This is a genomic window from Kitasatospora sp. NPDC001683 (genome assembly GCF_053596495.1).
This window is the reverse complement of record NZ_JBSFGK010000068.1, coordinates 1-43031: the sequence shown is the minus strand read 5'-3', so window position 1 is coordinate 43031 and position 43031 is coordinate 1. Positions and strand designations below refer to the sequence as shown.

The 43031-nt window shown below is 73.2% G+C and carries 31 protein-coding genes; 25 read left to right on the top strand and 6 right to left on the bottom strand.

Going from position 1 to position 43031, the window contains the following annotated elements; translation table 11 throughout:
- Window positions 1–94: 94 nt before the first annotated feature.
- On the bottom strand, window positions 95–1069 hold the full coding sequence (locus ACWCYO_RS29480; RefSeq protein WP_449785895.1) for a ferritin-like domain-containing protein: 975 nt from the start codon (window positions 1067–1069) through the stop codon (window positions 95–97).
- 302 nt (window positions 1070–1371) lie between these two features.
- On the opposite strand from ACWCYO_RS29480, the gene rimP reads away from it, so the two are divergent.
- From rimP to ACWCYO_RS29430, 10 genes are all read left to right on the top strand, one after another.
- Entirely contained in the window at window positions 1372–1911 is a 540-nt protein-coding gene (gene rimP / locus ACWCYO_RS29475; RefSeq protein ID WP_270146889.1) for a ribosome maturation factor RimP, read from the top strand.
- Between the two features lie 53 nt (window positions 1912–1964).
- Window positions 1965–2957: a transcription termination factor NusA gene (gene nusA, locus ACWCYO_RS29470; RefSeq protein WP_270146890.1), complete on the top strand. Its 993-nt coding sequence runs from the start codon at window positions 1965–1967 to the stop codon at window positions 2955–2957.
- 155 nt (window positions 2958–3112) lie between these two features.
- Window positions 3113–3373: a YlxR family protein gene (locus ACWCYO_RS29465; protein WP_270146893.1), complete on the top strand. Its 261-nt coding sequence runs from the start codon at window positions 3113–3115 to the stop codon at window positions 3371–3373.
- A 212-nt stretch (window positions 3374–3585) separates the two neighbouring features.
- Window positions 3586–6723: a translation initiation factor IF-2 gene (gene infB / locus ACWCYO_RS29460; RefSeq protein ID WP_270146894.1), complete on the top strand. Its 3138-nt coding sequence runs from the start codon at window positions 3586–3588 to the stop codon at window positions 6721–6723.
- A gap of 169 nt (window positions 6724–6892) precedes the next feature.
- On the top strand, window positions 6893–7189 hold the full coding sequence (locus ACWCYO_RS29455) for a DUF503 domain-containing protein (protein WP_030289887.1): 297 nt from the start codon (window positions 6893–6895) through the stop codon (window positions 7187–7189).
- 153 nt (window positions 7190–7342) lie between these two features.
- Window positions 7343–7786 carry a 30S ribosome-binding factor RbfA gene (gene rbfA / locus ACWCYO_RS29450; protein WP_270146897.1) on the top strand — a complete coding sequence of 148 codons (444 nt, stop codon included), beginning with the start codon at window positions 7343–7345 and terminating at the stop codon, window positions 7784–7786.
- A gap of 2 nt (window positions 7787–7788) precedes the next feature.
- Window positions 7789–8892, top strand: coding sequence for a DHH family phosphoesterase (locus tag ACWCYO_RS29445; protein ID WP_270146898.1), 1104 nt, complete (start codon window positions 7789–7791; stop codon window positions 8890–8892).
- A gap of 32 nt (window positions 8893–8924) precedes the next feature.
- A complete protein-coding gene (gene truB, locus ACWCYO_RS29440) occupies window positions 8925–9854 on the top strand; it encodes a tRNA pseudouridine(55) synthase TruB (protein WP_449785894.1) in 930 nt (309 codons plus the stop codon).
- Window positions 9855–10066: 212 nt separating this feature from the next.
- Window positions 10067–13639 (top strand): serine protease, encoded by a 3573-nt coding sequence (locus tag ACWCYO_RS29435; RefSeq protein ID WP_449785893.1) that lies wholly within the window; start codon window positions 10067–10069, stop codon window positions 13637–13639.
- Window positions 13640–13704: 65 nt separating this feature from the next.
- The gene (locus tag ACWCYO_RS29430) at window positions 13705–14649 is read left to right on the top strand and encodes a bifunctional riboflavin kinase/FAD synthetase (protein ID WP_270146903.1); all 945 of its coding nucleotides are present in this window, start codon (window positions 13705–13707) and stop codon (window positions 14647–14649) included.
- 74 nt (window positions 14650–14723) lie between these two features.
- Here the strand turns inward: ACWCYO_RS29430 and ACWCYO_RS29425 are convergent, their stop codons facing one another.
- The 3 genes from ACWCYO_RS29425 to eccE form a co-directional block, all read right to left on the bottom strand.
- On the bottom strand, window positions 14724–16910 hold the full coding sequence (locus ACWCYO_RS29425) for a nucleotide-binding protein (protein ID WP_449785892.1): 2187 nt from the start codon (window positions 16908–16910) through the stop codon (window positions 14724–14726).
- A gap of 130 nt (window positions 16911–17040) precedes the next feature.
- Entirely contained in the window at window positions 17041–17808 is a 768-nt protein-coding gene (locus tag ACWCYO_RS29420) for a hypothetical protein (protein WP_270146906.1), read from the bottom strand.
- The gene (gene eccE / locus ACWCYO_RS29415; protein WP_449785891.1) at window positions 17808–19214 is read right to left on the bottom strand and encodes a type VII secretion protein EccE; all 1407 of its coding nucleotides are present in this window, start codon (window positions 19212–19214) and stop codon (window positions 17808–17810) included. The genes ACWCYO_RS29420 and eccE overlap by 1 nt, the downstream gene beginning before the upstream one ends.
- 201 nt (window positions 19215–19415) lie before the next feature.
- On the opposite strand from eccE, the gene ACWCYO_RS29410 reads away from it, so the two are divergent.
- The 6 genes from ACWCYO_RS29410 to ACWCYO_RS29385 all read left to right on the top strand — a co-directional run bounded on the left by ACWCYO_RS29410 (window position 19416) and on the right by ACWCYO_RS29385 (window position 25367).
- The gene (locus ACWCYO_RS29410) at window positions 19416–21119 is read left to right on the top strand and encodes a type VII secretion protein EccB (RefSeq protein WP_270146908.1); all 1704 of its coding nucleotides are present in this window, start codon (window positions 19416–19418) and stop codon (window positions 21117–21119) included.
- Between the two features lie 182 nt (window positions 21120–21301).
- Window positions 21302–21604 (top strand): WXG100 family type VII secretion target, encoded by a 303-nt coding sequence (locus ACWCYO_RS29405; protein ID WP_270146909.1) that lies wholly within the window; start codon window positions 21302–21304, stop codon window positions 21602–21604.
- Between the two features lie 102 nt (window positions 21605–21706).
- Entirely contained in the window at window positions 21707–22000 is a 294-nt protein-coding gene (locus ACWCYO_RS29400; RefSeq protein WP_270146910.1) for a WXG100 family type VII secretion target, read from the top strand.
- A 106-nt stretch (window positions 22001–22106) separates the two neighbouring features.
- Window positions 22107–23384 carry a S8 family serine peptidase gene (locus ACWCYO_RS29395; protein WP_270146911.1) on the top strand — a complete coding sequence of 426 codons (1278 nt, stop codon included), beginning with the start codon at window positions 22107–22109 and terminating at the stop codon, window positions 23382–23384.
- Window positions 23385–23505: 121 nt separating this feature from the next.
- On the top strand, window positions 23506–24048 hold the full coding sequence (locus ACWCYO_RS29390) for a SigE family RNA polymerase sigma factor (protein ID WP_270146912.1): 543 nt from the start codon (window positions 23506–23508) through the stop codon (window positions 24046–24048).
- Window positions 24049–24113: 65 nt separating this feature from the next.
- Window positions 24114–25367 carry a hypothetical protein gene (locus ACWCYO_RS29385; protein WP_449785890.1) on the top strand — a complete coding sequence of 418 codons (1254 nt, stop codon included), beginning with the start codon at window positions 24114–24116 and terminating at the stop codon, window positions 25365–25367.
- A gap of 81 nt (window positions 25368–25448) precedes the next feature.
- On the opposite strand, the gene ACWCYO_RS29380 is transcribed toward ACWCYO_RS29385, so the two are convergent.
- Window positions 25449–26852: an APC family permease gene (locus tag ACWCYO_RS29380; protein ID WP_270146914.1), complete on the bottom strand. Its 1404-nt coding sequence runs from the start codon at window positions 26850–26852 to the stop codon at window positions 25449–25451.
- Window positions 26853–27347: 495 nt separating this feature from the next.
- On the bottom strand, window positions 27348–31292 hold the full coding sequence (gene eccCa, locus ACWCYO_RS29375) for a type VII secretion protein EccCa (protein ID WP_270146915.1): 3945 nt from the start codon (window positions 31290–31292) through the stop codon (window positions 27348–27350).
- Window positions 31293–31698: 406 nt separating this feature from the next.
- Between eccCa and eccD the strand changes: the two genes are divergently transcribed.
- From eccD to ACWCYO_RS29330, 9 genes are all read left to right on the top strand, one after another.
- Window positions 31699–33159, top strand: a complete 1461-nt coding sequence (gene eccD / locus ACWCYO_RS29370) for a type VII secretion integral membrane protein EccD (RefSeq protein WP_270146916.1) — start codon at window positions 31699–31701, stop codon at window positions 33157–33159.
- A 187-nt stretch (window positions 33160–33346) separates the two neighbouring features.
- Window positions 33347–33637 (top strand): 30S ribosomal protein S15, encoded by a 291-nt coding sequence (gene rpsO, locus ACWCYO_RS29365; RefSeq protein WP_030289909.1) that lies wholly within the window; start codon window positions 33347–33349, stop codon window positions 33635–33637.
- Window positions 33638–34087: 450 nt separating this feature from the next.
- Window positions 34088–36295 carry a polyribonucleotide nucleotidyltransferase gene (locus tag ACWCYO_RS29360; RefSeq protein WP_270146917.1) on the top strand — a complete coding sequence of 736 codons (2208 nt, stop codon included), beginning with the start codon at window positions 34088–34090 and terminating at the stop codon, window positions 36293–36295.
- A gap of 119 nt (window positions 36296–36414) precedes the next feature.
- Window positions 36415–37767 carry a M16 family metallopeptidase gene (locus ACWCYO_RS29355; RefSeq protein WP_270146918.1) on the top strand — a complete coding sequence of 451 codons (1353 nt, stop codon included), beginning with the start codon at window positions 36415–36417 and terminating at the stop codon, window positions 37765–37767.
- Between the two features lie 28 nt (window positions 37768–37795).
- Window positions 37796–38563: a 4-hydroxy-tetrahydrodipicolinate reductase gene (dapB, locus tag ACWCYO_RS29350; protein ID WP_270146919.1), complete on the top strand. Its 768-nt coding sequence runs from the start codon at window positions 37796–37798 to the stop codon at window positions 38561–38563.
- 7 nt (window positions 38564–38570) lie between these two features.
- On the top strand, window positions 38571–39029 hold the full coding sequence (locus ACWCYO_RS29345; RefSeq protein WP_270146921.1) for a tetratricopeptide repeat protein: 459 nt from the start codon (window positions 38571–38573) through the stop codon (window positions 39027–39029).
- Window positions 39026–39757, top strand: coding sequence for an FAD-dependent thymidylate synthase (gene thyX / locus ACWCYO_RS29340; RefSeq protein ID WP_270146922.1), 732 nt, complete (start codon window positions 39026–39028; stop codon window positions 39755–39757). The genes ACWCYO_RS29345 and thyX overlap by 4 nt, the downstream gene beginning before the upstream one ends.
- Before the next feature lie 215 nt (window positions 39758–39972).
- Complete coding sequence (gene dapA, locus ACWCYO_RS29335) at window positions 39973–40872, top strand: 4-hydroxy-tetrahydrodipicolinate synthase (protein ID WP_449785889.1); 900 nt, start codon at window positions 39973–39975, stop codon at window positions 40870–40872.
- Between the two features lie 171 nt (window positions 40873–41043).
- Window positions 41044–42729 (top strand): ribonuclease J, encoded by a 1686-nt coding sequence (locus tag ACWCYO_RS29330; protein WP_270146924.1) that lies wholly within the window; start codon window positions 41044–41046, stop codon window positions 42727–42729.
- Window positions 42730–43031: the final 302 nt, after the last annotated feature.

The window sequence follows — 43031 nt, the reverse complement described above, 5'->3', positions numbered from 1 at the left end:
CCCCTCGGGTGGGGGGGGGGGGGGGGGGGGGGGGGGGGGGGGCGGGGGGGCCCCCCCCCCCCCCCACGAGGGGGTGGGGGTGCGCCCACCTGGGTCAGTTCGGGGTGGCCGTCGGAGTGGGGAGGGGGTCGGGGATGCCCGGGAAGGCGGTGGTGGGGGCGCCCCAGTGGTGGGCGCGAAGGGTGCAGTCGCGCAGGGCGGTGGCGGCGGGCTGGCGTTGGGGGGCGGGGAGGTCGGCGACGAGGTCGGCGTAGACGGTGGTGAGGCGGGTTTCCAGGTGGGCCGCGAGCTTGGTGGCGGTGGTGGCGTCGGTGACGGCGAAGGGGAGCTGGTAGCCGCCGGCGGCGGGGGTGGGGGTGGCGCCGAGGGTGGTGAGGAGGCGCTGCCAGGCGTCGCGTTGGGCTTGGTGGGCGGCGTAGCAGGTGCGGGCGTCGGCACGCTGCTGGTCCTCGGGCAGGTGGGCGCCGACGACGCCGTAGCCGTAGACGGCGGCGTGTTCGGCGCTCAGGGCCTTCTGGAGGGCGGGCAGCGCTGCTCCGGGGGTGGCGGCGGGGGTCGGGGTGCCGGTGGGGCCGGGCTGGTCGGGTGGGGCGCCGAGGGCTGCGGCGTGCAGGGCGTCGGCGGCGGCGACGGAGGCGAGCAGCCGGGCGAGCGGCGGCCGGGCGGCGCCGAGGTCGGCGAGGTGGGACTGGGCGGTCTGGCGTTCCAGGGTGGCCAGGGCGGCGGGGGTGGCGCTCGGGGGCGTGGTGGGGGTGCCGGGGGTCGGGGGCACGGAGGCGGCCGGGATGCCGTAGGCGAGGGCCGCGCGGTGCTGGGCGGTCTCGGCGCGCAGCGACTGCAGCTGCGCCGTCCGGGTGGCGGGGGTGGCGAGGAGGGCGTCGTAGGCCGACAGCAGGGTGTCGGTGGCGGCGATGGCGCGCAGGCGGACCGGGGCGTCCGGGTCGGGGCCGGGGCCCTTGTCGCCGGGCATCACGGCACCGTTGGGGTCGGCCCCGGTGGAGCTGGTGCAGGCGGTGGTGAGGGTGATCAGTCCGAGGGCCAGGAAGGTCCGTCGGCTGGGCGGCTGCATCGGGGTCACTCCGGGCGGGTACGGGAGGGCGGCCTCCCCTGCCTGCCCTCGGTGGCCTGAATCTTCGCAGAACCCCCACGATCGTGGGTGGGTATCGGGGGTCCTGCGGGGTGGGTCGGGGGGTGTGAGCTTGCTCGCAGTGGGTGGCGTCCGGCTGGTCGCGGGAGGTCCGGAATCGGTGGTTCGCGGCTTCACCGGCTAGGCTTTGGGCCGAGCTGCCGTGACCCGGAGTGCGCCCGAGGGGCGCGGAGGGCGCGGGGCGACCTCTGACAACAGCAGACGCGGCCGAGGAGTCCACCCGGATGAGCACCACCCACACCGACCGGCTGCGCGCGTTGCTGGAGCCGCTGGCCGTCCAGGCCGGACTGGACCTGGAGGACGTCAAGGTCACCAAGGCGGGCAACCGCCGGCAGGTGCAGATCGACGTCGACACCGACGGCGGCGTGGACATGGACACCATCGCCGAGTTCAGCCGGGTGGTCGGCGAGGCCCTGGACGCCTCGGACGTGATGGGGGACGAGCCCTACCTGCTGGAGGTCGGCTCGCCGGGTGCGGAGCGTCCGCTGGTCCTGCCCCGGCACTGGCAGCGCGCGGAGGGCCGGCTGGCCAAGATCCACCTGGTCGACGGCGGGGAGATCGTCGCCCGGGTGCTCGAGGCGGACGAGGACGGCGCGCTGGTCGAGGTGCAGCCGGTGAAGGGGCGCGGCCGTCCGAAGGAGCGCCGTCTGGAGTACGCCGAGGTGACCCGGGCGCGGGTCCAGGTCGAGTTCAACCGCAAGGACGACGAGCAGCTCCTGGACGAGGCCGCCGACTTCGACGAGGGGGACGACGGCGCCGAGTGAGCCGGCCGCCGTACGACCATCATGAACGTGACGAAAGACGAGGAGGCGTAGCCGTGGACATCGACATGAGTGCCCTGCGCACGCTGGTCAACGAGAAGAACATCCCCTTCGACCTGCTGGTCGAGTCCATCGAGTCCGCCCTCCTCACCGCGTACCACCGCACCGAGGGCTCGCGCCGCCGCGCCCGGGTGCACCTGGACCGCAAGAGCGGCCACGTGACCGTGTGGGCGATGGAGGACCCGGCGGAGCTGGAGGAGGGCGTCGAGCCGAAGGAGTTCGACGACACCCCGAACGGCTTCGGCCGGATCGCGTCCAGCATCGGCATCCAGGTGATGATGCAGCGCCTGCGCGACGCCGCCGACGACCAGACCTTCGGCGAGTACGCGGGCAAGGAGGGCGACATCGTCACCGGTGTCGTCCAGCAGGGCAACGACCCGAAGAACGTGCTGGTCGACATCGGCAAGCTGGAGGCCATCCTGCCGCCGCAGGAGCAGGTCCCGGGCGAGGACTACCGGCACGGCACCCGGCTGAAGTGCTACGTCGTGGCGGTGCGCCGCGGTGTCCGCGGGCCGTCGGTGACGCTGTCGCGGACCCACCCGAGCCTGGTGAAGAAGCTGTTCGCGCTGGAGGTCCCGGAGATCGCGGACGGCAGCGTGGAGATCGCCGCGATCGCCCGTGAGGCCGGCCACCGCACCAAGATCGCGGTCTGGTCGCGCCGGGCCGGGCTGAACGCCAAGGGCGCCTGCATCGGTCCGATGGGCTCCCGGGTGCGCGCCGTGATGGGCGAGCTGCACGGCGAGAAGATCGACATCGTCGACTGGTCCGAGGACCCCCGCGAGATGGTCGCCGCGGCGCTGTCCCCCGCACGGGTGACCAGCGTGGAGATCGTGGACGCCGCCCAGCGCTCCGCGCGGGTGATCGTGCCGGACTACCAGCTGTCCCTGGCGATCGGCAAGGAGGGGCAGAACGCCCGTCTGGCCGCGCGCCTCACCGGCTGGCGGATCGACATCCGGCCGGACACCGAGGGCCAGGGCGAGCCCCAGTAGGAAAATGCAGGGGCCCAGGCCCAGTAGTCAGTGTCGTTCGTGGCGGTCCCCGTCGGTCCTCCGGGATCTACGGGGCGGCGCCATGTCGCTTCGGAGGGGTAGACTTGCCTTCGTCTGGCCGGACGCACGTCCGAGCACGCCCGGAACGCACCTGCGTGGGCTGCCGCAAGCGCGCGGCCAAGCACCAGCTGTTGCGTGTCACGGCGGTCGAGGGCGTCTGCGTTCCCGATCCCCGTGGCGCACTGCCGGGCCGGGGCGCTCACCTGCACCCCGACCTGGCCTGCCTCGACCTCGCGGTCCGCCGTCGGGCGTTCTCCCGGGCCTTCCGGCTCCAGGGGACGCTCGACACGGAGCGGCTCCGCGGGTTCATCGAGGAGCGGGTCGGCGGAGCCCCTGGGGCGGACCGCCTCCCGTGACGGCCGCCGCTCACCGCGGCGGAGAACCACCGCAACAAGCACAGCGCTCGGGCAGCCGCGCGCCGTGCCACCAGTCAGGTACCTCGCGATGTGGAAGTAGGTCGAGATTGCGATGAGCACTCGATGAGTACGCGATGAGTACGCGATGGGTACGCCCATGAAGTAGCGACAGTCCGGCGGACGAGACCCCCGGACTCATAGACAGGAGTGAAGTGGCTAAGGTCCGGGTTTACGAACTCGCCAAGGAGCTTGGCTTGGAGAGCAAGGCCGTCATGGCCAAGCTCACCGAGCTCGGTGAGTTCGTCCGTTCGGCGTCCTCGACGATCGAGGCGCCGGTCGTGCGCAAGCTGACTGACGCGCTTGGTGTGGCCCCCACCGGTGGTGGCGCTGCCAAGCCGGGCCCGCGGAAGACCGCGGCGCCCCAGCCCGCGGCAGGTGCCGCGGGTGCACCCAAGCCGGGTGCTCCGACCCCGGGTCCGCGCCCTGGCGCGACCCCTGGTCCCCGTCCGACCCCGGCCGCTGCGGCTCCCGCCGCGCCGGCCGCCCCCGCGGCTCCGGCCGCTCCCGCCGCGGCCCGTCCGGGTGCGCCGACCCCGGGCCCGCGCCCGGCCGCGCGTCCCGCCGCTCCGGCGGCCCCGGCCGCTCCCGCGGCCGAGTTCTCCTCGCCGGCTCCGGCCGGTGACGCCCCGCGTCCGGCTGCCCAGGCCCCGCGTCCGGCCGGTCAGGCCGGCGGCGGCGCCCGTCCGGGCCCGCGTCCGGCCGGCCCGCGTCCGGGCAACAACCCGTTCACCTCGGGCAGCGCGACCGGCATGGCCCGCCCCGGCGACCGCCGTCAGGGCGCGCCGGGTGCCCGTCCGGGTGCTCCGGGCGCGCAGGCCGGCGACCGTCCGCGTCCCGGTGGGGACCGTCCGCGTCCGGCCGGTGCGCCGGGTGCCGGTGCGCCGCGTCCCGGTGGGGACCGTCCGCGTCCGGCCGGTGCGCCGGGTGCCGGTGCCCCCCGTCCGGGCGGGGACCGTCCGCGTCCGGCCGGTGCGCCGGGTGCCGGTGCCCCCCGTCCCGGTGGTGCTCCCCGTCCTGACGGCATGCCGCGTCCGGCCGCGCCGCGTCCCGGCGGGCCGACCCCGTCCGGCATGCCGCGTCCGAACCCGGGCATGATGCCGCAGCGTCCGGCCGGCCCGCGTCCGGGTCCGGGTGGCCGTGGTCCCGGTGGCCCCGGCGGTCGTCCGGGTGGTCCGGGTGCCGGCGGTGCCCGTCCCGGTTTCCAGGGTCGTCCGGCCGGTCCGGGCTCGCGTCCGGCCGGTGGCGGCGGCTTCGGCGGCCCGCGTCCGGGTGGCGGTGCTCCCGGTGGCGGCGGCGGCTTCGGCGGCCCGCGTCCCGGTGGCTTCGGCGGTCGTCCCGGCGGCCCGGGTGCCCGTGGTGGCACGCAGGGCGCCTTCGGTCGTGGCCCGGGCGGTCGCCCGGCGCGCGGTCGCAAGTCGAAGCGGGCGAAGCGCCAGGAGTACGAGGCCATGCAGGCCCCGTCCGTCGGCGGTGTGATGCTGCCTCGCGGCAACGGCCAGACCGTTCGCCTGTCGAGCGGCGCCTCGCTGATGGACTTCGCGGAGAAGATCAACGCCAACCCGGCCGCGCTCGTCTCCGTCATGTTCAACCTCGGTGAGATGGTCACCGCGACCCAGTCGGTCTCCGACGCGACCCTCGAGCTGCTGGCCGGCGAGATGGGCTTCCAGCTGGAGATCGTCAGCCGGGACGACGAGGACCGCGAGCTGCTGGAGTCGTTCGACATCGACTTCGGCGCCGACGAGGGCGACGAGGACCAGCTGGCCCCGCGCCCGCCGGTCGTCACCGTCATGGGTCACGTCGACCACGGTAAGACCCGCCTGCTGGACGCGATCCGCAAGTCCAACGTGGTGGCCGGCGAGGCCGGTGGCATCACCCAGCACATCGGTGCCTACCAGGTGGCGACGATGGTGAACGGCGAAGAGCGCCCGATCACCTTCCTCGACACCCCGGGTCACGAGGCGTTCTCCGCCATGCGTGCCCGTGGTGCCAAGTCCACCGACATCGCGATCCTGGTGGTCGCGGCCAACGACGGTGTCATGCCGCAGACGGTCGAGGCGCTGAACCACGCCAAGGCCGCCGGTGTGCCGATCGTGGTCGCCGTCAACAAGATCGACGTCGAGGGCGCCGACCCGACCAAGGTCCGCGGCCAGCTGACCGAGTTCGGCCTGGTGGCCGAGGAGTACGGCGGCGACACCATGTTCGTCGACATCTCCGCGCGCCAGGGTCTGCACATCGACCAGCTGCTGGAGGCCGTGGTCCTGACCGCGGACGCCTCGCTCGACCTGCGGGCCAACCCCGACCAGGACGCGCAGGGCATCGCGATCGAGGCCCACCTGGACAAGGGCCGCGGCGCCATGGCGACCGTCCTGGTCCAGCGCGGTACCCTCCGCGTCGGTGACTCGATCGTCGTGGGCGACGCCTACGGCCGCGTCCGCGCGATGCTGGACGAGAACGGCAACAACCTCTCCGAGGCCGGTCCGTCCCGCCCGGTGCTGCTGCTCGGTCTGACCTCGGTGCCCCGCGCCGGCGACAGCTTCATCGTCGTCGACGAGGACCGCACCGCCCGCCAGATCGCCGAGAAGCGCTCGGCCCGCGACCGCAACGCCGCCTTCGCGCAGCGTCGGGTCCGGGTGTCCCTGGAGGACCTGGACAAGGCCATCGCCGCCGGCTCCATCGAGCAGCTCAACCTCATCATCAAGGGTGACGTCTCCGGTTCGGTCGAGGCCCTCGAGGACGCCCTCGTCAAGCTGGACGTGGGCGAGGAGGTCGAGCTCCGGGTCCTGCACCGCGGTGTGGGTGCCATCACCGAGTCCGACGTGGACCTGGCGATGGGCTCGGACGCCATCATCATCGGCTTCAACGTGCGCGCCGAAGGCCGTGCGCGTGCGGCGGCCGAGAAGGAAGGCGTGGACGTCCGGTACTACTCGGTCATCTACCAGGCGATCGAGGAGATCGAGAACGCCCTCAAGGGCATGCTCAAGCCGGAGTACGAGGAGGTGCGCCTCGGCGCCGCGGAGATCCGCGAGGTCTTCCGCTCCTCCAAGTTCGGCAACATCGCCGGTGTCCTGGTCCGCGACGGCATCATCCGCCGCAACGCCAAGGCCCGCCTGCTGCGCGACGGCAAGGTCGTGGCGGAGAACCTCTCCATCGAGGGTCTGCGCCGCTTCAAGGACGACGCGACCGAGGTCCGCGAGGGCTTCGAGGCCGGTGTCACCCTGGGGTCGTTCAACGACATCAAGGTCGACGACATCATCGAGACCTACGAGATGCGCGAGAAGCCGCGCGCCTAGTCGGTGTCAGCCGGGGCCGGTCGACGGATGGTATTTCCGTCGACCGGCCCCGGTCTCGCTGTGTAGGGTCCGGGGTGTTCGAAAGTCACCTTTCGACAGTCCCGGCGCGAGCCCGGTTCCGGGCCGCGCCTTTCCCCGAGGCCTTCCAGGTCGGCGAGACCTGTCACACATGTTCGTGGGAACACTCACCTTCGACCTGCTGCTGGGCGACGTCCACTCGCTCAAGGAGAAGCGTTCGATCGTGCGGCCCATCGTGGCCGAACTGCAGCGCAAGTACAGCGTGTGCGCTGCCGAGACCGGGAACCAGGACCTGCACCGCCGGGCCGAGATCGGCCTCGCGGTGGTCTCCGGCGAAGCCGGGTACGTCACCGAGGTCCTGGACAGCTGTGAGCGGTTGGTCGCCGGCCGCCCCGAGGTGCAGCTCCTCTCCGCGAGGAGGCGCTACCACAACGACGACGACGAATGAGGGCTGTGGAGCCGGTCGGCGGAAGTCGCCGTTCTCACACAGATCAGGACCGAGAGCGCCCGCAAGGCCGGGCGCGGGCCGGTACTTTGGGGCGTGGGCCCCGACGGGTGCGCAGCTCGCCCGGGTACCGGGCCCACTGCACGAGGAGGCAACGTGACCGACACCGCAAGGGCGCGCAAGCTCGCCGACCGCATCCAGGTGGTCGTCGCCCAGACCCTGGAGCGGCGGATCAAGGACCCGCGACTGGGGTTCGTGACCATCACCGACACCCGGGTGACCGGCGACCTGCGCGAGGCCACCGTCTTCTACACCGTCTTCGGCGACGAGACCGAGCGCCAGGCCACCGCGGCCGCGCTGGAGAGCGCCAAGGGCGTGCTCCGCTCCGAGGTCGGCAAGCAGACCGGGGTGCGCTTCACCCCGTCGCTGACCTTCGTCGCGGACGCGCTGCCGGAGAACGCCCGGAACATCGACGACCTGCTCGACCGGGCCCGGACCTCCGACGCCGCCGTGCGCACCCAGGCCGCCGGGGCGACCTACGCCGGCGACGCGGACCCGTACCGGGTGCCGGCGTCCGAGCGTGACGACGAGGACGAGTAGTCATGGCGGGTGAGCCGGCGCGGGCCGCCTCGCGAGCCGGATCGACCACGGGGGCGTCCTCCACCAGCACGGTGGAGGGTGCCCTCGCGGCGCTTCCGGGGCCGCGCGCCGAGGAGAGCGGCTTCGAGCTGATCTGGCAGCAGGTGGTGGGGGAGATCGGGCGGGCCCGGTCGATCGACCTGATCTGCCACATCTGCCCGGACGGCGACGCCCTGGGCTCCTCGCTGGCGGCCGCCCTGGCACTGCGCGCGCTCGGCAAGCAGGTGCGGGTCTCCTTCGGTGACGACCCGCAGATCGTGCCCGAGTCGCTGGCCTTCCTGCCCGGCCAGGAGCTGATCGTGCCGGCCGCCGAGGTGCCGGACGTGCCCGAGCTGGTGCTCTGCTTCGACGTCGCCGCGCAGAGCCGGCTGGGGCTGCTGCACGACAAGGCCTTCGCCGCGCCCGTCCTGGTGGTGTTCGACCACCACGCCTCCAACCCGGGCTTCGGCACCCACCAGCTGATCGACCCGTCCGCGCCGGCCACCGCCGTCCTGGTGGACGAACTGCTGCGCCGACTCGGCGTGGAGCTCGACCAGGACCTGGCCACCTGCCTGTACACCGGGGTCGCCACCGACACCGGCTCCTTCAAGTACCGGGCCACCACGCCCGCGACCCACGAACTCGCCGGGCGGCTGCTGGCCACCGGCATCCGGCACGACCTGATCTCCCGGCAGCTGTGGGACACCTCCTCCTTCGGCTACCTCAAGGTGCTCGCGGCCGCCCTGGACCGGGCCGTCTACGAGCCGGACGCGGCCGACGGGCTGGGCCTGGTGTGGACCTGGGTTCCCTACCAGGACCTGGCGCTGTTCAGCGTCACGGTCGAGGAGATCGAGGGGCTGATCGACATCCTGCGCCGGCCGGCCGAGGCCGAGGTGGCGCTGGTGCTCAAGCAGGACCCGGACGGCACGCTGCGCGGCTCCTCCCGCTCCAAGGGCGCGGTGGACGTGGCCGCCGCCTGCGCCGAACTGGGCGGCGGCGGGCACGTCTTCGCGGCCGGGTTCAGCGCCCGGGAGGACGTCACCGCGGTGGTCGAGCGGTTCCGGGGCGCGCTGCGGCCGGTACGTTGAGGGCTCCTGCACGTCTTTAGAGAAAGAACCCGATGAAGCGCAAAGGCACCGGCCCGGACGGCCTGGTGATCGTCGACAAGCCCGAGGGCATCACCTCCCACGGGGTCGTCGCCAAGATGCGGTGGCTGGCCGGGACCCGCAAGGTGGGGCACGCCGGCACGCTGGACCCGATGGCGACCGGCGTGCTGGTGATCGGCGTCGAGCGGGCCACCCGGCTGCTCGGCCACCTGATGCTGACCGCCAAGACCTACGAGGCGACCATCCGGCTCGGCCAGACCACCGTCACGGACGACCGCGAGGGCGAGGTCACCGCCTCGACCCCGGCGCAGGGCGTCACCCGGGAGGCGATCGACGCCGGGATCGCGGCGCTCACCGGCGAGATCATGCAGGTGCCCTCCAAGGTCAGCGCGATCAAGATCGACGGCAAGCGGTCGTACGCGCGGGTGCGCGAGGGCGAGGACTTCGAGCTCGCGGCCCGGCCGACCACGATCCACTCCTTCACCGTGCACGACCAGCGCGCGGTGGTCGCCGAGGACGGCACGCCGGTGATCGACCTGGACGTCACCGTCGAGTGCTCCTCCGGCACCTACATCCGGGCGCTGGCCCGCGACCTGGGCGCCGGGCTGGGCGTCGGCGGGCACCTGACCGCGCTGCGCCGCACCAAGGTCGGGCCGTACGGGGTGGAGTCGGCGCGCACCCTGGAGCAGCTGGAGGCCGCCGTCACCGGCGACTCCGGCGCGCCGCTGGAGGTGCTGCCGATCGCGCAGGCCGCGGCCGCCGCCTTCCCGCGCTGGGACCTGGACGAGGACTCGGCGCAGAAGCTGTCGCACGGCGCCCGGCTGAAGGCGCCCGGGCTGGGCGTGGACGGGCCGATCGCGGTGTTCGGGCCGGACGGGCGCTTCCTGGCGCTGGTCGAGGAGAAGGACGGGCAGGCGAAGCCGGTCGCGGTGTTCGTCGGCTGAGTGGTCCGTGCCGTGACCCCCGTCGGGAATCCCGGCGGGGGTTTTCACCTGTGCGGGCCGTTCACCCGAACCGGGGGCTTCACCCGGCCGGGGGAGCGCGCGAGGTGAACGACCGTGGTGAGCGGCGCGGGCGCGGTGGGGGCGCCGCCTCGGCGGGCAGGCTCCCGGCGGCGAGCGGGCGACGGGCCCGGGCGACGGTCGAGGGGGCATCCATGCCGGGGTTTGCGGAGGGCGATCCGGGGCGGCACCTGCTGCGGATCCGCGACCTCAACGGGCGGCTGCACGGCTTAGGGTTCGTCGCCGACCCGCAGGGCGGCGTGCTCACCGCGCACGAGGCCGTGGCGGGCCTGGACCGGGTCGTGCTGCACACCCCCGGCGGCCAGACCCGGGTGCTCGGCCCGGACGCGGTGCTGCCGCTGCCCGAGCACGGGCTCGCCCTGCTGCGCACCGACGCCGTCGGCGGGCTGCCGGTGCCGCCGCTGCCGGTGGCCGCGGTGGGCGCCGGGCACGAGGTGCTGCTGCCCGCGCTCACCGGCGAGGACGGCCGGGCGGTCGCGCTGCGCTGCGGGCTGCTGGGCGTCAGCGGTGCGACGTACGGCGGGCACGCGCTGGCCGGGGTGCTGGTGCTGGACGTGCCGGCGGTGGGCGGGGTCGTGGTGCCGGCCGGCTCGCCGGTGCTGGACACCCGCAGCGGCGCGGTGGTGGCGCTGGTCGCGCCCGCCCTGCGCGGCCCCCGGCACGGCGGGGCGCTGGCGGCCGTTCCGGCCGGGGGCGGCGCGGTGGTCGCCGAGGCGCTGGCGGGACTGCTGGCGCGCAACGCGGCGGCGGTGCCCGGGTACGGTCCGGCGCTGAACCTGGCCGGGGTGCTGCGGCTGACCGCCGGCCAGCTGGCCGCCGCCGGTGCCGGGCCGGACCGGGTGGCCGGGCTGGCCGCCGACCGGGTGGACCGGCCGGACGGGCCGGCCACCGACGAGCCGGAGGCGACCGTCACCGTCCTGGTCGGCGCCCCCGGCAGCGGACGCTCCACCGAACTGGCCGCGCTGGCCGTCCGCCGCTCCGGCGGCGCCCGGCCGCTGCCCACGCTCTGGCTGCGCGGCGCCGACCTGCGGGCCGAGGACCGCTCGCTCGCCGAACCGGTGGAGCGGGCGCTGGCCGCCGCCGCGGCCGGGCTCGGCGTCCCGGCGCCCGCGCCCGAGCCGGTGGCGGCCCTGTGCGCGGCGGCCGGGCGGCCGCTGCTGGTGGTCCTGGACGGCCCCGAGGAGGCCCCGGCCGAGCTGGACCCGCGCTGGCTGCGCGGCGCCGGGCAGTGGCTGACCGGCTGCGGGGCGCGGCTGCTGGCCGCCTGCGGCGAGGAGGTCTGGGAGCGGCTGGCGGCCGAGCCCTGGGGGAACGGCGCCCACGGCATCCCGCGTCTGGCGGAACCGGGACCGGACGGCGACCTGGCCAGCGCCCCCACCGTCCGGATGGACGGCGCCGGCCCCGGTGTGCCCACCCTGGCCGGGCAACGGCTCGGCCCGCTGCCCGCCGAGGCGGCCGAGCGGGTGCGCCGCCGCTACGGGCTGCCGCCGGGCCGGCCGACCGCCGCCGAGGACGCGCGGCACCCGCTGGCCGTCCGGCTGGCCGGGGAGCTGTGGGCGCAGGGCCTGCACGACGGGCCCGCGCGGCGCAGCGAACTGTTCGGCGCCCACCTGGACCTGCGCTGCCTGCGGGTGGCCCAGCGGCTGGCCGAGGACGGCCGGGCGCGCCGCCCGGGCGCGCACCGCCGGGGCGCCGCCCGGCCCGCCGGACCGCGCCAGCGGCAGGTGCGCCGGCTCGCGGCGGCGGTGGCCGGACGGGTGCACGAGGCGGCCCGGCGGATGCTCGGCGAGGAGCCGGGCGCACTGCGCCGGGAGACCTTCGAGGCGCTCTTCCCGGTCGACGGCGGCTGGGCGACGGCGGTGCTCGCCGAGGGGCTGTTCGTCCCCGCCGGGTCCGGATTCCGCTTCGCCCACGGGGAGTTCGCCGACTGGCTGCAGGGTCGGCACCTGGACCTGGACGCGGCGCTGCGACTGCTGCTCGGGGAGGCCGAGGACACCCCGCCAGGCCCGGAGGGATCCGGACCGGCCGTCCCCCGGCACCGGATCGGCCCGGTCGTCGCCGCGCTGCGCCGGGTCGCCGAGACCTGGGGCGCGCCCGCCCTGGACCCGTGGCTGCACCGGATCTGGCGCGCGCTGGACCTGCGCCCGCCGGGCAGCGAACCCGCCTGGTGGGCGGGCCGGTTGCTCACCGCCGGACTCGCCGCCAGCCCCGACCTGGTCGAACACCGGGCGCTGCTCGACCAGTTGGCCCGCCGGATCGCCGAACGGGCCGCCGCTGCGGGCGGTGCGGGCGGTGTGGAGGCGCTCGGCGGGCTGAGCCGCTTCGGCCCGGCGTTCTGGAGCGGCCTCGGCCTGCCCGTCGAGGCCGAACTCGCCCTGCTGCGCCGCCTGGTGGCCGCCGACGGCCCCGAGCAGCGCTTCCTCGGCGCGGTGGCCGAGCGGCTGCGCGCCGACCCGGTCACCGTGTTCCCACTGCTCTGCGCCTGGTTCGACGAAACGACCGATTCGCGCGTCGCCGACCTCGCCCAGGACCTGCTGTACGCCCACCGCCGGCTGGCCCTGGACGAGTTGGCCGACGCGCTGGCCGACGCCGCGCACCCGAGGGCGGACGCGCTGCTCACCGTGCTCGCCGCCGAGGAGCCGTCCGCGCTCTGCCGCGCGGTGGACCGCTGGAGCCACGACCGGCGGCCCGAACGGCACGTCGCGGCCGCCGTGCACGGGCTGCGGACGGCCCCGTACGCCGGCGGGGCCGGGGTCGAACTGCTGCGCTTCAGCGCGCTGACCCTGCTCGCCCGCGAGGACGAACCGGGCCTGCACGGCGCCGCCCTGGCCCTGCTGGTCGGCGACCCGGCGACCAGGGCCGAGCACCTGGACGCCGCGCTCGCCCTGCACCGGGCGGGCGGCGACGCCTTCCTCACCCCGGACGCGCTGGCCCCGGCCCTGGAGAGCGACCCGGAGCCCGTCCTGGCCGCGCTCGCCGACCGGCTGACCGGCTCGGGCGGCGCGGCCACCACCGCGACCCTGCGGGTGCTCGCCGACGCCCGCGACCCGGTGGCGGCCCGGCGGGGCGCCGAGCTGGTCGCCCGGCTGCTGCGCCAGCACCCGGCGCTGGCCGGGCCGGTGGCCGTCGACTACCTCGGCCGGCGCCTGCGCCGCGCCGCGATCGACGGGTCGGCCGACCGGCTGGAGCTGCGGGTGCTGCTCGGCGCCGCGCTGGCCGCCCGGGCGGCGGCGGTCCGCGCGCCGTTCGCCGAGGTGCTGTCCGTCCCGGTGGCCGATCCGGCGGCGGACGCGCTGCGCTGCGAGCTGCTGGACGCCCTGCTCGCCACCGAGACCGACCGGGCGGTGCTCACCGCCGCGGTGGAAGGCCTCGCCGAGCACTGCGCGGCCGAGAACCCCGCCCGGGCCCGCGCCGTGCTGGCCCGGGCGACCCCGGGTCTGGCCGACGCGGACGACCTGCTGGTGCGCTGCGCCGGGCGCTCGGCGGCCTTCGCCCAGCTGCTCGCCCAGTGGCCGTGCGACGCCGCCCCGACCGCTCCCGACGGCCCGCGGCTGGCCCGGATGCGGGCCCTGGTGGCCGCCGGACGGGACCCGCAGTACGCCGCCGCCGAGGCCGAGCGGACCGCCCCCGAGCGGGCCCTCCGCACACCGGTGCGCTCAACCCCCATTCCGGTGCCTGAGCCGGGGCAGGCGCATGGCACGCTATAGGGGTTCGGGTTTTGAGCGTTTGAGCGTACCGAGGGTACGCACCGTACGGAACGAGGAGCAGTCGGGTGCAGCGCTGGCGTGGCCTGGAGGAGATCCCCGCTGACTGGGGACGCAGCGTCGTCACCATCGGTTCGTTCGACGGGGTGCACCGCGGACACCAGTTGATCATCGGGCGGGCGGTCGAGCGGGCCCGCGAACTCGGCCTCCCCACGGTCGTGGTGACCTTCGACCCGCACCCGCGCGAGGTGATCCGCCCGGGCAGCCACCCGCCGCTGCTCGCGCCGCACCCGCGCCGGGCCGAGCTGATCGCCGAACTCGGCGTGGACGCGGTACTGGTGCTGCCGTTCACCACCGAGTTCTCCAAGGAGTCCCCGGAGACCTTCGTCCAGCAGGTGCTGGTGGACGCGCTGCACGCCCGGGTCGTCATCGAGGGCCCCAACTTCCGCTTCGGGCACAAGGCCGCCGGGGACGTCGCGCTGCTCACCGAGTTGGGCCGGGCGGACGACTTCCAGGTCGAGGTGGTGGACCTGCAGGTGTGCGGCACCGCCGGGGACGGCGAGCCGTTCTCCTCCAGCCTGACCCGCCGGCTGGTCGAGTCCGGGGACATGACCGGCGCCAACGAGGTGCTCGGCCGCCCGCACCGGGTCGAGGGCGTGGTGGTGCGCGGCGCGCAGCGCGGCCGCGAGCTCGGTTACCCGACCGCGAACGTGCAGACCGTGCCGCACAGCGCAGTCCCGGCCGACGGCGTGTACGCGGGCTGGCTGACCGCCGAGGGCGAGCGGATGCCGGCGGCGATCTCGGTCGGCACCAACCCGACCTTCGACGGCACCGCCCGCACCGTCGAGGCGTACGCCATCGACCGGGTCGGCCTGGACCTGTACGGGCTGCACGTGGCCGTGGACTTCCTGGCCTACCTGCGCGGGATGGAGAAGTTCGACTCCATCGAGGCGCTGCTGGACCGGATGGCCGACGACGTGAAGCGCGCGCGTGAGCTGACCGACGCCGTCTGACGACCGGCGCCGGCTTTCGTCCGGCACCGCGGCCGAGGGCCCGCCGACTCCTGGTCGGCGGGCCCTCCGTCGTCCTACTGCTGGGGCGGCTGCTGCGGGTGCGGGTAGCCGTAGCCGGGCGGCGGCGGGGGCTGGGGGGCCTGCTGCTGCGGATCGGAGTACGCCAGGCAGTCGTAGTCGTACCCGGGCCGCAGAGTTCCCTGCGGCGGTGGCTGCTGCTGGGGCTGCGGCCAGCCGTAGCCGGACGGGGGCGCGGGCTGGCCGGGCTGCGCCCCCCACGGCGCGCCGGGCGCGGGCTGGGGGGCCTGCTGCGGGTCGGCGTACGGCTGGGGCTGGCCCGGCTGCGGCTGGTGGGCGGTCTGCGCCTGCTGCTGCCAGCCGCCCTGTTGGGCGGCCGCCTGCTGGGCCCGGACGATGTCCTCGCCGACCAGGGTGGCCAGCTCGAAGTACGCCTCGCGGACCTTGGGCCGCATCATGTCGAGGTTGACCTCGGCACCGGCCGCCAGGCTCTCGTCGAAGGGCACCACGACCACGCCGCGGCAGCGGGTCTGGAAGTGCGCGACGATGTCCTCGATCTTGATCATCTTGCTGGTCTCGCGCACCCCGGAGACCACCGTGATGCTGCGCTGCACCAGGTCGGCGTAGCCGTGTGCGGAGAGCCAGTCCAGCGTGGTCGAGGCGCTGGAGGCACCGTCCACGCTCGGGGTGGAGACGATGATCAGCTGGTCGGCGAGGTCCAGCACCCCGCGCATCGCGCTGTACAGCAGACCGGTGCCGGAGTCGGTCAGGATGATCGGGTACTGGCGGCCCAGCACCTCGATGACCTGGCGGTAGTCCGAGTCGTTGAACGTGGTCGAGACGGCCGGGTCGACGTCGTTCGCCAGGATCTCCAGGCCCGAGTTCAGGTCCTGCGAGGTGAACTGACGGATGTCCATGTAGCTGCGCAGGTGCGGGATCGCCGTCACCAGGTCGCGGATGGTCGCGCCGGTCTGGCGCTTGACCCGGCGGCCCAGGGTGCCGGCGTCCGGGTTGGCGTCGATCGCGATCACCTTGTCCTGGCGCTCGCTGGCCAGGGTCGCGCCGAGCGCGGTGGTGGTCGTGGTCTTGCCGACGCCGCCCTTGAGGCTGATCACGGCGATCCGGTAGCAGCTCAGCACCGGGGTGCGGATGATCTCCAGCTTGCGGGCCTTCTCGGCCGCAGCGGCCTTGCCGCCGAACTGGAACCGCGGCTGCTGGCGCTGCTGCTTGGGCTGGCTGCGCAGCAGCCGGTCCGAGGACAGCTCGACGGCGGCGGTGTAGCCGAGCGGGGCGCCGTGCGCGGTCTGCTGCGGGGCGGCGGCCTGCTGGAACGCGGCGGGCGGCGGCGCGGCGGCGCCCTGCGGCGGCCAGGGCTGCGCGGGGCCGGGCTGCTGCGGCTGGACGGGCTGGCCCGGCTGGACGGGCTGGACGGGCTGGGGCGCGGTCGGCGGCTGGTAGGCGCCGGGCTGCGGCCAGCCGCCCTGGCGCGGGTCCACCGGACCGGACTGCGGCTGGGGCTGCGCGGGCTGCGGCTGCGGGTGCGGCTGGACGGACTGCGCGGGCTGGCCCGGCTGGGGTTGGGCGGCCCAGGCGGCCTGCGGGTCCCACCCGGGCTGCGGGTCGTGCGGCGCCGCGGGGTTCTGGGCCGGCACCGGCTGGGCCGGCGGCTGCGCGAGGTTCTGCGGCGGTACGGGCTGCGCCGGCTGCGGCGTCGCCACGTGCGCCGGGTACGGCTGCGGTTGCGCCGGTACCTCCGCCGGCGGCCAGGCCGCGGCTGCGGGGGCGTGCGGCTGCTCCGGCGTCACGGCCGGGGCCGGGGCCGGGGCTGGGGCCGCCACCGGGAACGGAACGTGCTGCGCCTCGGCCTGGACGGGCGGCACCGGCGGGACCGGTGCGGGCGCCGGTCCCGGCTCGGCCGCCGGGGCGGGCACCGGAGCCGGGGACGGCGCAGGGGCCTGGGCCTGGACCTGCGCGGGCACCGGAGCCTGCGGCTGGGCCACGGGCGCCGGCGCGACCGCCTGGTCGGCCGCCGCAGCCGCAGCCGCAGCCGCAGCCGGAGCCGGAGCCGGACCAGGGACAGGAGCCGTCGGCTCGGCAGCGGGAGCCTGCCCGGCAGCGGGCGTCGCCGCCGGCCCCGACTGCACGTACCAGGACGGGGGAGTGTAATCGGGCGCGTCGGACCAGTCGTCGTCGTCCTCCGCCGCGTTGTCGCCGACGTAGACGCCGTCCCGATCGCTGCTCACTAGGGCTCCCTCGTGTTCGCCGCCGCTTGTTCAGCGGTGCCGTTGCCGCAACAAAGACTAGGCCGTTCGGCTGCCCCGGTTGAAGGCGGCTTCGGTTCCGGACCGGGATCGACCGGCCCGGAAGCGCCCCTCAGTCCATCCGGCGCGGGCCTCCGAGCACCTGCTGTTCGGCCTGCCCGGCCACCGCCCGGACGTACTGACGCCGCATCCGGGTGGCCCACAGGGTGAGGTCGTCGCCGAGGGTGGGCAGCGCGGCCACGTCCTCCGGCGGGAGGGACAGCACCCGGCCGGTCAGCTCCGCCTCCTGCGGGGAGATCCGCTGCACGCCGACCAGGTCGGCCGCGTTGAGCACCCGGGAGGCGTTCGGTCCCAGGTAGGGCAGCAGGGTCAGGGTGGTCTGCCAGGGCGCGGCGGAGAGCCGGCTGCGCGGCGGACGGGCGCCGAGGTCGCGCACCACCAGGACCGGCGAGGCCACCGAGGCGCCTTGCGGGCCGAGCCGTCCGACCTGGTGGACGGTCACGCACGGCTGGCCGCCGCCGGCGGCCTGCGCCATCGGGCCCCAGAGTTGGCCGCGGGCGGTCTCGACCGCGACCCGGGCGCCGATCGCGGCCGCCCGCAGCGCGATGACCTGCGCCGTCCAGATGCCGCCGACCAGCACCAGGTCGTACGAGCTGGGGCGGAACAGGCCGAGCACCGCGGGCAGTCCCTGCGGGTCGACGCCGATCACCACGCCGTCGTCGCCGACCGGGAAGGCCAGCGCACCGAGGTCGGCGGCCTCCAGCACGTGCTTCTCCCGGCGCGGTCCGCGCAGCCCGAAGCCGGGCAGGATCCGCGGCCGGGTCCGCCGCTGCTCGGCGCCGGGCTGCGGGCCGGGGGCCGGATAGGTCTGGTACGCCATCAGGACGCTCCTCCCAGCGGCAGGGTGGCGAGCATGCCGGGGGCCTGCTCGAGGTCGAGCCGGACCAGGCCGAGGCCGGCGCTCTGCGCCCGTGCCTCCACCTGGCGGCCGACCTGACCGACCTCGCTCTCGCTGCGCCCGGTCACCCGCAGGTGCCCGCTGACGGTCACCGAGCCGCCGGTGCCGTGCCCGGCGGTGAGGCTGAAGGTGCTGGCCAGCGCGGGGGAGCCGGTGATCAGGTTGACCAGGTCCGGTGCGCCGATCCGGCCGGGCGCGCCGCCGGGGCGGCTGAGCTGCGGCCAGCGGGAGATCCAGTAGGTGCTGTGCCAGCGGTCGTCGATCCGCCAGAAGCGGTTGCCCTCCTGGGTGCGGCGGGTGGTGCCGCCGCCGCTGCCGGTGCCCTGGCGCCCGGCGACCGCGATCGGGTTGGCACAGGTGGCGATGGCCAGGGCGGCGATCAGTTCGCGCTCGTCCAGCACGGTGGCGTTGAACCCGGCGCTGTTGAGCCGCCCGGCCAGCTGGTCGGTCACCCGCTGCAGCGCCTTGCGGGCGCCCTCCTCGCCGCCGCCGCGGGCCCGGACGGCGCTGGCCGCGCGCTCCGGGTCGAGCTTGAGGGCGACCCAGGTCAGCCGCAGTCCGGGGGTGGAGGTGCCGTCCGGCAGCTCGCGGTAGGCGCGGGCGGCCAGCGACTGCTCGGGCAGGTGCGGGGCCGGCGCGGGCTGGGTGTGCTGGACCAGCTGCACCGACTCCAGGGTGACGTCGTCCACGGTGAGCGCCGAGCAGATCACGTCCAGCGGCAGCGGCAGCGCGGTGCGTACCGGGCGCAGCGGCTGGTCCTTGGCCTGGACGAGCAGCACCGAGCTGAGGAAGGTGCCGTCGCCGACCATGCCGGTCTCCCGGCGGACCGGGCGGCCGCCGAAGTCGGCCTCGGTGGCGTGGGTGCAGGTGCGCAGCCCGGGCTCGAGTTCCAGCGCGGGCGCCAGCGCGGGGTCGGTGCCGGGCGGCGGCAGCAGCGACTTCGCCTGCTTGCGGCGGGACTTGAGGGCCGAGCGCACCCGCAGCAGCTCCGGGATGGTGCGGCCGCGCAGCGGGACGACCGCCAGCACCAACAGCACCAGCGAGACCGCGCCGAAGCCGGCCGCGGCCGGGCGGCTGATCGTCCAGCCGACCGCGACCAGGGCGGCCGCGACCTCGACCAGGACCAGCTGCTGGAGCTTCAACCGGCCGCCGAGCAGCCCGGGTCGGGGGTTGACGCGGACCTGGACGGCGCCGCCGGCGCCGGCCCCCGTCGGCGGGCGGACGGCCGTGGCCTCGACGGGCGGGCCGCCGCGTCGGGCCCGTCCGGACCGGCGCGACCTTCCGCCGCCCGCGCTGCCGCGGCGTTCTGGAGCGGTCTGGCTTGGCATCCCCCGGTGGCCCTCTCTGATCCGTTGTCACGGCCCGGCTGGCTGGTTCGCGGACCGTACCCGTACCGTACTCACCGTCTGCTGCCGCATCGTAGAGGGTTCGAGCCGGATCCCGCCCGGCGGGTGCGGACCACGGGGACGGTCGGACCGACGGGAGGCCGACCACGTCTGGCACACGTCTGACAGAGGGGGACGACGAGGATGGCATCGCGCCGGGACGAGCTGAACGCGTACACCTTCGCCCGCAAACGCACGGTGGGGGCGTTCCTGCTGCCCTCCGGGGGCGGCAGTGACGAGGACGCGCCGCGCCCGGTGAAGGCGGTGCTGCCGAGCGTGCTGGTCGGGGCGGTGGTGGTGGCCGGGTTCGGGCTCTGGGGGGTGTTCAAGCCCGCCGCTCCGCTGCAGTGGGACAGCGGCAAGAACATCATCCAGGGCAAGCAGTCGACCACCCGCTACGTGGTGCTGACCGATCCGGACGGCAAGACCAAGCGGCTGCACCAGGTGCTCAACATGTCCTCGGCGAGGCTGGTGCTGCCGGCGGACGCCAAGGTCGTGGTGGTGGACGACGGGGTGCTGGACCGCTACCCCAACCACGGCCCGACCATCGGGATCCCGTACGCCCCGGACAAGTTGCCCAGCAAGGACAACGCGAGCCAGCCGATGAAGTGGGCGGTCTGCGACCGGCCGGGCTCGGACGACAAGCAGGAGACCGTCAACCAGGCGGTGTTCGTGGCGGCCGGCCCGGACGCGGCGGCGCTGTCGGCCAAGGACCGGATGCTCGGCCCGGACCAGCTGATGCTGGTGCAGCAGGCGGACGAGCAGCAGGTCTCGACCACCTCGGGCTCGGGCCAGTCGGCCGCGGGCGCCGCGGCGGTGTTCCTGGTCGACGCGCAGGGCCGCAAGCACGTCATCGGCCCGCAGTCGGACGACAAGGAGCGCAAGGCGCTGATCACCGCGGTGTTCGGGCCCAACGCGGTGCCGCAGCGGGTCAAGCGGGAGTGGCTGGACACCCTGGTGAACGCCAGTCCGATCACCTTCCCGGACGTCAAGGGGATGACCGACAGTCAGGGTCCCAACTCCAGTGTGGCGCTGGGCAACGCGGCGGACCGCCGGATCGGCCGGCTGGTGCACTACCAGGACCGCAACTACGTGGTCGGCAAGGACGGCCTCTTCCTGATCACCCCGTTCCAGGCGGAGCTGATCCGGCAGAACCCGGCCTACCAGGTGCTCTACAAGTACGACCAGGACAAGCGGCCGCGCAGCGACGACATGACGCCGGAGGACCAGTCCAGGTTCAACACCGACGTGAAGCTGCCGGGCACCGCGGACGACTGGCCGCTGAAGTCCGCGGCGCCGGTGAACAACTGGCAGGACCGCCAGGACGCCCGGCTGGTCGTCTGCAGCACCTTCGACGGCATGTCCGAGGACGGCCGCACGCCCAAGCGCAGCGTCTGGGCGGGGACGTCCTACCCGGCGGCGTACAACAACGGCGCGGGCGCGGCGTACGTGACGCCCGGGCACGGCCTGTTCTACCGGGCGGTGGACAACGCGGGCGGCGGCAACCAGCCCGGTGCCAACGCGGCCGCCGGCTCCGGCACCGACTTCCTGATCACCGAGACCGGGCTGCGCTACTCCGTCCCGGCCAACGGTGACGGCGGTCGCGGTCCGAGCCCGTCGGCGGGTGCGAGCGGCGCCGCGAAGACGCCGGCCCCGCAGCAGAGCACCTCGAACCCCGGTTCCGGGGACCAGCCGACCCAGAACCCGGACGACCAACCCGGCGGAAACCAGGCACGATTGGGTTACCAGAACGTCCAGCCGCTGCCGGTACCGAAGGAGTGGTCCAACCTGGTCCCGGCCGGTCCGCCGCTGACCGCGAAGAGCGCCGCGCAGCCGCAGAACGCCTGACCGGCCAAGCCCGGCAACGGAATTGGCCCCAGTGTCATGGTCTGGTAACTACTCAGCGCTCGATGTTGGGCGAGTTGCGTGTGCCGACTACAGTGCTGCTGGACATCACACGGGTGATGCGGCGGCAGGGCCCTGGGGCCCTCCGTACACACAATTGTTTGTCTCATGGGGGATGGTGGAGCATGAGTGACGGCCAGTTCACGGTGACCGCACAGGAGATGACGGCCTTCGCCGGGAAGATCGAGGAGGCGATCGGCCAGATCGAGCAGGAGCGCAGTGCGCTTCAGACGACGGTCGACAACATCACCAGTGGCTGGAAGGGTCAGGCGGCGGAGGCCTACAAGACCCTGCAGACTCAGGTCAACGACGACGTCAAGAAGCTGAAGGAATCGCTGACCGCGATCAAGCACGCGATCGAGCTGACCACCAAGCACTACGCGAGTGCCGAAGAGGAGCAGAAGGCGCTGTTCGGCCCCCAGGGCTGATCATCGCTTCCGCGCTGATCAACGCTCTGCTCCGACCTTCCGCCCGCCGGGGCGCCCGCGGCTGAGCGCCGGGTGCTCCGCATCCTCGTCAAGGGAGACATCGTGTCCGACCACATCCTCGTCAACTTCCAGACCCTGCACCAGGCCTCGCAGGACGTGCAGAACTCGGCCAACCGGATCGAGCACATGCTGTCCGAACTGCGCAAGGAGGTCACCAAGATCTCCCACGGCTGGCAGGGCCAGGCCCAGCAGGGCTACAACGCCCAGCAGGCCAAGTGGGACTCGGCCGCCCAGAACCTGAAGGACACCTGCGCCAAGATCTCCGGCTCGCTGGAGAGCGCCGCGCAGAGCTACCAGCAGACCGAGAAGAAGAACGCCGGTCTCTGGCAGGGCTGATCGACCGTTCCCGGGACGGGAACGACAGGGCGGGTACCCGGGTTTCCGGGCACCCGCCCTTCGGCGCGTGGCGCGGCACGGGGTGGAGAACATGAGGGGTGGCAGGGTGTCCGGAGGCGGGTTCCGTAGGACGGCCGCGGCGCTGGCCGCGCTCGCGGTGCTGGGCGGTCCGCTGGCCGCCCCGGCGTACGCGGACGGGCCCGGGCTGGCCTCCGCCGGTGACTGCCCCAAGCCTGCGCCCGACGTGCAGACCGTGCCCTGGTCGCTGCAGCGGCTGCTGTTGGACGAGTTGTGGCAGGGCGGGGCGACCACCGGCAAGGACGTGACGGTCGCCGTCATCGACACCGGGGTGGACGACAACAACGCGCAGCTGGCCGGCAAGGTGGTGCAGGGCCCCAGCCTGCTGTTCGACAAGCAGAACAACAAACTGGTCGACGGCACCTCGAAGAACGACACGGTCGGCCACGGCACCAAGGTGGCCGGCATCATCGCCGCTCGCCGCAGCGACCGGACCGGTTTCGTCGGACTGGCACCCGACGCCCAGATCTACGCCATCCGGCAGAACGACAGCGAGGGCAACGGCGACGTCGCCAGCCTCGCGGCGGCCATCAGCGACGTCGTCAAGTACGACAACGACGTCCTCAAGACCAAGGACCCGAACAAGTCCCTGATCAGGGTCATCAACATCTCCCAGGACGTACGCGGCGCGGGCGACGCCCACTTCGGCGGCTACCAGGAGCTGAAGACCGCGATCCAGGACGCCGAGAACGCCGGCATCGTGGTGGTCGCCTCCAGTGGCAACGACGGCAAGGAGGGCGACACCTACCCGGGCGCCTTCCCGACCGTGCTGTCCGTGGGCGCCTCCGACCGCAACAACGAGCGCGCGCCGTTCTCCCAGTACGGCTCCTTCGTGAAGGTCGCCGCGCCCGGCGTCGAGATGCTCTCCACGGTGCCCGGCGGCGGCCAGTGCGTGGACAACGGCACCAGCTTCGCCGCCCCGTACGTCTCCGGGCTGGCCGCGCTGCTGCTCGGCGCGCACCCGAAGTGGACGCCGGCCCAGGTGCGGGCCTGGATCGAGCAGACCGCCCAGCGCACCGAGCCCGGCCCCAACCAGTTCATCGGCTGGGGCGTGGTTGACCCGGTCAAGGCCGTCACCAAGGCGCCCGAGAACCCGCCGTCCGCCCCCGCCCCGGACGCCCCGGTGCGGCTGGCCGCAGCACCGATCGTGCCGGCGCCGGTCGGCCTCGGCGAGACCCAGGCGGACCGCGACGGCCGTACCGCCACATACGTGGTCGGCGTCGGCGCGCTGCTGGTCGCCCTGCTGATCGGCGGAGGAGTCGTGCTGCGCGACCACCGCCGCAAGTCCGCCGACCGACAGGCGTGATGCGCCTGACACGCGTCCGAGAGGTGTTCGGGAAAAACCCGTGAAACACCTGTAACACCGGCGCCCGCTCACCGCATCCATCAGGTGTCAGGGGCACACGGACGCGGGGGAGCGGCGGGCGATGGGGTGGATCGGGGGCGGCCGCGAGGCCAAGGACGCCGAGTTCCTGGAGCTCGTCTCCAGCCGCACCGGCCACCTCTACCGCTCGGCCTGCCTGCTCACCAGCGGCGACACCCACTACGCGGAGGACCTCGTGCAGGAGGCCCTCAGCCGGATGTACGTGCTCTGGCGGCGCAGCGCCTTCACGGGCGGCCGGCACCGGATCGAGAACCCGGCGGCCTACACCCACACGGTGATGGTGCGCACCTTCCTCGCCCAGCAGCGCCGCCGTTCCAGTGGCGAGCGCCCGAGCGAGAGCCTGCCGGAGCGGGAGGGGCACGACGCGGACAGCAGTCTGCGGCTGACCCTGCTCGACGCGCTCGGGCGGATGCCGGCCAAGGACCGGGCCGTGCTGGTGCTGCGCTACTGGGAGGACCGCAGCGTCGAGGAGACCGCCGAGGTGCTGCGGCTGTCCTCCGGTGCGGTCCGGACCAGGACCACCCGGGCGCTGGCCCGGCTGCGCACCCTGCTCGGCGACTCGCTGGCCGAACTCGCCGTCCGCTGACGTCCTCCGCACCACCCGCTGACCACTTCTGGCCCTTCCGCGACGCAAGGAGACGGTGATCCGCCATGTCCGAGCCGGACAAGTTCGAAGACGATCTTCTCTACGCCCTCACCCGTACCGGTGAGGGTTTCCGCCCCGACCAGGCCGACCAGGCCGGGCTGGTCGCGGGCGGGTACCAGCGCGGCCGCCGCCGCTGGCGCCGCCGTTCGACCGCCGCGGTGGTGGGCGGTGCCGCCGCGCTGGCCCTGGTGGGCACCGGCGCGGTGTACCTGACCGGCAACGGTTCGACGTCCGGCGGCACGGCCACGGTGGCCGCGGCCCCCGCCGCCTCCACCGGTGTCGCGCTGACCCCGGCCTCCGCCGGCGCCGGTACGCCCACCCCGACCGCCACCGCCGCCGCGGCGGTCACCGGCGACGAGGTGCTGGCCACCTTCAAGGCCCTGCTGCCCAAGGGCGAGATCACCGATGCGAGCGGCCGGGGCAGCAACGGCTCCATGCCCACCTTCGCGGGCGCCCAGCTGGTGTTCGACGACGGCGCCGGCAAGTCGCAGCTCATGGTCGGGGTGCAGAAGCACCGCAAGGGCCAGGCCCAGGAGCGCTCCTGCCCGGACGCCAAGATCAACCGGATCGACGCCTGCTCGGTCACCACTCTGGCGGACGGCTCCAAGCTGTTCCTCAGCGAGGGCTACGAGTACCCGGACCACCGCGCCGACACCAAGGAGTGGATGGCGTCGCTGACCGGGCCGGACGGCCGGGAGATCAACCTCAGCGAGTGGAACTCGGCGCAGGAGAAGGGCGCGTCGGTCAGCCGTCCCAACCCGCCGCTCACCCTGGACCAGCTCCGGGCGATCGTCACCGACAAGTCCTGGGACCGGATCGTCGCGGGGGTCCAGCCCGACGGCGTCGACCCTGCGGCCACCGACACCGGTCTGTCCCTGCAGGACCGCCAGGCGATCCTGGCCAAGTTGCTGCCCGCCGGGGTGACAGTCAGCAAGATCGACGGCAACGAGACCTTCGCCGACGTCCAGCTCACCCAGGGCGGAACCACGGGATCGCTGGTCCTGCGGGTGCAGAAGCTGGTGCGCCAGCCGGGCGACCAGACGGAGAAGATGTTCGAGGGCGCGACGGTCCTGCCCGAGGGGGGCCTGCTCAAGCTCTACGGCCCGGGGACGCCCAATCCGAAGGGCCAGCCGATGGCGGACGTCCTGCGGGGCGACCTGCGCATCCTGGCCGGCCAGGGACCGACGGGCAAGCCGCTGCTGAGCCTGGACCAGCTGAAGGCGATCGCCGCCAGCCCGGAGTGGAAGATCAAGAAGTAGCGGTCACGGACGTGGCGGTGCCCCGGGCTCTGAGGAGAGCCCGGGGCACCGCCGTGTGGGGGAGGGGTGGGGGATCGGGGGTCAGTCCCGCTGGTCCTCGGGGAGGCTGATCACCCAGCGGGTGGCCTGCCGGGGACGCAGGTAGAACAGCCAGTAGAGGGTGGCGGCGGCGGTGATGCCGCCGGTCCACAGCAGGGGCTCGGCGTCCAGCTGGGTCATCACGTAGACCAGGACGACGATCAGCAGCACCGGAACGGCCGGCCACAGCGGCATCCGCCAGGCGGCGGCGTGCTTGTGGTGGCCGCGGCGGGAGAGCAGCGAGGCGATCGCGACCAGCAGGTACATCGCGGTGACGGCGACGCCGGTGATGTTGCTGAGCAGCTCGCCCTTGACGAAGCAGAGCGCGGCGCCGGGCAGGCCGACCGCCAGGGTGGCGATCCACGGGGAGCCGAAGCGGCCGAGGGTGCCGAAGGCCTTGTTGACCGGCTCGGGCCAGGCCTTGTCGCGGGCGGAGGCGAACAGCACCCGGGAGTTCTGGATGACCATGACGATGCCGGCGTTGATGATGGCCAGCGCGATGCAGAGGCTGATGAAGGTGCCGACCGCGGAGTTGCTCCAGGCGGTGACCATGCCGGAGATGTCGCCGGAGGTCAGGGTCTGCAGGTCGGGGGCGCCCATGGTGATGGCGGCGACTGGGATCAGGATGATGGCGCTGGAGAGGCCGAGGGTCCACAGCACGGTGCGGGAGACGGTGCGGCGGGGGTTCTCCAGCTCCTCGGACAGGTAGACGGCGGTGGAGAAGCCCTGGGTGGCGAACAGGGCGATGCCGAGCGCGCCGATGATGGCGCCGATGCGGACCGGGCTGGCGGCGCCGCCGTCGGTGGAGACCAGGCCGTGCAGCAGGCTCGGGTGCTGGGCGTTGGTGTGGGCGAAGCCGAGCACTGAGACCACGCCGGCCGCGATGACCTCCAGGACCAGGAAGATGCCGGTGATCCAGGCGTTGGCGCGCAGGTCGAGCAGGCCGGCCAGGGTGGCGGCCAGCATCACGGCGGCGCCGGCGATCGCCTTGTCGACGTGCAGGACGGGCGCGAGGTAGTCGGCGGTGCCGAGCGCGATGACCGAGGGGACGATCATCACCACGATGAGCGACTGGATGAAGACCAGCCAGCCCGCGAGCCGTCCGGCCAGGGTGCCGACCATCGCGTACTCGCCGCCGGCGCTGGGGATCAGGGTGCCGAGCTCGGAGTAGCAGAACGCGACCGCGATGCAGAGCACCGAGCCGATGGCGATGGCCAGCGCGGTGGCGCTGCCGATGCTGGAGAACAGCTGCGGCACGATCACGAAGAGCGTCGACGCGGGCGTGACGCAGGACAGCGTGAGCAGGGTGCCGCCCACGACGCCGATCGAGCGCTTGAGCTGCTGGGGCGCGGCTGCCCCGTCCGCCGTGGCGGTTACGGTCTGTGGCGGGCGAAGCGTGTCGGGCATGTCGATTCCGATCGGCTCTGTGCGGTCCTGGGATGGGAGCGGTATCGCCTCCGCTGACTGGGCTGCTCGGGACTGGTCCGGTCGCTCCCGGGCCGCAATGGAACCTTGGGCGTATTGACTGCGTCAACGCCGGAACTGCTTCGGAATCCGTTGCGGCCAACCGCATAAACATGCGATCCGATGATCACTTACCGGCCACCGGGCTGTATGTCCGACTTGTTACTTTGGCTTCAGAGGGCATGAATCAAAGGTGAACGGCACATTGCGGCCCATTATTCAAAGGTGACGCCCTGGTCCGGCGCCAATACGCTCAGACGGCTTCGAGTGCTGCGGCAACTTCCCGGCCGGGTACGGGAACCGCAGCCCCGGCCCGGAAAGATCTAGGTAACGTTTCAGCACCTGGGACGCCGAAGGGTCGGACTCCCGGGGAGTCCGACCCTTCGATCACCGTCCGTAGCGAACGGCCCGATCAGTGCACGCCGCTGACGGCCCTCGTCACTGCGTCGGCAGCCAGCCCGTCTGGACCATCTGTCCGTTGGTCGCGCGCCGCGACACGTACACCCCGCGGCCCGGCGGCAGCGCCTGCGGCTTGACCGTGCCCAGCAGCGCGCCCTCGTCCCGGTTGCCGGACAGGATGACGCCCTGCCCGCCGAGCTCGCGCATCCGCTGCATCACCGGCTCGTACAGCGAGCGCCCGGCGCCGCCCGCGCTGCGGGCCACGATCACCCGCAGGCCGATGTCCCGGGCGAACGGCAGGAACTCGGCCAGCGGCGCCAGCGGGTTGCCCGAGCTGGTCGCGACCAGCTCGTAGTCGTCGACGATCACGAACATGTCCTTGCCGCTGTACCAGCTGCGGTTGCGCAGCTGCTCGGCGGTCACGTCCGGGCCGGGCAGGCGGCGGGCGCAGGCCCCGCGCAGCATGTCCACGATGGCCGCCATGGCCGGCTGCGCGGCCGCGTACTCCACCAGGTACTCCGGCGGCACGGTGCCCAGCAGCGCGCGCCGGTAGTCGCCGACCACGATGCCCGCCTGGTCCGCGGTGTAACGCTCGGTGATCTGCTTGATCAGCATCCGCAGCAGCGCGGACTTCCCGGACTCGGTGTCGCCGAACACGATGAACAGCGGGTCGGTCTCGAAGTTGACGAACACCGGCGCCAGTTCGGCCTCGTCCACGCCGAAGGACACCCCGCGCTCCGGGTGCTCGAAGCCCTTCGGCAGCGAGAACCCGTCGAGCACGGCCGGCAGCATCCGCACCTGCGGCGCGCGCGGGCCGGCCCAGGCCCCGTCGACCGCGCCGACCAGCCCGGCCACGCCGTCCTGCAGGTCCTCCACCGAGGAGGAGCCGTCCAGCCGCGGCAGGCCGCCCAGGAAGTGCAGCCGCTCCGCGGTGATGCCGCGCCCGGCCAGCGCCGGGACGTTCTGCGCCACCCGGCGGTCCACCTCGGACTCCATGGCGTCACCGAGCTTCAGCTCGATGCGGTTCTGCAGCAGGTCCTTCAGCGCCGGGCGCACCTCCGCGTACCGGGCCGCGGTGATCACCAGGTGGACGCCGTAGCCGAGGCCGCGCTGGGCGATGTCGGCGATCACCGGCTCCAGCCCCTCGAACTCCTGCTTGAAGGTGTTCCAGCCGTCGATCATCAGGAACACGTCGCCGAAGGCCTCGTCCGGCAGCTGCCCGGCCGCCCGGCGGGCCCGGTACGTCGCGATGGTGTCGATGCCGGTCGCCCGGAACAGCTCCTCGCGCCGGTTCATCACCCCGTGCACCTCGGAGACCATCCGGCGCACCTTGTCCACGTCCAGGCGCCCCGCCACCCCGCCGACGTGCGGCAGGCCGGTCAGCGACTGGAAGCTGCCCGCGCCGAAGTCCAGCAGGTAGAACTGCACCTCGCGGGGGGTGTGGGTGAGGCCGAAGGCGGCCGTCATGGTGCGCAGCACGGTGGACTTGCCCGAGCGCGGGCCGCCCACCACCAGGCCGTGGCCGGCCGCCCCGGAGAAGTCGACCTCCAGGATGTCGGTCTTCTGCTCGCGCGGCTTGTCGACGATGCCGATCGGGGCCCGCAGCCGGCCGCCCGGGTAGCCGGGCGCGGTCAGCCCGCGCTCCGGGACGACCTGCAGCGGCGGCAGCAGGTGGTCGATGCTCGGCGCGTCGTCCAGCGGCGGCAGCCACACCTGGTGCGCGGCCGGGCCCTGGCCGGCCATCCGCTGGACGAACACGTCCAGCACGGTGTCCACCAGCGCGTCGTCCTGCTCCGGGGCCTGCGGCGCCTCCTGCTCCACCGGCTCCGGCGGCAGGTCGACGTAGGCCGAGGTGAACGCCACCGGCCGGGTGTTCACCCGCCGTCCGCCGGTCGACCGCTGCTGCCCCGGCGCCCGGTACGGCCCCGAGACGTACGCGGCCTTGAACCGGTCCATCACGTCCTCGCCGAACTTCAGGTAGCCGACGCCCGGCACCGGCGGCAGGTGGTAGGCGTCCGGCACGCCGATCGCCGCCCGCGACTCGGCCGCCGAGAAGGTGCGCAGACCGATCCGGTACGAGAGGTAGGTGTCCAGGCCGCGCAGCTTGCCCTCCTCCAGGCGCTGCGAGGCCAGCAGCAGGTGCACGCCCAGGGAGCGGCCGATCCGGCCGATCTGGATGAACATCTCGATGAAGTCGGGCTTGGCGGTGAGGAGTTCGGAGAACTCGTCGATGATCAGCACCAGCGAGGGCAGCGGGTCCAGCGCCGCGCCGGCCGCCCGGGCCCGCTCGTATTCGTGGATGTTGGCGTAGTTGCCGGAGCGGTGCAGCAGCTCCTGGCGCCGGTGCAGCTCGCCCTCGATCGCGTCGCGCATGCGGTCGACCAGGGTGAGCTCGCCCTCCAGGTTGGTGATCACCGCGGAGGTGTGCGGCATGTCCGCCATGCCCAGGAAGGTCGCGCCGCCCTTGAAGTCGGCGAGCACGAAGTTCAGCGTCTCCGAGGAGTGGGTCATCGCCAGCGCGAGCACCAGCGTGCGCAGCAGCTCCGACTTGCCGGAACCGGTCGCGCCCACGCACAGGCCGTGCGGGCCCATGCCCTCCAGCGCGGCCTCCTTGATGTCCAGGTAGACGTGCTCGCCGTTCGCCCCGACCCCGATCGGCACCCGCATCCGCTCGTGCTGGGCGCGCGGGCGCCAGCTGCGGGCCACGTCGAAGGAGCCCGGGTCGCCGGAGTTCATCATGTCGGTGAAGTCCAGGTTGGACAGCAGCGGCTCGTCGTCCCCGCCGGCCGAGGCCCGGTACGGCGCCAACTGCCGCGCCAGCGCCTCGGACTGCCACAGCGAGAGCAGGTCCGGCTTGCCGGCGTAGGTCGCCCCGGAGGCCGAACGCAGCACCAGCTCCTGCGGGTTGACCGTCACCATCAGGTGCCCGCTCGGCTCGTCCACCTCACCCGGGACGACCTCGATGACGGTCACCCCCTGCACGCCCTCGGGGCCGGCCAGCACCGAGTCGTGCGGCACCCCGGCGCCGTCCATGATGACCACCAGGTGCGGCTGGTCCGCCGCGGGCGCGGCGTCCCGGACGAAGCGCTGGCGGCCGGACAGCTCGTCCTGCAGCAGGTACTCCAGCTCGCCCAGGTCGTGGGCGCTCAGCCGGCGCGAGCCCGCGCCGTCGGCCTCCTTGCGGTGCTGGTTGTGCGGGAGCCACTTGGTCCAGTCCCACTCCTCGGCCGCGCCGGGGGCCGCCGCGACCGCGATCAGCAGGTCGTCCGGCGAGTGCAGGGTGGTCAGTTGGGCGATCATCGCGCGCACGTTGCCGTACACCGAGTCCGGGTCCCCGCACACCGTGATGTGGTAGAAGGCGCGCAGCGAGACCGCCAGCGGCAGGTCCTGCAGGGTGCCGTGGGCCTTCAGGAAGGAGTGCATCGCGGCCGCCGACAGCGGCTCCAGCTCGTCCATCGGCGCGGTCTGCGGCGCCACCAGCGGGGTGGACAGCTGGACCGGCCCGAGGCCCACCCGGATCTGCGCGAAGTCGCCGTCCGCCGTGCGCCGCTCCCACAGCCGCCGGCCGTCCTCGACGATCGACCACAGTTGGTCCGGCGCCGGGTTCAGGAACAGCAGCGCACCGCGCTGGCTCTCCGCCGTGCGGCGCACCTGGCGGCGGGTCTGCTGCAGGTACTTGAGGTAGTCGCGCCGCTCGTCCGCCATGGCGGTCGAACCGCCCTTGCGGGCCCGCACGATCTGGGCCAGCACCATGCCGACCGTCGAGACGATCATCAGACCGCCCATGATCTTCATCGGGGCGGCCGCGCCCGGCGAGAAGAAGAACACCGCCGAACCGCCCATGCCGAGCATCGGCAGGATGCTCATCAGCCAGTCCTCGCCGCCCTGCCGGGGCAGCTCGGGCGGACTGACCAGCTCCACCGGCTCGTCCGGCACCGTCGGCGGGTAGGCCCTGGCCGGTCGCTTGACCATGATCACACCCATGCGTCATCCACCCCGCGGCGTCGATCGATCACTTCGGCATCAGCCCTCACGCGACTGCGCCCGCTCCGGTACGGGTTCCCGTGACTGAGGACGCCCCACACAGCGCAGCCCCCGTACCACCGTGCGCAGGCGCCGATCCTAACGGTCGCCCCCGCACCGCCCACCACGCCCCGCCCCCGCACCGCCCACCACGCCCCGCCCCCGCACCGCCGCCGGGCCCCGCCCCCGCACCGCCGCCGGGCCCCGCCCCGCAGCGACGCCGGGCACGAACCGAGCGGGTAGGGTAACGCCGCGCCAACTCGCGGCCCGGCCGGGCCGGTTCCACAGCCAGACCGCGCGCCACCGGGCCGCGGCACCGTCAAACCCAGGGGGAGCGCCCAGTGCGTCGAAGGATCGAGGTGCGGCCGTGACTTCAAACGCCGCCACGGGCTACTGCCGGGTCACCGTCGTCGCCCCGGACCGCCGGATCGACGTCGCCCTGCCCGAGGACGTCGCACTCGCCGACGTCTACCCCGAGGTGCTGCGCCTGGCCAACCAGAGCCAGCCCGACGGCACCCCCACCGGCTTCCACCTGGTCCGCCGCGACGGCACCGTGCTCGACAGCAGCCTGTCGCTGGCCGCCCAGCAGGTCCGCGACGGCGACCTGCTGGCGCTGCGCCCCTTCGCCGAGTCCCTGCCGCCGGCCGTCTACGACGACGTCGCCGACGCCATCGCCAGCGCCGTCGAGGCCGACCGCCGGTTCTGGACCGTCGAGCTGATGCGCGGCTTCGGCCTGATCGGCACCGGGGTGCTGCTCACCCTGCTCGGCTTCGCGCTCTGGTTCTCCGACCTGCGCCACGACATGCACAGCCTGCCCGGCGTGCTGGCCGGCGTCACCGCCGTCGTGCTCACCGCCCTCGCCGGAGTGCGCGCCCGGGTCTACCAGGACGCCCCCGCCGCGGTCGCGCTCGGCCTCGGCGCCCTGCCGCACGCCCTGATCGCCGGCAGCGGCGTCATCGCCGTCGCCCACAAGTGGGACGGCCCCGGCCGGCTGCAGTTCCTGACCGGCTGCGTCACCGCCCTGGTGATCGCCGTGCTGCTCGCCGGGCTGCTGCCCACGATGGACGCGGTGTTCGTCGCCGCCGCCTTCGTCGCCACCGCCGGCGCGCTCGCCACCTTCGCCGCGGTGCTGATGCCGGACACCCCGGCCGGGAACATCGCCGCCGTCACCGGTGTCGCCGCCGTCGCCGCCGTCGGCTTCCTGCCCAGCCTCTCCGCCCGCTTCGCCCGGCTGCCGGTCGGCTTCAGCGCCCCCGGCCAGACCCGCACCCGCAGCCGCGACTACGACGAGGAGGCCGAGCGCGCCGAGGTCGTCCAGTACGAGCGGATCGCCCACCAGGCCCGCCGCGGCCACGAGGTGCTGGTCGGCCTGGTCGGCGGCTGCGCCGCGGTCGTGGTCGGCGCCTGCGCCGTCCTCTCCTTCACCGACCGGACCTTCCCCGAGCTGCTCGCGCTCGCCCTGGGCATCGCCACCATGCTGCGCGCCCGGCTGTTCCGCTACACCGCGCAGGTCCTCAGCCTCACCGCGGCCGGCCTGCTCGGCCTGTGCCTGCTGATCGTCGGCCTGTCGCTGCACACCCCGCAGTTCATCCTGCGCGCGGCCGGCTCCAGCACCGAGCTCGACCTGCGCACCATCTGGCTGGCCGCCTCCATCGCCTTCGGCGCCGCGCTGCTCACCGCGATCGCCCTGGTGGTGCCCCGGCTCGGCGTCTCCCCGTTCTGGGGGCGCATCCTGGACCTGTTCGACAGCCTCACCCTGATCTCGCTGGTCCCGCTGGCGCTCGCCGTCCTGAACATCTACCGGCTGGTCCGCGGCGCCACCGGCTGACCCCGCGGACCGGTGCCGCCCACCCGGCCGTTCGGCAGGTGGGCGGCACTGGTACGCTTGGCCTCCGAGCGCAGCCGTGTGTCCGCCCCCAGGGGCAGCCGACCGCCGGCCGCACTCGCGACACCGAGTTCTCGCAGAGTCCTGTGCTGTCGACCAGGACCGCTCGGTAGACCTTGAAGGAGTTGCAGTGGCTCTCGCCTCTGACGTGAAGAAGCAGATCATCGCCGAGTTCGGCCAGAAGGAGGGCGACACCGGCTCCCCCGAGGTCCAGGTCGCCATGCTCTCCCGCCGCATCTCGGACCTGACCGAGCACCTCAAGTTCCACAAGCACGACCACCACTCGCGTCGTGGCCTGCTGATCCTGGTCGGCCAGCGCCGCCGCCTCCTGCAGTACCTGGCCAAGAAGGACATCGAGCGCTTCCGTACGCTCGTCGACCGCCTGGGCATCCGCCGCGGTGCCGCCGGCGGCGCCCGCTAAGACCGCCGCTCGGGGCGGCTCCCCACACCGGGGGGCCGCCCCTCGCGCGTATGCCGCGGCCGTTCGACCGCGGCACCCTGACACAAGAACTCGCGCGCACCTCCCCAGGTGGCCGAGGATTGCACCGTAGGGTTGTGGGCATGCCGGGTGATGGCGCAGCAGCGCGCCACCCGGGCAGCAAGCCCGAACCCCCCGCGGGACGAAGGCTTCAAACGGAAGCCGCCCGCATCCGAGAGAGCGTCCAGACGCGGACCGCCCGTCCCGGCCCGGCAGCCGTGAGGCGCCGGTCCTCGGTAGTGGCCCCCGGAACCCCCGCAGCGAGCGGGGCCCCCGGAGGCTTCGATCGAAGACCGGCCCGACTGCCGCCCTCCCTGGCGGGAGGGCCCCGGGGCCCCCAGGCAGCGCGCGGGGACGCTCTCCCGGAGACGTACGAAAGAGGAGATCTTCCAGGTGGAAGAGAACGTGTTCTACGCCGAGGCCGTGATCGACAACGGTTCCTTCGGCACCCGTACCATCCGCTTCGAGACCGGCCGTCTGGCCCGTCAGGCCGCCGGCTCCGCCGTGGCCTACCTGGACGACGACACCATGGTGCTGTCGGCCACCAGCGCGTCCAAGCAGCCGAAGGAGCACTTCGACTTCTTCCCGCTGACCGTGGACGTCGAGGAGCGGATGTACGCCGCCGGCCGCATCCCCGGCTCGTTCTTCCGTCGCGAGGGCCGGCCGTCCGAGGACGCGATCCTCACCTGCCGCCTGATCGACCGCCCGCTGCGCCCGTCCTTCGTCAAGGGCCTGCGCAACGAGGTCCAGGTCGTCTGCACCGTGATGGCGCTCAACCCCGACCACCTGTACGACGTGGTCGCCATCAACGCCGCCTCCGCCTCCACCCAGCTGGCGGGCCTGCCGTTCTCCGGCCCGATCGGCGGCGTGCGCGTCGCGCTGATCAAGGGCCAGTGGGTCGCCTTCCCGACCCACAGCGAGCTGGAGTCGGCCGTCTTCGACATGGTCGTCGCCGGTCGCGTCCTGCCGGACGGCGACGTCGCGATCATGATGGTCGAGGCCGAGGCCACCGACAAGACCATCAAGCTGGTCGAGGGCGGCGCCGAGGCGCCGACCGAGGAGGTCGTGGCCGCCGGCCTCGAGGCCGCCAAGCCGTTCATCAAGGTGCTGTGCGCCGCGCAGTCGCAGCTGGCCGCCCAGGCCGCCAAGCCGACCGCCGAGTTCCCGGTCTTCCTGGACTACCAGGACGACGTCCTCGCCGCGCTGACCGCCGCCGTCAAGGACGAGCTGGCCCAGGCCCTGACCATCCCGGGCAAGCAGGAGCGCAACAACGAGCTGGACCGCGTCAAGGCCGTCGCGGCCGAGAAGCTGCTCCCCGAGTTCGAGGGCCGCGAGAAGGAGATCAGCGCCGCTTACAACGCGCTGACCAAGAAGATCGTCCGCGAGCGCGTCATCAAGGACAAGGTCCGCATCGACGGCCGCGGCGTCACCGACATCCGCACCCTGGCCGCCGAGGTCGAGGCCATCCCGCGCGTCCACGGCTCGGCGCTGTTCGAGCGCGGCGAGACCCAGATCCTGGGTGTCACCACGCTGAACATGCTCCGCATGGAGCAGCAGCTCGACACGCTCTCGCCGGAGACGCGTCGCCGTTACATGCACAACTACAACTTCCCGCCGTACTCGGTCGGCGAGACCGGCCGCGTGGGCTCGCCCAAGCGCCGCGAGATCGGCCACGGCGCCCTGGCCGAGCGCGCCATCCTGCCGGTCCTGCCGACCCGCGAGGAGTTCCCGTACGCCATCCGCCAGGTCTCCGAGGCGCTCGGCTCCAACGGCTCCACCTCGATGGGCTCGGTCTGCGCCTCGACCATGTCGCTGCTGAACGCCGGTGTGCCGCTGAAGGCCGCCGTCGCCGGCATCGCCATGGGCCTGATCTCCCAGGAGATCGACGGTGAGACCCACTACGTCGCGCTGACCGACATCCTGGGTGCCGAGGACGCGTACGGCGACATGGACTTCAAGGTCGCCGGTACCCGCAACTTCATCACCGCGCTGCAGCTGGACACCAAGCTCAACGGCATCCCGGCCTCCGTGCTGGCCGCCGCGCTGAAGCAGGCCCGCGACGCCCGCCTGCACATCCTCGACGTGATGAACGAGGCCATCGACTCGCCCGACGAGATGTCCCCGAACGCGCCGCGCATCATCACCATCAAGATCCCGGTGGACAAGATCGGCGAGGTCATCGGCCCCAAGGGCAAGATGATCAACCAGATCCAGGAGGACACCGGCGCCGAGATCACGATCGAGGACGACGGCACCATCTACATCGGTGCCGCCGACGGCCCGGCCGCCGAGGCCGCCCGCACGACGATCAACCAGATCGCCAACCCGACCATGCCGGAGGTCGGCGAGCGCTACCTGGGCACCGTGGTCAAGACCACGACGTTCGGCGCGTTCGTCTCGCTCATGCCGGGCAAGGACGGCCTGCTGCACATCTCGCAGATCCGCAAGCTGGCCGGCGGCAAGCGCGTGGAGAACGTCGAGGACGTCCTCGGCGTCGGCGCCAAGGTGCAGGTCGAGATCGCCGAGATCGACCCGCGCGGCAAGCTCTCCCTGATCCCGGTCATCGAGGGCGAGGAAGCCGGCGAGGCCGCTTCCGAGTGAAGCGCCGCTAGCTGACCCGTGCGGCCCGTACGCCTCCCGGCGTGCGGGCCGCACCCCGTTGTCCACGCGTTCGTCCGTACGTGCCATTCCCACGTGCGTTTCCTCTGGAGGTACCCACCGTGGCCCAGGCCCCGGCGGTAAAGCAGCGTCCCGGCAGCACCCGGACCCTGCTCAAGGGCGTCGACGGCGCCGGCACGGTGCGCCGCACCGTGCTGCCCGGCGGCCTGCGGGTCGTCACCGAGACCCTGCCGACGGTGCGCTCCGCGACCTTCGGTATCTGGGTCGGCGTCGGCTCGCGGGACGAGACCCCGCAGCTCAACGGCGCGACCCACTACCTGGAGCACCTGCTCTTCAAGGGCACCGAGCGGCGCAGCGCGCTGGACATCTCGGCGGCCCTGGACGCGGTCGGCGGCGAGATGAACGCCTTCACCGCGAAGGAGAACACCTGCTACTACGCCCGGGTCCTGGACACCGACCTGCCGCTGGCCATCGACGTGGTCTGCGACATGCTCACCGGCTCGCTGATCCGCCCCGAGGACGTCGACGCCGAGCGCGGCGTCATCCTCGAGGAGATGGCGATGGCCGAGGACGACCCGGGCGACGTGGTCCACGACCTGTTCGCCAAGGTGATCTACGGCAGCGGCCCGCTCGGCCGCCCGATCCTCGGCACCCAGGAGACCATCAAGGCGCTCACCCGGGACCAGATCGCCGGCTTCTACCACCGCCGCTACCGCCCGGAGCACCTGGTCGTCGCCGCGGCCGGCAACCTCGACCACCGCAAGGTGGTCAAGCAGGTCGAACAGGCCTTCGCCCCGGTGCTGGCCCGCTCCACCGCGGCGCCCGCCGAGGCCCGCCGCGGCGTCAAGGCGCTGCGCACGGCCGGCAGGATCGAGGTGCTCAACCGCTCCACCGAGCAGGCCCACCTGGTGCTGGGCGTGCCCGGGGTGCCCCGGCACGACGAGCGCCGCTGGGCGATGGGCGTGCTCAACGCGGCCCTGGGCGGCGGGATGAGCTCCCGGCTGTTCCAGGAGGTCCGGGAGAAGCGCGGCCTGGCGTACTCGGTCTACTCGTACTCCTCCTCGTACGCGGACAGCGGCCTGTTCGGCATCTACGCCGGCTGCCAGCCCAAGCGGGTCGAGGAGGTGCTGCGGATCTGCCGCCAGGAGCTGGCCAAGGTGGTCGCCGAGGGCATCACCGAGGAGGAGCTGCACCGCGCGATCGGGCAGATCTCCGGCTCCACCGTGCTCGGCATGGAGGACACCGGCTCGCTGATGAACCGGATCGGCAAGGCCGAGCTCAGCTACGGGCACCACCTGTCGGTGGACGACATGCTGGAGCGGATCGCGGCCGTGACCCTGGAGGACGTCCACGCGGTGGCCCGTGATGTGCTGGGCGCGTACCGGCCGTCGCTGGCGCTGATCGGTCCGGTCAACGACAAGCGGGCCGCCAAGCTCGCCGATCTGCTGGTCTGAGACCGGCTGGTGTGAGAGGAACTTCGCTATGACGCTGCGCGTCGCCGTGATCGGCGCCAAGGGACGGATCGGCTCCGAGGCCGTCAAGGCCGTCGAGGCCGCGCCGGACATGGAGCTGGTGGCCGCCCTCGGCCGCGGCTCCAGGCTGGAGGAGCTGACCGAGGCCGGGGCACAGGTCGCCGTCGAGCTGACCCACCCGGACTCGGTCATGGGCAACCTCGACTACTGCGTCCACAACGGCATCCACGTGGTCACCGGCACCACCGGCTGGGACGACCTGCGGCTGTCCGAGCTGGAGGGCTGGCTCGTCCCGGCCGAGGCCACCGGACTCCCGCCGCTGCCCGTCGGCGTCCTGATCGCGCCGAACTTCTCCATCGGCGCGATCCTCGGCATGAAGTTCTCCCAGATCGCGGCGAAGTACTTCGAGTCGGTCGAGGTGGTCGAACTGCACCACGACCGCAAGGCCGACGCCCCCAGCGGCACCGCCACCCGCACCGCCCAGCTGATCGCCGCGGCCCGCGCCGAGGCCGGCCGCCCGAAGCAGCAGGACCCGACCACCCACAGCCTGCCCGGCGCGCGCGGCGCCGACGTGGACGGGGTGCCGGTGCACGCCGTACGGCTGCGCGGCCTGCTCGCGCACCAGCAGGTGATGTTCGGCGACACCGGCGAGACGCTCACCATCCGGCACGACTCGCTGCACCACAGCAGCTTCATGCCGGGCATCCTGCTGGGCGTGCGCAAGGTCGTCGAGACCCCGGGGCTGACCTTCGGCCTCGAACACTTCCTGGACCTGTGAGCCCTTCATGACCTCCCGTACCGGTTTCTTCGTCCTGTCCGGCGTGCTGCTGCTGGTCGCCCTGCTCTGCGTGGGGGAGGGCGTCCAGCTGATCGCCACCGGCAAGCCGCTCGGCATCGGCATCGGCCTGTGCGCCTTCGTGATCCCGCTGATCGGCGTCTGGTTCCTGCGCCAGACCGTCCGCTTCGGCCGGGCCAGCGAGCGGCTCGCCCGGGAGCTGGAGGCCGAGGGCGGCCTGCCGGTGGACGAGCTGAAGCGCACCAACGGCGGGCGGATCGACCGGGCCTCGGCCGACGCGGTGTTCGCCCGCCGCCGGACCGAGGCGGAGGCCGCGCCGGGCGACTGGCGGGTCTGGTTCCGCCTCGCCGTGGCCTACGCCGACGCCGGCGACACCCCGCGCGCCCGCAAGACCATGCAGCACGCCATCAAGCTGCACAGCACCGAACCCGCAAGGAGCAACGCGTGAGCGACGAACCGACGGCCCCCACCTTCCGCAGCGACGTGACGGTGGAGCTGGTCCGCAGCGCCGCCGCGGACTCGGACGTCATCTGGGCGGCCCGGGTCTCCACCGCGGGCGAGCAGTCCCTGGAGGCGCTCCAGCAGGACCCGGAGAAGTCCAAGGGCCTGATCAACTTCCTGATGCGCGACCGGCACGGCACGCCCTTCGAGCACAACTCGATGACCTTCTTCATCAGCGCGCCGATCTTCGTGTTCCGCGAGTTCCACCGCCACCGCAGCGGATGGTCTTACAACGAGGAGAGCGGGCGTTACCGCGAGCTGCAGCCGGTGTTCTACGTGCCCGCCGAGGACCGCAAGCTGGTTCAGGAGGGCCGACCGGGCCGCTACGAGTTCGTCGAGGGCACCGCGGAGCAGCACGAGACCGTCACCGAGGCGATGGAGGCCTCCTACCGCGAGGCCTACAACCGCTACCAGGAGATGCTGGCGGCCGGCGTGGCCCGCGAGGTGGCCCGCGCGGTGCTGCCGGTCGGCCTGTTCTCCTCGATGTACGCGACCTGCAACGCGCGCTCGCTGATGCACTTCCTCTCGCTGCGCACCCGGCGGGAGAACTCGGCGGTGCCGTCCTTCCCGCAGCGCGAGATCGAGATGGTCGCCGAGCAGATGGAGGAGCAGTGGGCGCAGCTCATGCCGCTCACCCATGCGGCCTTCGAGAAGCACGGCCGAGTCGCCCCCTGACCTGCGGCGACAGGCATATGGGCAGTGTGTCTGGCATGTCTGGATTGCGGCTTTTCTAGCCGCTCCCTACATTCGTGACCACGGATTCCGGTGCTGCCTGAACCCCCGAGCGGGCAGCACCGGAGTCCCATCTCCCCAGCCCCGGCCTGCTCCACCTGTCCGAACCATGGACCGGCATGGGTACCGTCCCACCGCCTACGAGTAGCTTTGGACGCATGGCTCCGACCTCCACCCCCCAGACGCCGTTCGGCCGGGTGCTGACCGCGATGGTCACCCCGTTCACCGCCGACGGCGCACTCGACCTCGACGGCGCCCAGCGCCTCGCCACGCACCTCGTCGACTCCGGGAACGACGGCCTCGTCGTCAACGGCACCACCGGTGAGTCCCCGACCACCAGCGACGCCGAGAAGGCCCAGCTCGTCCGCGCCGTGGTGGAGGCGGTCGGGGATCGCGCCCACGTGGTGACCGGGGTCGGCACCAACGACACCCACCACAGCGTCGAGCTGGCCCGGCAGGCGGAGGCCGCCGGCGCGCACGGGCTGCTGGTCGTCACGCCGTACTACAACAAGCCCCCGCAGGAGGGCCTGTACCGGCACTTCACGCAGGTCGCCGACGCCACCGGCCTGCCCGTCATGGCGTACGACATCCCGGGCCGCAGTGGGGTCGCGCTGAGCCACGAGACCCTGGTCCGCCTGGGCGAGCACCCGCGGATCGTCGCCAACAAGGACGCCAAGGGCGACCTGGGCGCCGCGGCCTGGGCGATCGCCCGCTCCGACCTCGCCTGGTACTCCGGCGACGACATCCTCAACCTGCCGCTGCTGTCCGTCGGAGCCGTCGGCGTGGTCAGCGTCGTCGGGCACGTGGCGGCCGGTGAGCTGAAGTCGATGATCGAGGCCTACCTGGCCGGCGATGTGGCCAAGGCCACCGCGATCCACCAGGGCCTGCTGCCGGTGTTCACCGGTATGTTCCGCACCCAGGGCGTGATCCTCTCCAAGGCCGCGCTGGACCTCCAGGGCCTGCCGGCCGGGCCGCTGCGGCTGCCGCTGGTCGGCGCGACGCCCGAGGAGATCGACCGATTGAAGCAGGATCTCGCCGCCGGCGGGGTACACCTGTAGCAGACACAGACGTGCGCGCCCCGGCTCGCCGGACCCGCCCCGGGTCCGCCGCTGGACCGGAACGAAGGCGCGAGAGCACCGACCCAGTAGGAAAACGACACTGAGTACGCACGCCATATGTCTCCAGGGGGAGGACCCCGGACATATGGCGTGCGTCGTGAGGAGAGTCTTTTGAGCCACCCGCATCCCGAGCTCGGCGCGCCCCCGGCCCTGAAGGAGGGCGCCCTCCGCATCACTCCGCTCGGCGGCCTCGGCGAAATCGGCCGCAACATGACGGTCTTCGAGTACGGGGACCGGATCCTGATCGTCGACTGCGGCGTCCTCTTCCCCGAGGACGAGCAGCCCGGAGTGGACCTGATCCTCCCGGACTTCAGCTACATCCGGGACCGCCTCGACAAGGTCGACGGCATCGTCCTCACCCACGGGCACGAGGACCACATCGGCGCCGTTCCCTTCCTCCTCCGGGAGAACCCGGACATCCCGCTGATCGGTTCGAAGCTCACCCTCGCCCTGATCGAGGCCAAGCTCGCCGAGCACCGGATCCGGCCGTACGTGCTGGAGGTGAAGGAGGGCCAGCGCGAGCGCATCGGCCCCTTCGACTGCGAGTTCATCGCGGTCAACCACTCCATCCCGGACGCCCTCGCCGTGGCCGTCCGCACCCCCGCCGGCATGGTCGTGGCCACCGGCGACTTCAAGATGGACCAGCTGCCGCTGGACGGCCGCCTGACCGACCTGCCGACCTTCGCCAAGCTGGCCGAGGAGGGCATGGACCTGCTGCTGGTGGACTCCACCAACGCCGAGGTCCCCGGCTTCATCCCGCACGAGCGGGACATCTCGGCGGCCCTGCGGAACGTCTTCGCCAACGCCGACCGGCGCATCATCGTCGCTTCCTTCGCCAGCCACGTGCACCGCATCCAGCAGGTGCTGGACGCCGCCCACGAGTACGGCCGCAAGGTCGCCTTCGTCGGCCGCTCGATGGTCCGCAACATGGGCATCGCCCGTGACCTCGGCTACCTGAAGGTCCCCGGCAACCTGATCGTGGACGTCAAGCAGCTGGACGACCTCCCGGAGAAGGAGGTCGTGCTGATCTGCACCGGCTCGCAGGGCGAGCCGATGGCGGCGCTGTCCCGGATGGCCAACCGCGACCACCAGATCCGCATCGTCGAGGGCGACACCGTCGTCCTGGCCTCCTCGCTCATCCCGGGCAACGAGAACGCCGTCTACCGCGTGATCAACGGCCTGACCCGCTGGGGCGCCAAGGTCGTGCACAAGGGCAACGCCAAGGTGCACGTCTCCGGGCACGCCTCGGCCGGCGAGCTGCTGTACTTCTTCAACATCTGCAAGCCGCGCAACCTGATGCCGGTCCACGGCGAGTGGCGCCACCTGCGGGCCGCCGCCGAGCTGGGCATCGCGACCGGCGTCCCGCGCAACCGCGTGGTCATCGCCGAGGACGGCGTCTGCGTCGACCTGGAGAAGGGCGTCGCCCGGATCGTCGGCAAGGTGCAGGCCGGCTACGTCTACGTGGACGGCGCCTCGGTCGGCGACATCACAGAGGCCTCGCTCAAGGACCGCAAGATCCTCGGCGAGGAGGGCTTCATCTCGGTCTTCGTCGCGGTCGACTCGACCAACGGCAAGATCGTCGGCGGCCCGACCATCCAGGCCCGCGGCTCCGGCATCGAGGACAACGCCTTCGTGCCGGTCGCCGCCAAGCTCCAGGAGGCCCTGGACCGCTCGGCGAGCGACGGCGTGCTGGAGCCCCGCCAGGTGCAGCAGCTCGTCCGCCGGACCATTGGCAAGTGGGTCGCGGACAACTACCGCCGCCGGCCGATGATCCTGCCGGTCGTCGTCGAGGTCTGAGCCGTGCGCGGGGGCCCGTTCGGCCCCTGCTGAGGCTGGTTTGACGTGGGGCGACCCGGTGCGTAATGTTCTCCGGGTTGCCCCACGGGACGAGCCCCAAGGAAGTCCTCGAATGCGAATTCGAGAACGGCCGGGAAAACGGACCGAGAAACTCTGATAGAGTTCGGGAGCGCCGAAAGGCGAAAGCCGAATCCGATGAATGAAACTCCGGAAAACGGAGCGGAAAACATCTGATAAGCTGGAAACACGAAAGAACGAAGCGCCCGGAGGGCCCGCTGGAAGGCGGTCCGAAGGAAGCGTCC

Excerpts from the sequence above, each read along its gene's own strand:
- ACWCYO_RS29445 (WP_270146898.1), top strand. The coding sequence starts at position 7,789 with ATGGCGGGTGAGCCGGCGCGGGCCGCCTCGCGAGCCGGATCGACCACG.
- ACWCYO_RS29455 (WP_030289887.1), top strand. The coding sequence starts at position 6,893 with ATGTTCGTGGGAACACTCACCTTCGACCTGCTGCTGGGCGACGTCCAC.
- ACWCYO_RS29435 (WP_449785893.1), top strand. The coding sequence starts at position 10,067 with ATGCCGGGGTTTGCGGAGGGCGATCCGGGGCGGCACCTGCTGCGGATC.
- dapA (WP_449785889.1), top strand. The coding sequence starts at position 39,973 with ATGGCTCCGACCTCCACCCCCCAGACGCCGTTCGGCCGGGTGCTGACC.
- truB (WP_449785894.1), top strand. The coding sequence starts at position 8,925 with ATGAAGCGCAAAGGCACCGGCCCGGACGGCCTGGTGATCGTCGACAAG.
- ACWCYO_RS29385 (WP_449785890.1), top strand. The coding sequence starts at position 24,114 with ATGTCCGAGCCGGACAAGTTCGAAGACGATCTTCTCTACGCCCTCACC.
- ACWCYO_RS29405 (WP_270146909.1), top strand. The coding sequence starts at position 21,302 with ATGAGTGACGGCCAGTTCACGGTGACCGCACAGGAGATGACGGCCTTC.
- eccE (WP_449785891.1), bottom strand. The coding sequence starts at position 19,214 with ATGCCAAGCCAGACCGCTCCAGAACGCCGCGGCAGCGCGGGCGGCGGA.
- eccCa (WP_270146915.1), bottom strand. The coding sequence starts at position 31,292 with ATGGGTGTGATCATGGTCAAGCGACCGGCCAGGGCCTACCCGCCGACG.
- dapB (WP_270146919.1), top strand. The coding sequence starts at position 37,796 with ATGACGCTGCGCGTCGCCGTGATCGGCGCCAAGGGACGGATCGGCTCC.
- ACWCYO_RS29480 (WP_449785895.1), bottom strand. The coding sequence starts at position 1,069 with ATGCAGCCGCCCAGCCGACGGACCTTCCTGGCCCTCGGACTGATCACC.
- ACWCYO_RS29380 (WP_270146914.1), bottom strand. The coding sequence starts at position 26,852 with ATGCCCGACACGCTTCGCCCGCCACAGACCGTAACCGCCACGGCGGAC.
- ACWCYO_RS29420 (WP_270146906.1), bottom strand. The coding sequence starts at position 17,808 with ATGGCGTACCAGACCTATCCGGCCCCCGGCCCGCAGCCCGGCGCCGAG.
- ACWCYO_RS29410 (WP_270146908.1), top strand. The coding sequence starts at position 19,416 with ATGGCATCGCGCCGGGACGAGCTGAACGCGTACACCTTCGCCCGCAAA.
- rimP (WP_270146889.1), top strand. The coding sequence starts at position 1,372 with ATGAGCACCACCCACACCGACCGGCTGCGCGCGTTGCTGGAGCCGCTG.
- ACWCYO_RS29390 (WP_270146912.1), top strand. The coding sequence starts at position 23,506 with ATGGGGTGGATCGGGGGCGGCCGCGAGGCCAAGGACGCCGAGTTCCTG.
- ACWCYO_RS29345 (WP_270146921.1), top strand. The coding sequence starts at position 38,571 with ATGACCTCCCGTACCGGTTTCTTCGTCCTGTCCGGCGTGCTGCTGCTG.